Below are 56,782 nucleotides of genomic sequence, written 5' to 3' on the forward strand. Positions count from 1 at the left end.
GCCGGCGCGGCGAGGTGGCGCCAGTCCCCGTTCGGAGGGGTACGGGGCGGTCCTTCCCAGCCTCGTCGCGTCTCATCGCCCGGCAGGTGGTCAAGTCCATGCCCATGGAGGGTCGCCCCCGTTCCTCCGCGACTGCCTGCCGGGCCTTCTTCCCGCACGTCAGCGGAATGCTTGGACGGAGCGGGCTGATCCAGGTTACGCTCAAACTTGGTAAAACAACCTGTCGGGTGTTGGACGGTCAAAATGTCGCTTGAGTCCGTACCGCCGAAGTATGCGCAGCTTGTGCAGGCCCTTCAGCGGCGTATCGAGTCGGGAACGTACCCACCGGGCTCCCTCCTGCCCAGTGAACACCAGCTCATCAAAGAGTTCAGCGTGTCCCGGCCTACCGTGGTCGCCGCGCTGCGGGTGCTGCGTGAGCAGGGCTGGATCGACTCCCAACAGGGAAAAGGCCGTTTCGTACGTGGCCGTCCCGCGATGGCGTCGATGGAGTCCAACCGGCCCGGACAGGCGTACCTGACCAACCCGGAGACCGATACTCCCGGCGAGCTGGTGGAGGCGGGCGCGGTGACACCGTCCAACCGGGTGGCGTCGCTGCTAGAGATGCAGCCCAAGGGCAGGGCGTTCCTGCGTCGGCGCTTGGTGGCCGGTGACGGTGACGGTGAGCCGACTGAGCTGGTGTCGTTGTGGTTGCCCTTGGAGCTGTCGGAGGGCACTGATCTGACCAGTGGTGAGCCGTTGCGGGAGGGCATCCGGGAGCATCTGACGTCGCGCAAGGGGGTGCGCTTCGATCACATCGTGGAGCAGATCACCGCGCGCATGCCTACGACCACAGAGGCCGGACAGCTCGGCATGTCCAAAAACACTCCGCTTCTGGCCGTGTTCGGCGCGGTGCGTGATGCGTCAGGGCGCCCATTGGCCGTTGTGGAGGTGCTTCTCCCGGCCGACCGGCACGAGCTAGAAGACGCCTATCCGATCGCATAGAGCCATCCGAGCCTGGATGCGGTCTGCGGCTAGAAGCAGCGCCAATCTCCGTCCCAGTCATGAGAATCATACGCTTCGACGATTACTTGGCGACCGCCGGCGGAGTCCTCTTCTGAAAAGTACAGAGTGATCATCGCTTCCTCCTCGGCTCCAGGGATCGACGCGCTGTCATAGTGGCGGCGGATCTCCTGCGGAGTAAGAGCAGTCTGCAACGTGATCCGAACCCGGTAGTCGCAGTAGCTTCCGCTCCCCATGGACAGGTTCTTGTCGAAGATCGCATCACCATCCATCGGGAAGAGGTTGCGGGTGCTCGGTGGGAGCGGGTAGTCGAGTACGCGCTCGTAAAAGGCATCAAGCCGAGCGTTGTCGCGCAGCTGGGGCTTCACGATCAGGAAGAACAGGCCAGCCAGCGCGGTGATCACGGCTGCGGCCACACACCCCCACAAGATTCGCACCAGAACCTCCCATGATGTGGAGCCGTCGACCTGCACGCCTGTGTATCGCAACGGTGACACGGCTGTCATTTCAGCCTAGACACTTGACCTATCAAGCTACGCAGAGTTATCGTCCAACTACTTGATAGGTCGAGTGCCTGTCAGCCAAGAGAGGAAAGCTGTTATGGCTCTGCAAGGCCCCATCCCCGTCACCTTCGCCATGGTCTTCCCGCACGGCTGCTACGTCGTCGGCCAGGTCGAGCCCGTCAAGGACTTCGACGCCTCGACTAACGGCCGCTTCGTGCAGTCCCGCGACAAGCAGACCAGTGAGCTGGTCTGGCAGGTCGCGGTTCTGGACGGTGACCCGGCTCTCAAGCCCGCTCAGAAGACGGTGGCGGTCAAGATCCTCGCCCCGGTCCAGCCGGTGCCCCCGCAGCCGATGCCGGGACTTCCGTTCACGCCCGTCGAGTTCGACGGCATCTCGGTCACGCCGTACGTCAACGGCAACGGCCGCCTCGCCTACTCCATCAAGGTGCGCGAGATGCGCGCTCCCCACCAGACCACCGCCCCGGCCAAGGCCGGAAAGGACGCCGCCTGATGACCCGTCGCCGTACCCCGCGCACCAGCGTGATCCGGCTGACCACCGGCCACGCCGCCCGCACCCTCAACCACCCGTTCCCGCGCCGTGAGCCCGTCCTGGCGCTCGACTTCGGCGCCACCTCCGTCCTGGTCACCACCAGTGGCCCCGTGACGGTGAAGGACCTGGAGTTCGCGCGCCAGCTCGCCCGCGAGGCCCACCGCTTCGCCCGCTCCCTGGAGCGCAGCTTCTACGGTCTGCCCGACGGTCACGGGGTGGCGGCATGAGCGAGCACCGGCCCTACACCTACGTCACCTTGTCCCTACGACCCGACTCCGAGCCGCACGTCGGCGTCTCCTTCCACACGCCGCGCCTGAAGGTCAGCGCCGGACTGCTGGTAAGTACTCCGCGCCCGTACCTGGAGTTCAGCTCCCAGGAGGCCAACGTGCACATCTCCACCACCGGAGCCGGGCCGGTCACCGACGCCGACCTGAACATCGCCCGCGAGATCTTCAACGCCGCCGCTCGCTACCTGGCCGACTGCGAGTGCCTGCACGCCGAACAGCCGGCCAAGGACGCCACCGACACGGCGGCCTGACACGAAGCGGGGCCGCTGGAAGCGGCAACTTCCGGCGGCCCCTCGGTTCTCCCACGACTCACTCCATCACGAGAGGTTCCCAGCTTATGTTCAAGCGGCTGCCTGGCGACGAGGCGCGCAACCTCGTCTCCACCACGCCCGACACGGCCGTCGTCTTCCGCCCGGCCGTCGTCAAAACTCCCGCCATCCTCACCATCGTCATCCTGGGCTGGCGCATGCTCGCCGGGCTCGTCCGTACGATCTGGCGCCACCCCATCGCGGCCACCGTCCCGGTAGCCCTCGGCGTCACCTGGTACGTCTACGGCTGGCCCATGGCGGCATCCGTGCTCGGCACGGTCATCCTGACCCTCGCCTCATGGGCGTACATCGACCGAGCGTCCTTCAACCGCCTGATCGGCTACCGGCTGCTGGCCTGGTGGCGGCTCACCTGGATCTACCGGCGACACTGGCAACCCGTCCTGATCGTCTCCGGTCTCGGCCGCCACATCCGGGGCCGCGACTACCTGCCTCGGCTCGGCAAGGTCACCTGCACCTCCTGGGCCGACCAGGTCACCGTGCGCATGCTCAAAGGCCAACCGGTCAAGGACTGGACCGACCGCACCGACCATCTCGCCCAAGGGTTCGGCGCCGCATCCTGCCGGGTGACGCTGACCCAGGCCGGACACCTGACGCTGACCTTCCCGCGCAGCGATCCACTCTCTGAACCCCTGCCGGCCCTGTCCATCCCCATCGAACCGACCGTGGGACCGGTCGAGATCGGCACCCGCGAAGACGGGCGACCGTGGCGGCTCAAGGTGCACGGAACTCACGTTCTCGTCGCGGGCGCGACCGGGGCCGGCAAGGGGTCGATCATCTGGTCCGTCATCCGCTCCCTACTTCCCGCCGCCAGCGTGGGCCTGGTCGAGTTGTGGGCGCTGGACCCGAAACTGATGGAACTGTCCTACGGCCGCGCACTCTTCGGCACACGGTACGCAGCCACGCCCGAGGAGTGCGCCGACCTGCTGGACGAGGCCGTCGCCGTCATGCAGAAGCGAGCCGCCCGTTTCGCCGGGCTCCAGCGCTCCCACACGCCCACGGTCGATGATCCGTTCATTCTGGTCGTGGTCGACGAGGTGGCGTTCCTGACCGCCTACCAGTCCGACCGGCAGCTACGGCAACGCATCTCCTGCGCCCTCGCCACCCTCACCACCCAAGGCCGCGCGGTCGGCGTCGGCGTCCTGGCCGCACTCCAGGACCCGCGCAAAGAGGTCATGAACATCCGCAACCTGTTCCCCGACAAGATCGCCCTCCGCCTGGACGAGTCGGAACAGGTCGACATGGTCCTCGGCGACGGCGCCCGCGACCGGGGAGCGCTGGCCGACCGCATCTCACCCGTCCCCGAACGAGGCGCGGGAGTCGGTTACGTCCGGCTGGAGGCCAGTCCCGAACCCATCCGGGTCCGCGCCGCCTACGTCTCCGACACCGACATTCACGCCATGGTCAACGCCTACACCCCGTACGGGAGCGCCGCATGAGGATCTGCACCGACCTGGAGGTGAGCTCTGATGCGTGAGCTGCTGGAAGAGCTGCGCTGCGCCACCTGCAACACCGTGAACGCTCTCTGGCTCGACCCGGTCCGCGCCCTGGTCGAGTGCCGCGCCTGCGGCCAGATCGCGTTCATCGTCCTTGACGTCAACGAAGGGAGGTTCACATGACCCATGCGCACGACCGCGCACTTCCCCGGGCCGTCCGCCAAGCCATGCCGATGGCCCGGGATGTGCTCGAAGAGGTCGCCAAGCTCCACGGCGTCTGCATCCGGCCCATCCCGCTGCGGCGACTCGACACCGTCACCGGCGCCTCCGAGATCATCGACGTGCCATGCGGTTCCACCCTGGACAGCAAGTGCCCTCCCTGCGCCAAGCGCAACCGGCAACTCCGCATGGCCCAGTGCCGTGAAGGTTGGCACCTCGACACCGAACCGGCCATCACCCCGGACGAGGCCAGCGAGGAACAGCGCCGACTGATCGAGTTCCGTGCCGACATGCAGGCCAAGCGCGATGCCGCCGAGCAGGCCGGCGACGACACCACCGACCTGGACGCCGTTCTCGCGAGCTTGGACGAGGAGATCAACGCGGCTGGGATGCGGGGCAGCGTCACCGGATCCGCGGTGCCCAAGCGCACCCGATCGACCCGGCGTCGGCAGGACGCCCCGGACCTGCCCAAGCGCAAGATGACCAGCACCACCCTGGGGCGCACCTTCACCGGCTCCGACGGCAAGGTCTATCGGCCGTCACTGTTCGTCACGCTCACCCTGCCCAGCTATGGCAAGGTCCGTGACGGCGTCCCCGTCGATCCGAACACCTACGACTACCGGCGTTCGGCTCGGGACGCGCTGCACTTCTCCAAGCTCGTTGATCGATTCGTGCAGAACCTGCGCCGGGTCGCGGGCTATGACGTGCAGTACTTCGCCGCCGTCGAACCTCAGAAGCGGCTTGCCCCACACCTGCACATGGCCATCCGGGGCACCCTGCCACGAGCGGAGATCAAGCAGATCGCCGCCGCCACCTATCACCAGGTGTGGTGGCCACAGGCCGACGAGGTGCGCTTCGACGGCGATCACCTGCCCGTCTGGGACGAGGAGGCCGGCTACCTCGACCCGGCAACCGGTGAGGTTCTGCCCACCTGGGACGAGGCCCTCGACGCCCTGGACGAGGACGCCGAACCCCTCCACGTGCTCCGCTTCGGTGAACAGGTGGACGTGCAAGGCGTTCTCTCCGGAACCCCGGACGCTGACCAGTGCATCCAGTATCTGTCCAAGTACCTGACCAAGTCTCTCGGTGACACCCTCGACAGCGGCCAGGCCCAGCGCGAGCACGTCACCCGCATGCTGGACGCCCTGCGCTACGAGCCCTGCTCACCCACCTGCCCGAACTGGCTGCGCTACGGCGTCCAGCCCAAGAGCGCCAAACCCGGCATGATCCCCGGCCACTGCCGTGGCAAGGCCCACAAGCCCGAACACCTCGGCTACGCCGGACGCCGCGTCCTGGTCTCCCGCAAGTGGAGCAACAAGACCCTCGCCGAACACAAGCAAGACCGCCGCACCTGGGTCCTGCAAGCCCTCGGCCAAGCCGACGAACCCACCGACCCACACCGCTACATCTGGCGACCGATCCCGGCCGGAGACGCCAACGTGCCATCCCTCGCCGTCCGGCTCCTCCGGTCGGTCCACGAACGCCAGCGCTGGCGAGCCCACCTCAGAGAGCTGGAAGCCAGAGCAGACGGCCAAGATCTTTCGGCAACACCGGACGCGGCCTGAGGAGGAACACCATGGAGCAACTTCTCACCGTCCCTGAAATCGCCGAACTGCTGCACACCTCGGAGCGCTTCGTCCGCCGCCTGATCGCCGAACGCCGGATCGAATTCGTGAAAGTCGGGCGCCATGTCCGCATCCGAGAGTCCGCGCTGATCGCGTTCGTCGTCGCCGGAACCGTCACGCCGATGACGACCGACACCGTTAAGAGGAGGGCTGCCTGATGGCCAACAAAGACGGACATCGCCGTTTCGGCAATATCCGCAAGCGGGAGTCCGGCCGATTCCAGATCCGATATCCGGGACCGGACGGGCGTCTGCGAACCGGGGCGACCACCTATGCCACCAAGACCGAAGCCGACCGTGCGCTCACGCTCGTCGAAGCCCAGATGATCTCAGGCGAATGGACGGATCCCGATCGCGGGAAGCTTCTGCTGGGCGATTACGCCCGAGCGTGGATCAAGGAGCGTCCCGGCCTGCGCCCCAAGACCATCGAGAACTACACGTGGCTGCTGGATCGACACATCATGCCGACCCTCGGTGGTGTCCAGGTCGGAAAGATCACAACACAGATGATTCGCGCCTGGCGGTCTGAACGACTGGAGCAGGGCGCGTCGGTCTCGGCGGTCGCCAAGGCGTACCGGCTCCTGCGGGCCGTACTGATGACAGCGGCGGAAGAAGACAAGATGATCAGCCGCAACCCGTGCCGGATCAAGGGTGCAGACAACGAACACACTCCCGAGCGATCCGTGATCACGGTGTCTCAGGTATTCGAGCTCGCCGACCGGATGGCGGACAAGCGGTTCCGAGCGCTGATCTTGCTGGCCACGTTCGCAAGCCTGCGATGGGGTGAGGTGATCGCACTCCGGCGGCATGACCTCGACCTGGTGGCGCGCACGGTCCGGATCCGGGAACAGCTCATCGAGCTGGACGGCGGGGAGATGCGCCTGTGCCCGGTCAAGTCCAAGGCCGGTCGCCGTGCGGTCGGCATCCCTGCGGTGATCGTTCCGGCGCTCACCGAACATCTCGCGTCGTATGTCGAGCCAGAAGAGGACGCGTTCGTGTTCCTCGGCAAGCTGGGCGGGTTCCTGCGGGGCAGCAACTTCCGGCGTGCCGCGAAGTGGGGTGAGGCGCTCAAGGAGATGGGGCTCGCCGGCCTGCACTTCCACGATCTTCGCCACACGGGCAACACGCTGGCCGCGCAGTCAGGGGCGAGCCTGGCCGATCTCAAAGCACGGATGGGGCACGACAGCGATCGGGCTGCGCTCATCTACCAGCACGCGACCAAGGACGCTGACCAGCGGATCGCGGATGCTCTCAGCGCTCGTGTGGAGGCCGAGAGGAAGAGGCTGGACCAGGATGGCTAATGGCCCGTTAATGGCCCGAACACCCCGTCACAAGATCAGTGGCGGGGTGTTCTACCTGGTGGAGCCTAGGAGATTCGAACTCCTGACTTCCTGCTTGCAAAGCAGGCGCTCTGCCAACTGAGCTAAGGCCCCTTCGAGACGAAGATAGCTTACCCGTCCCCCTGCGGCATCCGCGTCGTCCCCGCCCCCTCGCTGAGGATCAACTCAGGCAGGTCGACGATCGAGTCCAGGATGTGGGTCGCCCCTCCCAGGAGGAGCCGCTCGCGGCTGTGCACACCCGTCATCACGCCGGCCACGATCGCGGCGCCGGCGCTGCGGCCGCAGCGCATGTCGCTCTCTGCGTCGCCCGCCACCGCCACCTGCCGTACGTCGTCGACGCCGAGGCGGAGCACGGCGTGCAGCACCATGTCGGGCCAGGGCCGGCCGCGGCCGCCCGCGTCTTCGGGGCAGATGGCGAGGTCGACCTGGTCATGCCACCCGAGCACGCTGAGGACACGGCTCAGGGTGGTCCGGCTGAAGCCGGTGATCAATGCGAGGTGGATGTCCGAGCCGCGGAGCTTGTCGAAGACCTCAAGGACTCCAGGCATGGGTACGAGGCCCGTACGCTCCAGCAGCCCCTCGTAGGAGCGCTCGAACGTCAGGTTGGCCGCCTGGGCCTGGGCTTCGTCGTCGGGGAAGATGCCGCGGAAGACGTCGATGGTCGGGCGGCCCCGGGACCGGTGCACGTGAACCATGGCTCGTGCGTACGCTCCGGTCCCGGGGACTATGCCCTGGGTGGCGATCGCCTCGGCGAAAGCGCGCTCGACCATGGCGATGTCACCGACCGTCGTGCCTGCCAGGTCCAGGCACACCAGCTTGATGGGGACGACGTCACTCATCGCCTCGCCGGTCGGTTAGTTCTCGCTACCGGTGGCCTCGGTCCAGAGATCGAGCTCGGCGCGGTCAGCCTGCACCTTACGCCAGACCAGCAACCCCCCAAGGGCGACCAGCGCCAGAACAAGCAGCTTCTTCACGGTGTGACCCCACTTCTTCGACGGTCTCACCTGCCGGGGTGAGACCCAACGGTTGACAAGCAGCCTAGCAAGGGATGGCTGCGGTCCTTGTGTTTGCCAGAACCAGATGTACGGATTGTTCGAGGAACGGGCCATCCGTCCCAGGTGGGACAGCATGCGCCCGGCCCCTCTTGGATCATGCCGCATGTTGCGGCCGAGTGCGCGCGCCAGGTGTGTGGACATACCCCCTCTCGGTATGTTAAGTTCCCCACAAGTACCCCCTAGGGGTATATGTGACAGCCTGGGCAAGCTGGGAGATTGATCCCCGCACCTCTTCTGGCCGTACAAGGAAGGGAAGGGCGGCGTTTCCCGGCCCGGGAGAATACCCTAGGGGGGTACGGTGTTAGACTGGATAGATCAAGAATACGACCCCGTGAAGGAGCCACCCATGAGCACCGCCACCTACACCGTCAAGGGCATGACCTGCGGCCACTGCGTGAGCTCGGTCAAGGAGGAGGTCGCCGAGGTCGCGGGCGTCACCTCCGTCGAGGTGGACCTGGCGAGCGGCGCGCTGACCGTGGTGAGCGAGAGCCCTGTCGACCAGGCGCGGATCAGCGCCGCGGTGGAGGAGGCCGGCTACGAGCTGGCCGGCGCCTCATGAACACGGCCGTACGCCTCGGGCTGTACGGCGCCGGACTGGCAGTGATCTTCGCCGGGGCGCTGGGGGCGGGAAACGCGCTGGGTCAGGCCGGGCCCGCCACGGGCCCGGCCGGCCAGGCCACGGCAAGCCCTACAAACCATGCCGACATGGCCGCGCCCGCCACGGCGAGCCCGACAGGGCACGCCGACATGACGTCACCAGCGGCCGACGACACAGCCCACGAGCCCACGCAGGACGCCGGGCACACCGACGATCACGGCGAGGCAGCACACAACGAGAGCGATACCCCCGGGGGGCTCCAAGTGTCCCAGAACGGCTACACCCTTACCCCGCTGACCAAGCCAGCGACCGGCAAGGCCGCCGACTTCCGCTTCAACGTCACCGGCCCCGACGGCAAGCCCGTCACCGAGTACGACGTCGAGCACGACAAGAAGCTCCACTTCATCGTCGCCTCCCGCGACCTGACCAGCTTCCAGCACCTGCACCCGACGCTCGGCGCGGACGGCGTCTGGTCGGTCAAGCTGGAGCTGCCCGAGCCCGGCGCCTACCGCGCCTTCGCCGACTTCGCCCCCACGGGCGCCGACAAGCTGACGCTCGGCGTGGACCTGCAGGCCCCCGGCGACTACGAACCGAAGGCTCTGCCGCAGGCTGGCCGCACCGCCAAGGTGGGCGACTACACGGTGACCCTCGACGGGGACCTGGAGCCGGGCCACTCGAGCAAGCTCACGCTGAAGGTCACCAAGGACGGCAAGCCGGTCAAGGACCTGCAGCCCTACCTGGGCGCCTACGGCCACCTGGTGGCGCTGCGCGCGGGCGACCTGGCCTACCTGCACGTCCACCCGGACGGCGAGCCGGGCGACGGCAGGACCACCGCGGGGCCGGAGATCACGTTCTACGCCGAGGTGCCCAGCGTGGGCGACTACCGTCTGTTCCTGGACTTCCAGCACGACGGCGAAGTCCGTACGGCGAGCTTCACGGCGACGGCCGAGCAAGCGCCCGCCCACACCCACTGAGCCAAGAGGAACACGGGACGAGGGAAAGGAGAGGTGATGTCTTCCCTCATCGAGGAAAAGGCCGTCGAGCTCACGATCGGTGGCATGACGTGCGCGTCCTGCGCCAACCGCATCGAGCGCAAGCTCAACAAGCTCGAAGGCGTGACGGCGACGGTCAACTACGCGACAGAGAAGGCGAAGGTCACCTTCCCGGACGACCTCGACCCCCAGGAATTGGTCGCCGAGGTGGAGAAGGCCGGCTACTCGGCCGAGCTCCCCGCCCCGCCGCGCACCGGCGATCCACAGCCTGTGGACAAACCTGACAACGGACTGCGTGACCGGCTGATCACGGCGGTGGTGCTGAGCGTGCCCGTGGTCGCGATGGCGATGATTCCCGCGCTGCAGTTCACGTACTGGCAGTGGTTGTCGCTGACGCTGGCGGCGCCGGTGGTGGTGTACGCGGGCTGGCCGTTCCACAAGGCCGCCTGGACCAACCTGCGGCACGGCACGGCGACGATGGACACGCTGGTCTCGATGGGCACGCTGGCCGCGCTCGGCTGGTCGCTGTGGGCGCTGTTCTTCGGTACGGCCGGAGTTCCTGGCATGTCGCACCCGTTCGAGCTGACGATCCAGCGGACCGACGGCTCCGGCAACATCTATCTGGAGGCCGCGGCGGGGGTGACGGCGTTCATCCTGGCCGGGCGTTACTTCGAGTCGCGGTCGAAGCGGCAGGCGGGGGCGGCTCTGCGGGCGCTGATGGAGCTGGGCGTCAAGGACGTCGAGCTGGCCGACGGCCGACGGGTGTCCATCGACTCGCTGGAGCCGGGCGACACGTTCGTCGTACGGCCTGGTGAGAAGGTCGCCACCGACGGCGTGATCGAGGAGGGCACCTCCGCCATCGACGCCTCGATGCTCACCGGCGAGTCGGTGCCGGTGGAGGTGAGCCCGGGCGATGCCGTGGTCGGCGCGACCGTCAACGCGGGCGGGCGGCTGCTCGTGCGCGCCACCCGGGTGGGCGGCGACACCCAGCTCGCCCAGATGGCCAGGCTGGTGGAGGAGGCGCAGACGGGCAAGGCGGCCGTCCAGCGGCTGGCCGACCGGATCTCCGGCATCTTCGTGCCGATCGTGATCGGCCTGGCCGTCGCCACGCTCGGGTTCTGGCTCGGCACCGGCAACGGCGCGGGCGCGGCCTTCACCGCCGCGGTCGCCGTGCTGATCATCGCCTGCCCGTGCGCCCTCGGCCTGGCGACCCCCACGGCGCTGCTGGTCGGCACCGGCAGGGGCGCCCAGCTCGGCATCCTGATCAAGGGACCGGAGGCGCTGGAGTCCACGCGCAGGATCGACACGATCGTGCTGGACAAGACCGGCACGGTCACCGAAGGCCGGATGACGCTCGTCGGCGTGCACCTGGCCGAGGGCGAGGACCGCGACGAGGTGCTCAGGCTGGCCGGTGCGCTGGAGCACGCCTCCGAGCACCCGATCGCCCGCGCCATCGCCAAGGCGGCCGGGTCCACGGCCACGGTCGAGGACTTCGCGAACGTCGAAGGGCTCGGCGTGCAGGGAGTGGTCGACGGCCACGCGGTGCTGGTCGGACGGCCGAAGCTGCTGCGGGAGTGGTCGCAGCACCTGCCGGCCGAGCTTGCGGACGAGCTGGCGCGGGAGCAGGCCGCCGGGCACACCGCCGTCGCCGTGGGGTGGGACGGCCGGGCGCGCGCGTTGCTGGTCGTGGCCGACGTGATCAAGGGCACCAGCAAGGAGGCGATCGAGCGGCTGCGCGCCCTCGGGCTCACTCCGGTGCTGCTGACCGGTGACAACGAGGCGGTCGCCAGGACCGTGGCGGCCGAGGTCGGCATCGACGAGGTCATCGCCGAGGTGCTGCCCGCCGACAAGGTGGACGTGGTCAAGCGGCTGCAGGCCGAGGGCAAGGTGGTGGCCATGGTGGGCGACGGCGTCAACGACGCCGCCGCGCTGGCCCAGGCCGATCTGGGGCTGGCCATGGGCACCGGCACCGACGCGGCCATCGAGGCGTCCGACCTCACGCTGGTCCGCGGCGACCTGCGGGTGGCGGCCGACGCCCTGCGGCTGTCGCGCAGGACGCTGGCCACGATCAAGGGCAACCTGTTCTGGGCCTTCGCCTACAACGTGGCCGCCCTGCCGCTGGCCGCCGCGGGGCTGCTCAACCCGATGATCGCGGGTGCCGCGATGGCGTTCTCCAGCGTCTTCGTGGTGAGCAACAGCCTGCGGCTGCGGGCCTTCAAGTGAACGGGGCCGGTCAGGCCTCGTAGGACTCCGGGGTCATCCTGGTGGCCACGCCCATGCGGTTCCACGCGTTGATGGTGGCCAGGGCGACCACCAGGGCGGCCAGTTCCTCCTCGGTGAAGTGCTCGGCGGCCCGCTGCCAGATCTCGTCGGTCACGTCGCCGGTGGACAGCCTGGTCGCGGCCTCGGTGAAGGCCAGGGCCGCGCGCTCCTGGGCGGTGAAGAAGGGGGCCTCCTGCCACACCGCCACGGCGTACAGCCTCGCGTCGCTCTCGCCCGCCCGCTTGGCGTCCGAGCTGTGCGAGTCCACGCAGTACACGCAGCCGTTGATCTGGCTGGCGCGCAGCCGTACCAGCTCCAGCAGCGGCTTGGGCAGGGTGCTCGCGCTCACGAACCGGTCGAGTCCGGCCATGGCCCGGTAGGCGTCGCCGGCCAGCTTGCCGAGGTTCATTCGTTCTGTCATGCCGCCCCACGCTAGGCCGAAGCTTGTCCCGATATAAGCTCCAATTTCCGGCGAAATGATTGGGCCAAGATGGACGTACACGTGACCTTGTCGGGGCGGGGCGACCTGACGGCGCAGATCTACCGCCAGCTCCTGGAGGCCGTCCTCGACGGGCGGCTCAGGTCCGGCGAACGGCTGCCGCCGACGCGTGAGCTGGCCCGGCGGCTGGACGTCTCACGCAACACCGTCGCCGTCGCCTACGACCGGCTGGTCGCCGACGGCTTCCTGGTCGGCCGCGCGGGCGCGGGCACGTTCGTGTCGGCCGAGCCGGTGCGCGGCCGAGCCGCCCCCAAGGGCGTCGTACGCCCCCGCGCCGTGTGGGAGGACATCACCGGCCCCACCGCCAGCGTCTCCCCCACCCCCGGCACGAACCACCCGGACGCGCCGTACATCCCCGGCGCCGCCCACCCCGACGCGCCGTACGGGTCGAGAGCTCGGCGGGCCGCGTACGACTTCCGCGTCGGCGTGCCCGACGCGGGGCTGTTCCCGATGGAGAGCTGGCGTCGGCTGGTGAACCGCGAGTTGCGGCGCGGCGCCGGGGGCTACGGCGACCCGTCGGGGCACGAGGGCCTGCGGGAGGCCATCGCCCGGCACATCGGCGTCAGCCGGTCGGTGCGCGCCGGCGCCGGGGACGTGCTCATCACCAACGGCGCGCAGCAGGCGCTCGACCTGGTGGGCCGGGTGCTGATCGAGCCCGGCGCCTGCGTGGCCGTGGAGGAGCCCGGTTACCCGCCCGCGCGGCTGCTGTTCCGCTCGCTCGGCGCGCGGGTCGTCGGGGTGCCCGTGGACGGGGAGGGACTGGACGTCTCCGCCCTTCCCGGTGCGGCACGGCTGGTGTACGTCACGCCGTCGCACCAGTTCCCGCTGGGCACGCCGATGTCACTGGGCCGTCGGGCGGCGTTGCTGGCGTGGGCCGAGCGGCGGAACGCGGTGGTGATCGAGGACGACTACGACAGCGAGTTCCGCTTCGGCGAGCGCCCGCTGGAGCCGCTGCAGAGCCTGGACCGGGCCGGCCGGGTGATCTACGTGGGCTCCTTCTCCAAGACCCTGCTGCCCATGCTCAGGCTCGGTTTCCTGGTCGCCCCGGCCTCGCTCGGGCCCGCACTGACCGCCGCCAAGCGGATCTCCGACTGGCACGGCGAGCTGCCGACGCAGGCCGCGCTGGCCCGGTTCATCGACGAGGGCCTGCTGGCCAGGCACATCAGGAAGGCCACCCGCGTGTACGCCGCCCGGCACGCGCTGATCGCCGACACCCTGTCCGGCGAGGACCGGCTGCGCGTGGTGCCCTCCGCGGCAGGCCTGCACCTGTGCGCCCGGCTCGCGCCCGGGGTCACGGTACGGCAGCGACCCGGCCTCGGCGTCGAGCGGCTCGACGCCTACTGCGGCGAGAGCCCGGCCCAGCCCGGCCTGGTCATCGGCTACGGCGCGATCGAGCAGAGCGCCATCCCCGGCGGCCTCGAACTGCTGAGAAGGTCACTGGTAGTGCCCGCGACCCCAGAACCGCCGGCCCCGCTCACCTGACAGCTGCGGGTCGTCCGGCGGCACCGGCTGACGCACGATCACCACCGTGGCTCGCGCGTGGCGCGCGCAGTACATGGACGTGGAGGGCAGGAACAGGCGGCTGACCAGCCCGCGCCGCCCCCGGCCGAGCACCAGCAGGTCGCCCTCGCGCGCCAGGTCGACGAGGTGATACCCGGGATCGCCGACCCGCGATACCGCGGCGGTGGTGAGGTCGTCGGGCATCCCGCCCGCCACGTCCTCGAACACCCTGGCCACCACCTCGCCGCCGCGAGCCTCCTCCCCCTGCCTGATGGCCTGCTGCACGGGCAGCGCCTCAGGGAAGGGATGCACGGGCGCCCGGCTGACGTGCACCGCGACCAGCGCCATGCGGTGCAGCCGCGCCGCGCCGATGGCCCAGGCCAGCGCCCAGCGCGCGGCCGGAGACTCGTCCACTCCCACGATCAACCGCGCACCACCGGGCAGGTCCTGATCCACCACACTCTCCTCGTAGAGGTACTTGACCATAGTGCGCTCCTCTGATGGTTACCGGGAGGTGGCAGTTTGCGAACTATGCCCAAGTCGTAGTCGCACCGTGCTCTGATCGCCGCCTCACGCCAGGCGAAGCAGCCCGCCGTACATGAACGCACGCTCCGACTCCGTGAGGTTTCTGTACGGCCGGGCGGCGCGCTGGTTCGTCCGGGATTCGATGCGTTCGCGTGCCGGGCCGGGCTTCAGGGCGACGATTTCGGCCACCGACAGGCCCGCCTCCTGCCAGGCCGCGGCATGCGCGTCCGCGCGGTGGTAGCGGAGGGCGGCGAGCCGGTTGAACAGCAGCACGCCTGGCGGGGTGCCCTGCGGCTCGTACGGAGGCACCACCACCGCGAACGCGCCGCCCCCAGCCTCCCCCGAGCGACCGGACCCGGGGCGGCCGGGCGTGGCTTCGAGGTGGTCCTGCTGGGCCTGGGTGAGGACTTGGGCGGTGAGGGCGGCGAGGGCGGGGACGTCGGGACCGGGCCAGACTCGCTCGACGGCGGCGGCGTGGAGCGCGTACAGGCGCTGGATGGTCGCCAGGCCGCGATCCGTCGCGTGCAGCAGGCCGTCTGGGGCCTCGGACAGGGTGCCCTGCTTCAGGTGGTCCTGGATGGCGCTCTCGCGTTCGGCCGCGGTGGCGTACCTGTAGACGGCGGCGAGCCCGGCGCGGGTGAGGGGGCGGAGCGGGAGGGTGAAGCGGAGGTCGTTCAGGAAGCCGGGGGACGGGTCCGGCGCTCCGGCGAGCTGTTCGCGGACCGCGCGGGCAGCGGCGTGCACGTTGACGTGAACCGCGTCGATGACCGGCGCGATGTCCGCCGCATACGTCGAGAGGTCAGGAAATTTCGGCATTGCGGGTCATTATGCCGCCGGTCCGTAGCCGATCCGTGGGAAACCGTAACCGTCCGCTCCGAGGGTGAGGTCAACCGATTCCGGGCTCGCGGTGTTCATCCACCGCCCCCGTCCTCACCCTCAGGAGACCTCGTGCCCGTCCCGAACCGCTGGTGGGCGCTGCCCGTCGTGCTGGTCGCCGTCTTCATGACCACGCTCGACTTCTTCATCGCCAACGTCGCCGTCCCGTCGATCCGCGCCGGGCTGGGAGCCGACGCGGCGGCCGGGCAGTTGGTCATCGCCGGGTACGGGCTGGCGTACGCCACCGCGCTGATCATCTCCGGCCGGCTCGGGGACCTGTACGGGCCGCGTCGCGTCTTCGTGATCGGTCTGGCCCTGTTCGCGCTGGCCTCCGCGGCCTGTGGCGCGGCGCCGTCCCCGGGGGTGCTGGTGCTCGCCAGAGTGGCGCAGGGCATCGCGGCGGCGCTGCTCGGGCCGCAGGTGCTGACCCTGCTCGGCGTGCTGTACCCAGGCGCGCACCGGTCCCGGGCCTTCGGCTGGTACGGCACCACCGTCGGCCTGGCCGGCGTCAGCGGCCAGGCGATCGGCGGGCTGCTGATCGCAGCCGACCCGTGGGGGCTGGGCTGGCGAGCCTGCTTCCTGGTGAACGTCCCCCTCGCCCTGACGGCCCTGGCCCTGGTCCCCCGCGTCCTCCCGACGACCGGCGCGGCGGTCCCCCGCGTCCGCCGGAGAGCTCGGCTGGATCTTGCCGGGGCGGGGCTGGTGGCGGCGGGGCTGGTCGCCGTCGTGCTGCCGCTGACCCTGGGGCGTGAGTACGGGTGGGCGCTGTGGACCTGGGTGTCCTTCGGCGCCGCGGTTCCCCTCCTGGCCGCCTTCGTCAGGCGGCAGCGCAGGCTGACGGTGACGGGTGGGGAGCCGCTGCTGGATCTGGTCGTGCTCAGGGAGCCGGGGTTCGCCGCGGGATTACCCGCGATCGCGCTGCTCTTCGGCACCTCGGCGGGGCTGTCGTTCGTGCTGGCGCTGTATCTGCAGGACGGGGCCGGACTCAGCGCCCTGGCGGCCGGGGTGCTGGGCACGGCGCTCAACGCAGGATTCTTCGTGACCTCCCTGCGGACCGGGCTGCTGGTGGAGCGGTACGGCAGGCGGGTGCCCGTGTCCGGGGCGCTCACCCTGCTGCTCGGGCTGGGCCTGCTGCACCAGGTGATCGGCGCCGCACCCTACTGGTCGGCCGTCGCCCTCGTCGTGGCCGGGGGCGGGATGGGGTTGCTCATGTCGCCGCTGATCTCCGGCGCGCTGGCCGGCGTACGACCGGAGCGGTCGGGGGCGGCGGCCGGCGTGCTCGGCACCGTACAGGAAGGCGGAGGCGTGCTCGGCGGCACGGTCACCGGGGCGGTGCTCCTCGGCTCCCTGGGCGACGGCTGGCCGGCCGCCGCCCAGGCGGGCCTGACCGTCCTGCTGGTGTGCGTGCTCGCGATCCTGGCCGTGCTGATCCTGGCCGTGCTTGATCCTTCCGTACTGAATCCTTTCGTGCTGAATCCTTTCGTGCTCAGCCTGAAGGACGGCGGTGGCCGGGAGCGTGGACGGGTCACGCCTGGGGGTGCTTCATGGCGCCGTGCAGGAACACGTCGACGAGGTCCGGCACCGGGAGGTCGCTCGGCGTGGCCCCGCGCTTCTGGGTGTACAGCAGCGACAGGAAGATCGTGGCTATCTGGTCGGGCGGGAGGCGGAGCGACTCCGCGTCGGGCTCGATCAGGTCGGTCACCGCGTCGCTGATCAGCCGCATGGAGGCCTCCCGTCCGCCCGGCTGCGGGCGCTCCCGCTGCCGGCCCCGGCCGTGGCCGCCGGCGTGCAGGGCGCCCAGCACGGTGCCGACACGCTCCAGATGGGCGGCGAGCGCGTCGACGGTCTCCGCCAGTCTGCTCGCGAGCGGCTGGTGGAGGGGGATGGAGGCGATCTCCTTGACCACGTGGTCCGGCTGGATCGCCTCGGCCATGCACGCGTCCAACAGCTCCTCCTTGTCGGTGAACACCCGGAAGATGGTGGCCTCGCCGATGGCGGCGGCCCTGGCGATCTGGCTGGTCGTCACGGCCGTGCCGTACTCGGCGACCAGGGGGAGGGCGGCGGCGACGATCATGGCGCGCCGCTCCTCGGGGCTCATTCCCGGCGCTCTGCGCCGTGGCGGTGTGTCGCTCATACCGACCACAGTAAGGAGTGAGTACTCACTCCGTCAATAGGCAGAGTGAGTGCTCACTCCGATCGATGTGCGGAGGATTAGGCGGGTTCGGAAAGGGGGCGGTGGTGCGGCGTGTCATGATGTCGGCATCGTGACCCCGAGCATGCCGTTTCGCCTTCTTCGCACCATGGTGTTCGCCGTGGTGTGCCTTGGGCTGGGCGCGGGCGCGCATGTCTTCGGCGGCGGGACGGTGTCCGGGGACGCCATGGTGGCCGCGTTCTGGATGGCCGCCTGTGCCGCGTTCCCGGTGGCGGGGCGCGAGCGGACCGTGCACGCCATTCTGCCGCTGCTGGGCGGGCTCCAGCTCGCCCTGCACCTGCTGTTCTCGCTGTCGCATGCCGGCTCTCCCGGCCAGGCCGTCGCGCACGCCGTGCACGGTTCCGGCGGGCTGGTGCCGGATCTCGGGATGCTGGTCGCGCACTCCTGGGCGACGCTGCTGACCGCGCTGTGGCTGGCGCGCGGAGAGGCCCTGCTCTGGGCGCTGCTGCGCCGGCTGGCCGTACGGCTGCTCGCCGTGCTGCTGCCGCCGGTGCCCGAGACGCCCTTCTTCGCCGGAGCCGTGGCCGAGCCGCCGGTGCTGCGGTCGGCCGTGCTGCGGCACGTGCTCAGCAGGCGGGGACCGCCGATGGTCGTCGAAACCAGCTGACCCTTTTCGACGACCCACGCCTGCGGGGATACTTCGCCGCGGGCGCAGAAAGGCATGTTCATGTACTCCCGTCCTGTGATTCTGCTCGCCGCCGCCGCCGTCGTGGCGCTGAGCGGGTGCGGCTCCACCACCGACACAGCCGACACCACCGACACCGCTACCACGACCCGGTCGACCGCCGCCGCTGAGGCCCGGCCGCCTGCCGCCGCCGCGACGACCGCCGCGGGACTCTCCATCACCGATCCCTGGGTGAAGACGGCCGAGAAGGGGATGACTGCCGCCTTCGGCACCCTGGTCAACAACACCGACGCCGAGGTGACGATCGTCTCCGGCGCGTCCCCGCTGTCTCCGAAGATCGAGCTGCACGAAGTGGTGGACTCCGACGGCAAGATGATCATGAGGCCCAAGGAGGGCGGCTTCGTCATTCCCGCGCGCGGCACCCACGAGCTGCGGCCCGGCGGCGACCACATCATGCTGATGGGGGTCGCCGAGGTGGTGAAGCCGGGCGCGCACATCCCGTTCACGCTGACGGTCAAGGGCGGGCAGCCCTTGGAGTTCACCGCCGTGGGCAAGGACTTCGCCGGAGGCAAGGAGGACTACCAGCCCGGCATGGGGCACGAGTGATGGCCGGTCGGATCACCAGAAGAGGGCTGATCACCGGGGGCGCCGTCACCGCGGCGGGCGCGCTGGTTCCCGCCGCGAGCACCACCGCCACCGGGCCTGCCGTGGAGCCGTTCCACGGCGTGCACCAGGCGGGGGTCGCCACGACTCCGCAGGCGCACGCGGTCTTCGTGGCCTTCGACCTGCTGCCGGACACCGGGAAGGAGGCGCTCGGCCGGCTGCTGCGGCTGCTGACCGATGACGCGCGCCGCCTCACCCAGGGGCGGCCCGCCCTGGCCGACACCGAGCCGGAGCTGGCCACGGACCCGGCCCGGCTGACCGTGACGTTCGGTTTCGGGCCGGGGCTGTTCGCCGCGGCGAAGGTGGACTCTCCGGTCCGGCCGCTGCCCGCGTTCGAGACGGACAAGCTGCGCGAGGAGTGGAACGGCGGGGATCTGCTGGTGCAGATCTGCGCCGACGACGCACTCACCGTGGCGCACGCGCTGCGGATGATCGTCAAGGACACGCGGTCCTTCGCCCGGGTGCGCTGGACCCAGCGGGGCTTTCGCCGCAGTGCCCATCTGGGGACACCCGGACACACCCAGCGCAACCTGATGGGCCAGCTCGACGGCACGGTCAACCCGACCGATCTCGACCGTGCCGTATGGATCGGTCAGGGGCCCGCCTGGCTGCGCGGCGGCACCACGCTGGTGTTGCGGCGCATCCGGATGGAGCTGGAGTCGTGGGACGCGGCCGACCGGGTGGCCAGGGAGTTCACCGTCGGGCGGCGGCTGGACACGGGGGCTCCCCTGACCGGCCGGGCCGAGCGCGACGAGCCGGACTTCGAGCGGCTCAACGGGCTCGGCTTCCCGGTCATCTCCGAGTTCGCCCACATCAGGCGGGCGCGGACGGCCGATCCTGCCGCCCGGATCCTGCGGCGTCCGTACAACTATGACGAGGGCCTGTCCAAGGACGGCACGTCGGACTCGGGGTTGCTGTTCGCCTCCTACCAGGCGGACGTGGAGCGGCAGTTCGTCCCCGTTCAGCGTCGGCTGGCCGAGGGGGATCTGCTCAACGAGTGGGTGACGGCGATCGGCTCGGCCGTCTTCGCCATCCCGCCGGGCTGCGCGCCCGACGGGTGGATCGGCGACGGCCTGCTGGCCTGAGCCGAACGTCCATGGGCCGCACGGTCACCGTGCGGCTCATGGACGCAGGCTCTCATCGCGCACAGAATCGAGGTCATGGCTGACCACGCGTACGTAGGTTCCAGGACTCCCCGTCTAGAGGACGCCCGGCTCCTGGCCGGACGTGGACGATATGTCGGCAACATCCGGCTGCCCGGCATGGCGTACGCCGTCGTGGTGCGCAGCCCGATCGCGCACGGGCGGCTCGTGGCGTGCGACACCAAGGCGGCGCGGGCCGCCGACGGCGTGCTCGACGTCATCACCCCGGCGGACGTGGCCGGGGTCCGGCTCCCCTGTGCCGGGCTGTCGCCGGGGCAGCGGCTGGCGGCCTATCCGGTGCTGGAGGAGGCGATCCGGTACGTGGGCCAGCCGGTCGCGGTCGTCGTGGCCGCCACTCCGGAAGCCGCCGGGGACGCCGCCGACCTGGTCGACCTGGAGTTCGACCAGCGGCCCGCGGTCGTCGGCGTGGAGCGCGCGCTGGCCGCCGACGCCACGCTGCTCTACCCCGAGTGGGACACGAACGTGGTCACCGACTTCCCGATGGGAGACGACTGCGAGGAGGCGATCGGGGCCGCCGAGCATGTGGTCGAGATGACGTTCAGGCTGGGCCGCGTCTCGCCGTACCCGATGGAGACGCGCGGGGTCGTGGCCTCCTACGACGGCGAGGAGCTGACGATCAGAATCTCCACGCAGGCCGCGCACAACGTGCGCGAGCACGCGGCGGACGCGCTGGGGCTCGGTCACGACCGGGTACGGGTGATCGGCGCGGACGTCGGCGGCGGGTTCGGGGCGAAGGAGCACCTCTATCCGGACGAGCTGCTCGCCTGCCTGGCCTCGGTGCGGCTGGGGCGACCGGTGAGCTGGACGGAGTCACCCGGCGACCGGCTGGTGGCCAGCCTGCCGTCGCGGGCCGCCGTGCACCGAGGGCGGCTGGCGCTGGACGGGGATGGCCGGTTCGTGGCGCTGCACGCCGACATCGTGGCCGATCTCGGGGCGCATCCCTCCAACGTGGGCGCGGGGCCGGCCGCGGTGACGGCCACGCTGCTGCCGGGACCGTACCGGTTCGACCGGGCGGGGGCCCGGGTGCGCGGCGTGGTCACCACGACCACGCCGACCGGCTCCTATCGCGGGTACGGCCAGCCGGAGGCCGCCTGGACCAGGGAGCGGCTGGTCGACGAGGCCGCGCGGCGGCTCGGGCTGGACCCGGTCGAGCTGCGGCTGCGCAACATGCTGCGGCCCGAGGACCTGCCCTGCGGGAACCGGATCTGGCTGACGTACGACTCGGGCGACTATCCGAGGGCGCTGCGCACGCTGCGGGAGCTGGTGACGCCGCCGAGCGGGGACGACGGGCGCAGGAGGGGCGTGGGCTACTCCTGCCATGTGGAGAGCACCGGCATGGGACCGTCCATGGGCCTGAAGGCGTCGGGCATCCAGGAAGGCGGCTACGAGGCCGCGCTGCTGCGGATGAACTCCGACGGGTCGGTGGTGGTGTCGACCGGGTTGTCCGGGATCGGGCAGGGCATCGAGACCGCGCTGGCGCAGATCGCCGCCGACCGGGTGGGGGTGCCGATGGAACGGGTCCGGGTGGTGCTGGGGGACACCGCGTCGACGCCGTACTCGCCGGTGGGGTCCATCGCCAGCCGGGCCCTCGCGGTCGGCGGCGCGGCCCTCGGCGAGGCGGCCACCCGGCTGCACGACAAGATCATCGCCCTCGCGGCGCACCGGCTCGAAGCGGCCCCCGGTGACCTGGAGATCGTCGCGTCCGCCGTACAGGTCAAGGGGGATCCGCAGACGGCGCTGCCGCTGCGGGAGATCGCCACGTCGGCGTGGCGCGGCTGGGACCTGCCGGACGGCTTCTCCCCCGGCCTGGAGGAACGGGCGACGTACGACCCGGCCGACTACACCTACGCCTACGGCGCGCACGCGGCGGCCGTCGCCGTCGACCCGGAGACCGGCGCGGTGGAGCTGGAGGGGTACTGGGTGGTCAACGACTGCGGTGTGCAGGTGAACCCGGACATCGTCGAAGGGCAGATCCGGGGCGGGGTGGCGCAGGGCATCGGCATGGCGCTGACCGAGGAGGTCGGCTACGCCGAGGACGGGCAGCCGGTCGTCGACTACCTGCCGCCCACCGCGCACGAGGTGCCCGAGGTGCGGATCGTCTCCCTGGTGACGCCCTCGCCGATCACGCCGGGCGGCATGAAGGGCGTCGGCGAGGCGGGCACGATCGGCCCACCGGCCGCCATCGGCAACGCGGTCGCCGCCGCCGTACCGGAGATCGCGGATCGGATCACCGACACGCCCCTCGCCCCGCAGACCCTCTGGCGACTGCTGGGCGAGTGATCGGGTCTGTCATGCCCCGTGCGCGGGGCATGACAGACCGGTGCTACGTGGTGGCCAGGGCCTCGGTCGGGGAGAGGCGGGAGGCTCTGACGGCCGGGTAGAGGCCGGCGATGACGCCGATCAGCAGGGTCGCCGCCAGGCCGGCCGCCGTGGCTTCGGCGGGGATCACCGCCTGCCAGCCCTTGACGTAGGCGTAGCCGATGGTGACGCCGGCGCCGATGAGGACGCCGCCCGCGCCGCCCATCGCTGACAGCAGCAGCGACTCGGCGAGGAACTGCGTGCGGATCTGACCCCGGGTGGCGCCCAGTGAGCGGCGCAGGCCGATCTCCGAGCGCCGTTCCAGCACCGAGATGACCATGGTGTTGGCCACCCCGACGCCGCCGACGATCAGCGCCACCGCGCCGACGCCGAGCAGCAGCGCGGTGAACGCCTGGTCGGTTGCCTGCTTGGCGGCGAGCGCGTCCGAGGGGCGGGACACGTCGACCTCGTTGGGCGCCTCCGGGTTCGCGGTGCCGGGCAGCACGTCGCGGACAGCTTCCATCTGCCGCTCGTCGGCGCGGGTGAACAGGGTGGTGGGGTGTCCGTCGAAGTCCAGCACCCGCTCCGCCACCGGCCAGCCGACCATCGCCCCGGTGTCGAGGTCGGCGGCCAGCGCCACCGGGGCCAGGATGCCGACGACGGTGAACCGCTCGCCTCCGATCACCACCTGGGTGTCAGGGCCCGCCGTGGTCACGCCGAGCCGCTCGGCGGCGGTCGAGCCGAGCACCACGGCCGGGTAGGTCTGGGTGGCCTCGGTCAGCCAGGCGCCGCTGCGCACGGTCGCGCCCACGGAGTCGAGCAGGTCGAGGCGGGCGGCGTAGGTGGAGATGCCGCCGGTCTGGGCCTGGGGGATCTGCTCGGAGCGGAAGACCTTGGCGTCCTCGATGTACGCGGTGGCCGAGACAGATTCCACCGGGCCGATCCGCTCGATCATCGCCTCGGCGTCCACCGGCATCTTCGCCTCCTCACCGGTGATCGTCTGCCCGGCGGAGACGGTGAGCAGGTTGGTGCCCAGTGCGGAGAGCTGCCGGTCCAGCTCGGCGCCCGAGGACGAGGAGATGCCGACCACGCCGATCATCGCCGCGATGCCGATGGCGATGCCGAGTGCCGACAGGAAGGCGCGCATGGGACGGGTGCGCAGGCCGACGGCGCCGACCCGCAGCACGTCGCGCGGGCCCATCCGGGGCGGCGACAGCCTGGGCCGGTCCAGGTGATCGACGGCCGCCATCACGCCGCCCCGGACCGAGCACGCTCAACGGCCGCCCAAGAGGAGTCCGCGCCATCCCCACCAGTCGCCGAGTCCGCGACGCCTCCATTAGTCGCCGAGTCCGCGACGCCCCCATTAGTCGCCGAGTCCGCGACGATACGCCCGTCGCGCATCGACACCTGCCGGGGCAGGCCGGCGGCGATCTCCCGGTCGTGCGTGATGATCAGGACGGTGGTGCCCGAGGCGTGCAGGTCGTGCAGCAGCTCCATCACGCCGGCGCCCGAGACCGAGTCCAGGGCGCCGGTCGGCTCGTCGGCCAGCAGCAGCGGCGGGTCGCCGGACACCGCCCTGGCGATGGCGACGCGCTGCCGCTCACCGCCGGACAGCTCGTGCGGCTCGTGGTCGATCCGGTGCCCGAGGCCGACCCGTTCCAGCGCGACCCGGGCCCGGCGGCGCCGCTCGGCCGGCCCGAGGCCGGCGTAGAGCAGGCCGTCGGCCACGTTGTCCAGCGCCGGGACGTTCGCGGCCAGATGGAACTGCTGGAAGACGAACCCGATCCGGGTCCCCCGCAGCGCGGACAGCTGGTTGTCCGACAGGGCGGAGACGTCGTAGCCGTCGATGCGCACGGTCCCCGACGTGGGGCGGTCCAGCGTGCCGATGGTGTTGAGCATCGTGGACTTGCCCGAGCCGGACGGCCCGACGATGGCGGCCATCTCGCCCCGCGCGATCTCCAGCGTGACCGACGCCAGCGCGGTGACGCCACCGGGATAGACCTTGCTCACCTGCGACAGCGCGATCATGGGGTGGGTCATTTCACGGTCCCCACGGTCATGCCCTCGGCCAGCCCGTCGCCGCTGATCTCGACCCGGCCGCCGGAGAACAACCCCGCCTCCACCGCGACGTACCGGGTGCCGGCGCCCTCGACGACCTCGACGCCGAAGCCGCCCTCGCGCAGCGCCACGAGGGAGACGATCGGCACGGTGAGCACGTCCTCGCGCTTGGCCGCGGTGAAGGTCACGTCCACCGAGGCCTGGTCCAGCCCGGCGGTCGCCTTGCGCGCCTTGGCGCTGATGGCGATGAGCGCCTCGACCTTGGTCTCCGGCTCCTCGTTGCCCTCCCCCGGCACGATGACCGTGGCCACTTCAGTGATCTTGCCGGTCACGTCCTCGCCGTCGGGCAGGGTGACCGACACCCGCGCCCCCTGCTTGGCCAGCCGCTGGTCCTCCGCGTCCAGCCGCACGGTGACGACCTTGGTGGTGCCGGTGTGGGACAGCACCTTCTGGCCGGGCGCGGCCGGCTGGCCGACCTGGCTCTCCAGGGTGTCGACGCGCACCTTGCCGTCGGCGAACACGACCCGGCCGAGCTCGACGACCCCGGTCTCCTCCAGGCCCTGATCGTCCTGCCACTCCATGACCGCCTCGGCTGTGGCCCAGGTGTACTCGTCGTCCACGGTGAAGCCGGTGTAGCCGAGCTCGCTGAGGTTGCGTTCCAGGTTGCGCACGTCCCGGCCCTCCGTGCCGGTCCTCAGGTCCCGGTACGCGGGCGTCCCGCCGTACATGAGCACCACCGGATCGTTGTCGATCTTGTAGAGCGCCTTGCCGCGGGTGATCTGGTCGCCGCTGCCGGGCAGCCAGGTGATCGTGCCGGGCTTGCGGCTGACCGCCGTGGTCGCGGGTCCGTAGCCGAGCTCTCCGTCCGCGTCCAGTGTGTCCTCCAGGGTCTCCTTGGCGATCTGGGTGGTGGCGGGAGGCAGCACGGCGGCGGCGCTCGGCGTCGCGCCACCGCCCTTCAGCAGCCCCGCGTTGCTCGCCGCCACGAGTGCCGCGCCGGCCAGGGCCACCACGGCGAGCAGCCCGACGATCTTCCTCCCGCGCCTGCGGGGGCGGCGCCCGGAGACCTTCTCGTCCAGGGTGGCCGAGGCCATCAAGAACCTCCGAGGTCGAACTGGCACTTCTTCTGGGCCGCCGGGAAGTCGGGGTCGTCGGCGACCTTCTTGGTCATGCGCATGGTGTTGCCCTCAGGGTCGGGGAACTCCTCCACGCCGTTGTCCCGCATGCACTTGGCGAGGGTGCGCATCCGCTCGCCGTTCTGGGGGTTGCCCGCCCCGTCGCCGCCCGACGGCTGCCACTCCTTGCAGGCCTCCCTGGCCTTGTCCATGGCCCCCTCGGAGCCCGGGCCCATCGTCATCCTGACGCCCTGGCCGGGCTTGGGGTCGGGCACGTCGACGCCGTTCTCGCGCATGCACTGCGCCCACTTGAGGCCCCGATCCTCCCTGCTGAGGCTCGGCGCGGCGGAGCCGCCGGTGGTCGGCCGCGCGCCGTCGGCCGACGCCACGTCGGCGCCTCCTTCGCCGCCCGAGCCGCATCCGGCCAGGGCCAGCGCGAGCAACGCGGTCACGCCGAGGATTCGTCCTCGCATCGGTGTTCTCCTCGTCCAGCGGCCGGTCCTGTCCCGGCCGTCGGGACAGATGCAACCGAAGGAGCGGTTTCCTCACGGTTTCCATGAGCGCTAACAGCGAACAAACAGGACATGCGCCACCATCGGCCCCAGGTCAAGGGAGGGCACTGGTCATGCGGGTTCTGGTGGTCGAGGACGAGCCGATGCTCGCCGACGCGATAGCCGAGTGGCTGCGCGAGGAGACACACGCGGTGGACACCGCGAACGACGGCGGGGCGGCACTGCGGCGGCTCGCGGTCAACGACTACGACATCGTGATCCTGGATCGCGACCTGCCGATCGTGCACGGTGACGACGTCTGCCGGGAACTGGTGGCGTCCGAATCCACCGCGCGGGTGCTGATGCTCACCGCCGCCGGGGAGATCGGCGACCGGGTGACCGGGCTGTCGCTGGGCGCCGACGACTACCTCGCCAAGCCGTTCGCCTTCGCCGAGCTCGCCGCCCGCGTGCACGCCCTGGGCCGCCGCTGCCGGCCGGCCGCGCCGCCGGTGCTGCGGCGCGCCGGGCTCACGCTCGACCCGGCCCGCCGCGAGGTCTTCCGGGGAGAGCGGTACGTCCCGCTGTCGAAGAAGGAGTTCGCCGTGCTGGCCGAGCTGATGCGGGCGGAGGGCGCGGTGGTCTCCACCGAGCAGCTGCTGGAGAAGGCGTGGGACGAGAACGCCGACCCGTTCACCGGCGTGGTCCGCCTCACCGTGCTCAAACTGCGCCGCAAGCTCGGCGATCCGCCGGTCGTGCTGACCGTGCAGGGGACGGGGTACCGGATCCCGTGAAGACGCCGCTCACCCTGCGGGCCCGGCTGACCCTGGTCTACGGCGCCCTGTTCCTCGTCGCGGGGATGATGCTCATCGGCGTCTCCTACCTGCTGTTCAACCAGGAGCTCACCCGGCTCTTCGACAACAAGTACGGCTCCGGGCGTGTCCTCAGGCTGCACACTCAGGGCACTGTGCTCACCCTCGGCCAGGCTCAGCAGCTGATGGAGGATCAGCAGCGGCTCCTGGAGCAGCAGGAGCTGGACCTGCGCGCGGCGGCGGTCACCTCACTGCTCGTCCAGGGGACGGTCGCGGTGGTCGTGGTGGGCGGCGCGGCGATCGGCCTGGGCTGGATCATCTCCGGCCGGGTGCTCGCCCCTCTGCACAGGGTGACCGCCACGGCCCGGCGGATCGCCGCCGCGCCGATGGCCGAGCGCGGCCTGCACGAACGGATCGCGCTGGTCGGCCGGCACGACGAGGTCAAGGAGCTGGCGGACACCTTCGACACCATGGTCGAGCGGCTGGACCACTCCTTCGACGGGCAGCGCAGGTTCGTCGCCAACGCCTCGCACGAGCTGCGCACGCCGCTGACGCTCAACCGGGCGCTGGTCGAGCTGGCCATGCACCGGCGCACCGCCTCCCCGGACGTGAAGCAGCTCGGCGAGAGCCTGCTGGAGATCAACGCCCGGCACGAGCGGCTCATCTCCGGCCTGTTGCTTCTGGCGCGCGCCGAGCACGAGATCGCCGACCGGTCGCCGGTGGACCTGGCCGACGTGGTCTCGCACGTCGTCTCGCAGGTCACGGCGGAGGCCGAGGCGGAGAACGTCACCGTACGGGAGCAGGCGTTCCCCGCCCCCACCAACGGCGACGCGATGCTGCTCGAACGGCTGGTGCTGAACCTGGTCGAGAACGGCATCCGGCACAACGTCGACGACGGCACCGGCTGGGTGCGCGTCACCAGCAGGACCGTGGCGGGCGGGCAGGTCACGGTCACGGTCAGCAACACCGGGCCCGCCGTCCCGCCGTACGACGTCCCCGAGCTGTTCAAGCCGTTCCGCCGGCTCAACGCCGACCGGCTGGTCACCGGCAAGAGCGCGGGACTGGGGCTGTCCATCGTCCGCTCGGTGGCGCGGGCGCACGGCGGCGACGTGGTCGCCCGCCCGCGCGACGGCGGCGGCCTGGAGGTGACGGCCTACCTGCCCCCCGCCCGGCCCCGGCCCGAAGTGTTCACGGGCCGGGGAGACGACCTCGGCTAGCCGGCGATCTCCGTGCCGAGTTCCTTGAGGAAGCCCTCGGCGGCCTGCGCGGGGGTCTGCCGCTCGAACAGCACGTCCTGCGTGTAGCGCTGCAGGATCTTCTGCGCGCCGCCGCCACCGGGCGGCGGGGCGGTCGGCACCGAGCCGAGCTCGTCGGCGATGTCCTCGATGTAGGCCTGCGCGAGCTGCTCGCCGGCCGGCAGCTTGTCGGTGATCGCGGCCCGGACCTTGGTGTTGGGCTGCACACCGCGGTCGGACAGGATGATGTCGCCGGCCTCGGTGGTGTTGGCGAGGAAGTTGACGAACTTCGCCGCCTCCGCCGGGTGCTCGGTGCGCGACGACACCGACCAGAACATCGACGCCTTGTAGTAGTTGCCGTTCTCCGTCGCCTTGCCGGTGACGCTGGGCAGGCGCAGCAGCTTCATCTCCTTGCCGCTGGCCTTGCTGACCGCGTTGAGCTGGTTGGTCCACCAGTAGCCCATGGCGACCTTGTTGGTGGCCAGCATCGACTGGTCCAGCGGCGCGATCATGTCCTGCGTGGTCGCGTCGGCGCTCGGCAGCGCCTTGGCCTTCTGCAGGTCCAGCAGGTTCTGGTACCACGAGGTGACGGTCGGGACGGTCACGCCGAGCTTGCCGTCGGGGGTGTAGAGGGCCTCGCCGTGCTGCCTGGCCCAGACCGAGAGCCCGGCCTCGTCGTTGCCGTACGCCTGGGAGCCGAACACGCCGTCGGACGACTTCTCGGTGATCTGCGCCGCGATCTTGGCGTACTCCTCCCACGTCCACTTCGTGTCGTCGGGCATCTTCACGCCCGCGGCCTCGAACAGGGAGGGGTTGGCCAGGATCGCGTAGGCGTTGACGCCCGCGTTCAGGCCGTACAGCTTGCCGTCGACGTCACCCGCGCCCAGCGACGCCGGCTCGATGTCCGCCGTCTGCACGTCCTTCTGGGTCTTGAGGTCCAGCAGGGCGCCGCGGTCGGCGTACTCGCGCAGGTAACGCTCGTCCATCTGGATGATGTCCGGGGCGTCGTTGGCGGCGACGGTGGTGGCCAGCTTGTCCCAGTAGCCGTTCCACTCGCCGTACTCGCCCTTGACGACGATGTTCGGGTTGGCCTTCTGGAACGCGTCGATCGCCTTCTGTGTCACCTGGTGCCGGATGTCCGATCCCCACCAGGTGAAGCGGAGCTCGACCTTGCCGTCGGCGGTCTCGCCGCCTGATCCGCCGCCGCACGCGGCCGTGGCCGCGAGAAGCAGTCCGGCCACCGCGAGCCGGGCTAGGGTTCCTGACCGCATCTGAGCACGTCCTTTCTTGGAGCTACTTGCCGCCGGTCGTGGCGATTCCCTTGATCAGGAAGCGCTGGCCGACGAGGAAGGCGAGGAAGACGGGGGCGAGTGACACCACCGACATGGCGAACAGCGACCCCCACGAGGTGCTCGACGTCGCGTCCACGAAGGAGCGCAGGGCGATGGGCACCGTGTACATCTCCGGGTCAGTGAGGTAGATGAGCTGACTGAAGAAGTCGTTCCATGTCCAGATAAAGGTGAAGATCGCCGTGGTGGCAAGGGCCGGGACCATCAGCGGCAGGATCACCCGCAGGAAGATCCGGGCCCGCCCGCAGCCGTCGATCCTGGCCGCCTCGTCCAGCTCGCGCGGGATGCCGCGGATGAACTGCACCATGAGGAAGACGAAGAACGCGTCGGTGGCCAGCAGCTTCGGCACCACCAGCGGCAGGAACGTGTTCACCCAGCCGACCTCGGAGAACATCACGTACTGCGGCACGATCAGCACGTGGATCGGCAGCATGATCGTCATCAGCATGATGGCGAACCAGAACTTCTTGCCGATGAACTCCAGCCGGGCGAACGCGTAGGCCGCCATCGAGCACGACACCAGATTGCCGACGATCGCGCCGAGCACGACCAGGGCCGAGTTCATCAGATAGTGGCTGAACGGGTGGCCCAGCGCGTTCCAGCCGAGCGTGTAGTTCTCGATCTCCAGCTCGGTGATCAGCAGCCCCGGCTCGCGGAAGATCTCGTCGCCCGGCCGCAGCGAGCTGACCACCATCCAGATCACCGGATAGAGCATGACCAGGATGGTCGCCGCGAGCGCGAGGTGCTTGAGCACCGTTCTAATCGTCATAGTGGACCCAGTACTTGGAGGCGACGAAGTTCCCGGCGGTGAAGACTCCGATGATCACCAGCAGCACCCACGCCATCGCGGAGGCGTAACCCATGTCGAACTTCCCGAAGCCGCGTTCGTACAGGTAGAGCGTGTAGAACATGGTGGAGTCCGACGGCCCGCCGGTCCCTCCGGAGACCACGAACGCCTGGGTGAACGCCTGGAAGGCGTGGATGATCTGCAGCACCAGGTTGAAGAAGATGATCGGGGTGAGCAGCGGCATGGTGATGTTGCCGAAGCGGCGCAACGGCCCGGCCCCGTCCACGGCCGCCGCCTCGTAGTACATCCGCGGGATCTGCCGGAGCCCGGCCAGGAAGATCACCATGGGCGCGCCGAACGTCCACACGTTCAGCGTGACCAGCGTCCACAGGGCCGACTCCGGGTCGGCGATCCAGCTCCTGCCCTCGACGCCGAACCAGCCGAGCACGTGGTTGATCAGCCCCTCGGCGCCGAACACCTGCCGCCACAGGATGGCGATGGCCACGCTGGAGCCGAGCAGCGACGGCAGGTAGAACACCGAGCGGTAGAACGCCATCCCGCGCAGGCCCCGGTCCAGCACCACGGCCAGCAGCAGCGCGAGCGCGAGTTGCAGCGGCACCGAGACCAGCACGTAGACGAAAGTGACCCGGAGCGAGTTGTGCAGCCGCTCGTCCGCGAACATCCGGGTGAAGTTCTCCACCCCGATCCAGGTCGGCGCCTCCAGCAGGTTGTAGTCGGTGAAGGCCAGGTAGAGCGAGGCCAGCATCGGCCCGATCGTGATCAGCACCAGGCCGACCAGCCAGGGGGCGAGGAAGAGGTAGGCGGCCAGGTTCTCGCGCCGGGCCGGCTCGGCCCTGGTCTTGCTGAGCGTGCTCAGCTCACTGATCGCGCTCATCCGACCGTCACCGTCAAGGTGGCCGTCGCCTGCTCGGCGAGGTGGCTGCGCGCCCGCAGGACCGCCGTGCCGCGCTTGACCGCCTGGACCCGCCCGTCCTGCCCGGCGATCAGCACGCCCGGCTCGCTCTCCTGCTCGACGGTCCAGAGCACGTACTTCGCGTCCGCGTAGTACTCCTCGAACCGGACGAACTCCACCGTGTACGTCGCGCTCTCGCCGACGGTGAGCCGGTCCTTGCCGGTCATGGTGAGCGCGGGCGCCGGGGTGAGCAGGATCTGGTCGGTGGCCAGCGTGTACGCGGCCGAGGCGGCGTTCCTGCCGGTCACCGTGTAGCGCAGCACCACGTCCCCGGCGGGCAGGTCGGCCTCGCCGTGCGCGAGCTCGCGATACTGGTAGGCGCCGTCCGAGGGCGGCAGGTAGTGGTCGAACTCCTCGCCCACCGCCGCGCCGCCGATCGTCAGCCTGCCGCGGCCCCGGTCCTTGTGCGCCTTCGCCACCGACGCGATCGTGTACCGGCCGGCGGCGGGCACCTTGACGGTGTACTCCACCCAGTCCCCCACGGCCCCGGCGCGCAGCCCGTGCCAGGCGCCGCCGACCGCCGGGCTCGCCGCCGGGTCGGCGGTGGCGCCCACCTCGCCCTGGGAGCCGGTGAACACCTGCTCGGCCTCGAACGCCAGCCGGGGCGGGGTCGCGGTCGGGGTGAGCTTGATGTAGTCGACGCCGACCGCGTAACTGCCGCCGGTGCGCCCGGTCGAGGTGAAGCGGAAGGTGTGCGCCCCCTTGGCCAGCCGCACGTTGCCGTGCCGTCGCTCGCGGAACTCGATGCCCTTGTACATGTTGCGCGGCTGGAAGTGGTTCGACTCCGGCCCGAGGTCGGCGCCGTCCACCGACAGCTTGCTGCTGCCGCGCGACTCGTTCTCCTTGTAGCGCACGTCCACCTGGTAGAGGCCGTCGGCGGGCACGTCCACGGTGTACTCGACGCTCTGCCCGGTGCCGGTGAAGCCGGCCAGGATCCACGCGGCGTTGCTGGCGTTCGGCTCGCCGATCTCGGTCAGCGTGGCGGTGGACGCGCGGGGCAGGAACTCCGCCTCGTTGTAGATCGGCTCGGCGAACACGCTCGGCACCGCCACCGGCGGCAGCAGGTCGGCTGCGGGCACGGTCACCGAGGCGCGGCCGTTCCCGTCCAGCTTGACGGTCCTGGGCAGCCCCCGGTCGTGCCGGGGGTCCACGACCACGACCACCGCGTCGGCGCCCGGCGTGCCGGTCAGCTCCAGCCGCAGCCGGTTCGCCGCGCCGTTCTCCCGGTACGACGCCACGTTCTCGTCGGCGTAGAGCACCTGGCAGTTCTTGCCGTCGGCACGCTTGATCCAGAACGCCTTGCCCCGCGAGGTGTTGGCCCGCAGGTCGATCGGGAAGCCCTTCAGCTGCGCGCCCTGGTACGTGCCCCGATAGGCGTAGGTGTGGGAGCCGTCGTCGTCGAGGGTGATGTCGGCGACCGTGTAGGTGCCGTCGTCGTCGAGCCAGCGCAGGTCGGCGAGCACGGTGGAGGCGTAGCCGCCCTTGCCGGTGGCGATCAGGAGCGCGGTGTCGCGGTCGTCGTCGGTCCACATCCACACGAACGGCCCGGTGCTGGAGTTCCACCGCTCGCCGTCCCAGCCGGCGCCCAGGTAGACAGGGCGGAACGGCTGCTCGGTGAGCGCGACCACGCGCGGGTGCTTGCGCCAGCGGTTGAAGCGGGCCATCAACTGCGCGCCCGCCTCCGGCCAGGTGCCGGGCTTGCCGGGGTCCTGGCCGAACTTCACGTTACGGACGGCGATGTAGGAGTAGTAGTCCTCCATCCGGCCGGTGATCCGGCCGCCGTTCATGTAGGTGGAGTTCATCGGCAGGTGGCCGAATCCGGTGACGGCGGTGCGCAGCGACAGGTCCTCGCCGGTGATCCCGCCGTTGGCGGTGTTCCAGCCGTTGTAGGCGACGTGCATCAGGCTGTTGTTCCGGTCGCCCTGGGTGGGGTGGATGTCCAGCTCGCTGGTGACCTTGGGCAAGAAGTGCGGATATTTCTCGACAAGTTGGTTGAGCAGGCGGCGGCTCAGCACATTTTTGCGGTAGACGTTGTCGCTCGGGTGGGAGTAGGCCGTCGCCGTCCCGTTCTGCCACCACTCGGTCAGGTCGACCATCTGGTGCGACATCCGATACCGCGTGATCAGCGTCTCGATCTGCGCCCGCTTTTCCGCGATCTGGGCCGGGTCGGCCAGGTCCCGGCCCTTGCCGTGGCCGTCACCGCTCAGGCTGTACCACAGGCCTAACCGCATCCCGTTGCCGGTGACCGTGCCGGAGAACTCCTCCAGGCTGCGGATCGACTTCAGCATCGCGGCGCTCGGCACGATGGTGTCGCGGGTGGTGTTCCACAGGTCGTCCAGCATGACCATGTCGAAGCCGGCCTGCTTCGCCTTGGGGATGATGACGTCGTAGTAGTAGTTGTCGGGCAACGTGTCGCCCGGACCGCCGCGGTAGTCCCAGTCGTTGGTGTTGAACAGCGTGGTGACATCGTTGTAGCGGAACCTTCTGCGGAAGTGCTCCTCCTCGGCCATCTTCGCGTCGATCACATCCCCGCGGAAGACCGTGAGGTTCACCGACAGATACTCGAACTCCTCGCCCTCGAACAGCACGAGCTGCAAGGACTCGGGGTTCGTGACCACCTTGACGTGGTCGGCCTCGTGCCAGGCGTTGAGCGCGGCGAACGGCGGCAGCATGTAGTCGGCCTGGTCGCCGTTGCCGCGCATGGTCTTCCAATTGGTCTCCGGGCTGAGGCTCCACCCGTGACCGTCGTCGTACACACTGATGACCTTCTTGGGCAGCTCGGCGCGCTTGCCCGCGGACGAGGTGTCCTCCGGCAGCGGCGCGAGCGCGCCGGTGGTGCTCTTCCAGCGCATGTTCGGCGGGTAGTGCAGCGTGTGCGGCCGGTCGGGGAAGGCCAGGGCGAGCACGGTCGAGTTGGTGATCGTGGTGCGCCGGTCGGTGGCGTCGTTGCGGACCAGCGTGTGGAAGCGCAGCCCCGAGCGTCCGTCGTAGATCTCGAACACCGCCGTCACGGTCACCGCGACCGGGCCGGTGCGCCGGAGCGGGATCCGTAGCTCGCGTCCCACCTTCACCCGGCCCCGCGGCGTGTGCATCCACAGGTCGCCGGTGGTCGGCCGCAGCACCGTCCAGCCGCTGTCGGAGCCGACCGTGTCCTTCCCGTCGAACTCGTACTCGAAGAGCCTGCGGCCACCGGGCGCGGTCTGGTACTCCTGCTCCGCCCGCCTGTTGTACACACTGCTGACCGCGATGCCGCCGCGGCCCTGCTTGACCTCGACGCGCAGCACGTCGTTCTCCAGGCGCCAGATGTCACCGGTGCGCCTGACGATCGCGCCGCGTGCCGCGCCTCGCGCAGCGAGCGCCGGCAGGGTGGCGCCGTCGAGCACGATCGCGCCGGCGAACGCGGCGCCCGTGACACCGAGGAACCGGCGGCGATTCAACGGATCCAACACGATCTCTCCTCGGGGGGTTGAAGAGCCGAGCCAGGCTTCCCTCCGGAAAGCGCTTGCCTGGCCCGCAAAGCTAGTTCACTCCACCGGATCACACAAGAGGGAACATAATTGAACAGACCAGAGGTCGCGGCGCACTCAGGGCGGGCATCCACGACGGCCGGAATCCGGCCCGCCACGATCTCGCAGAGGAACACGACTCAACAGGATGAGTTATCGGCCGACCGTCGTCAGACGCCTCGGCCGGAGAAACACGCTCTCGCCACCGGGAGGCATTGTCAAGAACTAATACGGATTATCAGGATCACGATCCAGTACCGTGGCGGCCTTGCAAGACCCAACATGTCTCGACAAGAACCAACGTCGGCGTCGCGTCCGTCAACGCTCGCCACTCCGCACGCGCTGCGGTCAGATCCGCCTTTGTACGGCGACGCGCGCATTTTTGCGGATTTCATAGGGCGATGCGGCATTTATGACGGCCACCTGAGAACCCTGACTGGCGACAATACGGACGAGAAGCCGTAGTGACAATTTTTCACCCGCTCTTTCCCTGTACCAGGAATTGCGGGGCGGCGTGGCGTTGTGGCGTGGCTCATGACAACTGTAAGCATCGTACCGGTCCCGTTGGCTCGCTCAGCGGGCAGTAACGGCCGCATTCGGCCTGCGGGTCAGTCGCGACCAGGGGTCGCAATCCGAAAGGAACGGTACATGTCCACGCCCATTCCCCGGAAAACAGCCAAAGCCATGCCCGCCCAACCCAAGGCGCGTCACTCGCCGAGGCGAGTCATGTTCGCCATGGCCGGCACCCTTTCGATGGCACTGGTCGCCGTCCTGTCCCCGCCGGTGAGCGCGAATAACGACCACGACCATGACCACGACCATCATCACCACCACCACGACGGACGTTGCAGTCCGCACAACTTCTACAAGGTCCACAGGCTCTCACCACGCAACTTCTTCGTCCCCCGCACCCGGTTCATCGACGGCCCCGGTGGCGAGATGACGGTTTCGGTCACGCGGGAGCACGAAGTCCTCGCCTTCCTCGAGACCGAGAAGGAAAGGACGACGCAGTGGACCGATACCCATGACGTGGTCCGCAGCCTGCGCAGGATGGGCCTTCCGCACCTCGAAGAACGGCACATGGTCTTCACCGGGCACGAGTACACCCAGACGATCAGCAAGGGCATGTACGGAAACATGTGGTACCGGGTTCTCGGTTACCGCATCGGCTGGTCGTCCTGGCGCGTGCTCGGCACCTGCCGCCACGTCGAGGTCGACCGGGGAATAGCCAACGTGCCCTCCAGGGTGGAAGGCTGGCGGTATTGGGAAACCAAGCACCCGAAGTTCAAGGGCCGCCTGATCTCCCTCAAGTAACGCGGCGAAGCCCATGCTTTCCGGGCCGGACGAGGTCCTGGAATTCATGGGCTTTCACGCATTCGTTCGCGCGCCGGAATCGGCGAGGCCTCACGCCGCCTGATGTGGGGCCCGCGCACGCCCTGGCAGGGTCGTCGCTGACGGGCCCGGCCGTGCTCGCTCGCCGGCCTCCGCCCAGCCGCTCGGTGGCCGCTGCTTCGAGGTTCGGGTCCGTACGATCGCGCCGCTCGGCGAGCTCGCGCGCCCGGCACCCAGGGAGAAATATCACCATTTGTCATATAGTGTCGAGATTGGGATGAGTTGCACTCGGTCGAGATGCGTCGGGGGTAACCCAAGTGGCACACATCCGAGGTGGCAAGGGGCCCTCCGAGGAGGAGTTCGAGCGGTTCCTTCACGGTGAGCAGGTGGACCGGAGTGTGCGTCCGGTCATCTTGCGGTCGTGGCGACGATGTCAGGCCGTCGCCTGCACCCCGGAGAAGCTCGGATTCCCCGACCCGGTGGAGATCGACCAGAACGCCTTCCTGGTCCGGGCGGCCCGGCCGATCCTCGATCGCGTGCACCACGTCGTCGAGAACGCCGACGCGGCCCTCCTCCTCGTCGACGACCAGGCGAGACTGGTGCTTCGCTACCTGAGCGACCCCGGGATGAGGAGATACTTCGACAAAGTAGGCGCCGTCCCCGGCACGACGTACACGGAGTCCGCCGTCGGGACCAACGGCACCGGCACCGCCCTGCGCGAGAGGCGGCTCACCCGCGTCGCCGGCTTCGAGCATCCCGCCACCTGTGTGCAGCCCTTCACCGGCACCGGTGTGCCGATCCTGGACCCGCTCACCGGCCACGCCCTCGGCGTCGTCAGCATCGTCTGCCCCAACGGGCGCGACGACCCGGCGATGACCATCCTGGTGCAGCAGGTGGCCGAGCGCATCGAGCGGCGCCTGCTGGAGCAGAGCAGCGAGCGCGAACGCGACCTGTTCGAGACGTACCTCCGGGCCGGAGGGCTGCCCGGCCCGCCGCCTGCCGAGGGCGCCGGTCACCTCCTGCGTGAGCTGCCGCGCGGTGACCGCTTCCTGCTGGAGGAGAAGGCCGTCGGGCTGATCGCGCTCGGGCGGCGGGCGGCCATCGAGATCCCCCTCTCCCACGGGCGAACCGCCATGCTGCGCGCCGTCCCGACGACCGAGCCCACCGCAGTCACCGGGTCGGCCACCCCCGCCGGGGTCGTCGGGACCACCCCGGTCGTCGGCGTCGTCGCGCAGGTGCGGATCCAGGACGGCCCGTGGGAGCCGCTCACCGACGTCCCGGCCCCAGGGGTGGCCGACCTGGCGAACGCGCCACCACTCGTGCCCTCGCCGGCCGCGAGCGCCGCCGGCGACGAGCCTCCCGATCCGGGCCTGTTGCTGTTCGGTGAGCCCGGCGTCGGCAAGCTCGCCGTAGCGGCCCGCAAACGCATCAGGCTCCTGTACGAAGCCGCGACGAACATCGGCAGGACGCTCGACGTGGAGCGAACGGCCGAGGAACTCGCCGAGGTGACGGTCCCCCGGCTCGCCGACCACGTCACGATCGACCTTCACGAGTCCGTACTGCGCGGGGAGGAGCCCGCCGACCCCGGCACGGGCCTGCGCCGCGTCGCGACCCGCGCCGTACGAGAGAATCTTTTTCCCATCGGCTTGGGGAAGCCCGTCCACTACCTGCCGACCTCCCCACAGGCCGACTGCCTCCTCGACCGGGAGGCCGTGCTGTGGCCGGACTCGGCGGAGAACGCGCCGTCCGGGTACGGAATCGGCTCGCTCATCGCCGTCCCGCTGATCGCCCACGACCGCGTCCTCGGCGTGGCGACCTTCATGCGCCTGGGAGGCTCTGAACCCTTCGAGGACGACGACGTCTCCATCGCGGAGGAAATGGTGCGGCACGCGGCGGTCTGCGTGGACAACGCCCGCCGTTTCACCCGGGAGCGAACCGTGGTCAGGGCCCTGCAGCAGAGCATGCTGCCCCGCAGCCTGCCCGAGCAGACCGCGATCGACGTGGCCCACCGCTACCTGCCCGCGCAGGAGGCGGCCGGCCACGACTGGTTCGACGTCATCTGCCTGTCCGGCGCCCGGGTCGCCCTGGTCGTGGGCGACGTCGCCGACCGGGGCCTGCACGGTGTGGCCACCATGGGCCGCCTGCGCACCGCCGTGGGCAACTTCGCCTCGCTCGACATGCTGCCCGCGGACATCCTGAACCACCTGGACGACCTGGTCCGCCGCCTCAGCCATGAGGAGGCCGACCCCGCCGACGGCGACGAAGGCCACCTGACCAGGACGACCTGCGCGTACGCGGTCTACGACCCGACCTCGCGGCGCTGCGCCCTGGCCTGCGCGGGCCATCCGCCACCCGCCGTCGTCTACCCGGACGGCTCGGTGGAGTTCCTCGACCTGCCCACGGGGCAGCCGCTCGGGCTCGGCGGCTCCCCCTTCGAAACGGCCGAGGTGGAGCTCCCCGAGGGCAGCATGCTCGTGCTGTACACCAAGGGGCTGCTCGCCGACGACCCCCGCGCCGGAGCGGAACGCCTGCGCCTGGCCCTCGGCCAGGCCAACGGCTCGGCCGAACAGACCGCCACGTCCGTGCTGGCCACCGTGCCGCCCGACGACCTCGCCGACGACGTCACGTTGCTGGTCGCCCGGACCCGGGCGCTGGAGCCGGACCACATCGCCTCCTGGGACCTGGCGTCGGACCCCGCCGTGGTGTCCCGCATACGCGGCGAGGTCGCCGGCCAGCTGGCCGCCTGGGACTTGGAGAACCTCGCCTTCAACACCGAGCTGATCTTCAGCGAGCTGGTGACCAACGCCATCCGCTACGGCAGCGAACCCATCAGGGCGCGGATGATCCTGGACCGGATGCTGATCTGCGAGGTCTCCGACGCGAGCGAGAGCTCACCGCGCCCACGTCGTGCGGTCGCCACGGACGAGGGCGGACGCGGACTCTTCCTGGTCGCGCACATCGCCGAGTCCTGGGGCACCCGCTACACGCACCGCGGCAAGGTCATCTGGGCCGAGCAGCCGCTGACCGGCGGTGCGGACGAGCCGGCCGATCTGTCGGCAGCCTTCTCCTTCTTCGCCGACGACGACCTGTGACCGTCAGCCCCGATCAGGGTCGCTCCGCCACGTCTCGAACCGGGGAGCGGGCGCTTCCAGGAACTGCTTCGCCCTGCTCACGCAGTCCGGGCAGACGACCTTCTCCACCGCCCTGGCCGACGCTTCCCGCGTCGGCTCACGCAAGGTGCCCAGCACCGTCATCCCCGGCGGAAGACCCGTCTCAGGGTCGATGGAGACCACCGTGACGCTCTCCGGCACGAAACTGAAGGTGCGCTTGCATACGTAGCATCCGCCGATCGTCGTGATCTCATCGTCTGCCATGTGACCTCCTCCCTAGGACCGTACCTCCCGTCCTCCCGCAGGTCGCCTAAGCGCTCCGGGTCCGCGACCAGGCGGACCTGACCGGCGACCAGTCGACGCCCATCAGAGTGTTCACCGGCCCCGGCGGTCACCGCAGGTCGCGGAGGGTGAGGACGGCCATGCGGCGCAGCCGCGCCTCCTGCGTCAACGAGATGCCCAGCCGGTTGAGGTGCAGATGCAGGCAACGGTCGAGCGCGTGGGCGACGGGTTCGGGGAACTCGGAGGAGAAGGCGCCGGCGAGCCGGAGGGCGGCCAGCCGATCTCGCAGTTCGCGAATCGAGCGTGCCCACGCCAGTGCCGGGATCTGCGGTGTGATGGAGAGGTCCGCGGTGCGTAGCCGTTCGGCCATGGCGGTCAGTTCGTTCCGGGAGCGGGCCCAGGCCGCCTTCTCCTCCGTCGCGTCGGAGGTGTCCGGCTCGGGGCTGTTCGTCATCGTTCCAGCCTGCTTGAGGAGGCGGGCGTCGGCCGGAAGAGACAGCAGTGCGGCCAGGGTCATCACCATCGCCGCCGACACGCGCTCGGGTGGAGGCGCCCACAGGACATCGAGGGCCACCGCCGTGGATTCGCAGAAATGGTGTTCCACGGAGGCCAGCGACGCCCCGTGGCCGAAGGAGAGGTGTTCGGGCGGGTAGGGGACGAACCGGATGGTGTCCGGCGGGAGCAGGCGCCGCTCATACCCAAGATGGCCCTCAAGGGCGGCTAAGTCGGCGGCGAGTCGCGTGTAGTCGGCCGGGTTCATCGGGTGGCGGGACGGCTCGGCGCGAAGGTAGGCGCCGAGCCGACCGCTCACCCGTTCGCGCACCTCGCCGAGGTGCGCGGTGGCGGCCCGCATGCGGAGCCGTACGTGCGGGCCGCCTTCCCAGTAGCGCAGATAGAAGAAGCCGAGGACGAGATCGTCGGCGACGAGTTCGGACATCAGGGGGGCGACCTGGGTCAGCAGAAGTTCGTCGAGGTCGTCGTGCCGGAAGACGTGGGCGCTCACCCATGAGGATTCGGTCACGGCTGTTCCGGGGGTGACGCGACGCGCGGCCCCGGATGCTCGGCGACGAACTTCCGCAGGAATTCGATCGCCGACACGTCGTACACGTCCTCGATGGCGTTGGCCGCCAGATAGCACAGGAGGCCGCGTTCGCGCGGCGCGAGGCCCATCCGGGTCAGGTACGAGTACGTGTTGTTCAGCACCACGCGGTAACGCAGGAACGCGGGGTTGCCGTGTCCCCTTCTCAGGAACTCGTCATTGGTCAGCCCCAGGCGGAGGTACTCGCTGAGGCGCGCCGCCTCGAAGGTGACTCCGTCGGCGGCGGAGAGCGTGGTCAGCACGCCGCTGTCGATGATCGGATCGGCGCGTTCGGCGTGGCGGGTGACCAGCTCGGCCCACTCGCGGACGAACGGGAGCGGCTCGGCGGGGAGGCCGTTCGAGGCGCCGCCGGAAGCGTCATCATGGATGCCGTCCAGGGTGCGGGCGACGGCGCGCATGCGGCCGACGACCAGGTCACGATGTTCCCGGTACTTCGCCTCGAACGCCGACCGCCAGATGTCGGGCCGGCCGCACGCGTCGAGGAAGCCTTCGGAGTGCGCGCGGAAGGACCCGACGTTGCGCCGCAGCCCGCCCACGGCGTGGGCGGTGGTGAACATCAAGGTCAGCATGAGCAGGTCGAGACGGTCCCTCCCCTCCCTGATATGACGTGACATATCCAAATAGAGCCTGTTGCTCTCGATGGAGAAGCCCATGATCAGATCCGCCACCTCCTGGTCTCCCCCCACCGCATGCCGACGGGACTGGAACGGCGGAAAGTCGATCGTGTTGTCGGGGCGCCACGGGGTCAGCGGCCCGATCTCCTGCTCCCGCTCGGCGAGTAGCCGGTGCTCCGGGAGCAGGGACCGCTCGTCGAGCCGGGTCGTGGACGGATGCTCCCGCAGATAGGCCCCGATCGTTTCCTCGATCGCCGGGCGGATCACCTCGGACCAGTCGTGGTCACGCGCGCGGACGTTGATCCGAAGGTGCGGCCCCCGGCGCCAGTGCGGGACGACGAAGACCGCTTCCGTCACCTCCGCCAATCCATCGAGCAGGGGCGCCACGGCGCCGACCAGCAGCCCGGACTTGTCCTTGTCGTGGTAGTAGACGTGCGCGCTGTGCCACGCGGAATCCGTGCGGACGGACATATCCTTCACCTTTTCGTCAGATCGAAGATGTACTCCGTGACGCGCGAGCCGTGATCGCCGTACCGGGGAAGGTCCGGCATGGCCGGAAGCGCCTCCTCCAGCACCACCAGACGATCCGCATCGTCGAGCACTCGAACGAAGTCCTGGAGCAGGAACCAGTTGGTGACGTCGACGTACACGGGCTTTCTGCTCTTGCCGAGCGAACCGGCGCCGTCGCGCACACTCACGACCCGGGCGAAGAACTCGCGCGGTATCCCGTGCCCATCGAGCCATCGCGCCAGCCGAACCAGGTAGACGCCCCGATCCTCGCCCTTGCCCGGCGCCGGGAACTCCCCCGCGCGCATGCGCCAGCGCTCCCGCGCCAGCACCACGGCGCCGATCGTGAGCCGCGGCGAGTGCTCCACGGCGATGGACGTCAGGGGTTTCAAACCGCCTCGCAATGCCCAGCCGGGCATCATCACGGTCGGGTTGCACCCGAAGCCGCGGATCAGGAACGACTGCGCGGGCGGGAGGAACATCTCGGAGGTCAGCCCCAGATGCACCGGACGGATCGCCGAGCCATCGGTACCGCGCAGCACCAGCAGCTCGTGGTCCGGGTCGTACTCGACGCGCAGACTGGTCGGCGGGATCACCGCCTCGGCGTCGTCCCCGCCGGTGAAGGGGTAGTCGATGACCGGCAACACTCGCGGATGGAGGTCGAGATTACTGCCGTGATCGATGCGAATCTCCGCGAGCGTCGTGTCCCCGTCACCCGGAACGGGGTCAGGAGCCCGATCGCCCGCGGTCGTCAGCAGATGCCGGATCCTCCCCACCCCTCTGCGCGGCCCCGCCAACACCGAGTTGACGACCAGCCGCGGCCCCTCGGGCGCCGTCATCAGCTGCCCGTATACCGATATCGACGCGGTCGGGCGGATGAAGCCCGGCCAGCAGGCCATCAGCTCATCCAGCGACCGAGGCGGCAGCGGGTTCCCCTCGCCGGCCTTCTCCTGGGCCGCGTGCAGGAAGTCCCATGCCGTACGGCGAAGCTCGCGGAGCCGCGCCACACGCGGGCCGGGGTCGGAACGGCGACCGGCCGCGTCGCCCCCCTGGCCGAGGAATCTCCGGACCGCGAGCCCCGCGACGCTGCCGGCCAGCGGCCCCATGTCGTGGACGTGCCGGTAGAACGCGAGAAAGGGCACCGAGCCACCCGGCCCGTACGCCTGGAGGAAGTAGTCGGCGAGGGCGATCTTCAGCGGCAGGCTCAGATCGAGCAGCGCGAGGAATCGGCGGACGCGGTCCATGTCGTCGTGCACCCGCCGCAGGCTCGCGCTCGGCCAGCTCACGACCGGACCCGTGAGCACGTAGCTCTCGTGCACGAGGCGGCGGGATGGCAGGCCGGGCCCGGGCGGTCGGGCGTCGGGCGCCATCCGTTCGGCCAACCGGTCGACGCCCGCCCGCCAGCGGCGTTTCCCTCCGTCCGGTTGGCGCGCGTACGCGTCCACCGCCTCGGCGATCGCCCTCAGCGACTCCAGCGCCCGCGGTTGATCGCCGGTCGAAGCCGAAGGCGCCCGCTCAAGCCAGTCGATCAGCTTGGGCAGTGCGTCGGCGGCCTGATCGGAGAAGGGGGTGCGCTGCTCCACCAGACCACTGTCGATCAGCATGCCGAGCAGGTGGTCGACGTGCTCGCCAGCGTCGCGGGAGATCAGCCTTCCGGCCACCTCGCCGCGCGTGGCGCCGGGGACGGACCGGATGAGATCGAGGACCGCGCGCAGGGATTCACTCGCCGGGACCGAGTTGATGGGTTCGGCGGGGCGGTGGCCGAGGAACCAGACGCGGCCGTCCTCCTCGACGGCAGTCGAGTTGACCCGCAGTGCGACGCCGTCCCGCAGTCCCGGCAGTCGTGCCGACCACTGCCAGAAGGCGTGCAGGAGCAACCGATCTGGTTCGGCGACCCCCAACGTCAGGAGTTCGTCGGAGAACACGGCGGAGGCGCCGTCGGCGCGCCATTTTCCGAGGCCGCTGGCGGTGAACGTCGCGTACGGGCTGGTCTTCATGGCGGCCCGCGCAAGGTACTTGGCGAGCCGGAGCAGCGTCTGCCGGGCGGGCACGACATCGCTCGGGGCGTCCTGCCACGCGTCCAGGCGCTGCGACAGGTCCGGGCTGCTCTGCGCCAGGCCTTGCCGGAACTCGAAGAGCCGGGTGGCATCGCGCAGAACGGCCGTCTTCTCGGCGAGTTCCCGATCCAGCAGCCCGGAGATCACCGACCGCGCCCGGGTCAGCCGATCGAGATCGTCGAGCCAGGTGGACACCCGCCCGGCCACCGGCCCGGGGAGGAAATCGACGATCACCGGGGTCCAGACGCGGGGCCGGGGCCTGCCTGCGCCCGGCGAAAAGATCACGTCGAAGGGCGACGAGGGCCGGTTTGAGTTCCGGTCGCCGCCCCGCCGCGATCACCTCACGTCCGATCAGCTCATGCAGGATGTCCGCGAGGCGCGCGCCCTCGGCCGCCACCTGCCCGTCCAGCCGGATCACCTCGTCCACCCGCGACCACGTACGGCGGAAGCGGAGGGCGGCCACGCGCTCCACCGGGATGCCGGCGACGCGCACACCGAACACCGCGCCCGCCGCGTATCCCTCGCCTCGTGGTCCCCGCGCTCCCGAGCCGAGCGTCAAGACAACCCCTCCCTCACCCGTCGTTCGCGACGTCCGGGCGTCCCCGATGCACCGGAGACACCCGGACGCCGCCCGCGGTCACCTGGTGACCGGCAGTTGCCAAAAACTAGAGAACGTCGTCTTCGACGAAACTCGGCGAGCTGTTACAGGGGCACGCACAGGCACATGTGCACGGCCTGCTCGCGCTGAGCTCGGTCATGCCGTGGCCTTCGCTGACACCTTCGATGGGCGCGGCCGCCATCACGCTGATCGACTCGACGGTCAGAGCCGACAGGTCGAACAGGGAACTTTCCTGCATGAATACCTCCTGGTCGTTGGGCCTGTACCGGGAAAGGGAGCTCACTCGAGACACTTCAGAACAGGCCCGGCGGGGCTCGTTGCATGCGCTCTCCTCTCGATCGGCGCTCCCACGCAGTCGGCGTGGGAAGTGTGGGGGAAGTGTCAGGTGGGCCTGTACCGGTCGGCGACCGGCCACAGGTCCCATCGGACGGGGGAGCGGCGCGGAGATCTGCCCACGAGCAGGGCGCTGAGGCTGCGATGGCCCGGCCCGCGCAGTCCGAGTGTCGTGTCCGTCGCCTCGCCGCAGACGTCGGAGTGGATTCGGGCCGTGAGCCCGAGCGCGGTAGCGGCGAGGGTGGCACGGTGGACGAGAACCCCGGACTCGATCAGCTGGAGGCGGCACCACATGTCGCCGAACCTCGCGACGCCTTCGAGGGGGTCGCCGACCGGGAGGATCACCGCCGCCGCCTCGCGAAGAGCGAGCGCGGTGAGCGGCCGCAACCGCCCGGCGATCTCGTCGAGTCCCTGCCACGGTATGGCGACGCCGAGCCGGCGGCTCCCCGGGTCGTATCGGTAGCCGCCCGGCGGCACACCGTCCACCCGCAACGCCCACGCGTACAGCGCGCAGGTGACCGGCCCTTCGTGCGTGCCCTCCAGATCTCCCGGGTAGCCACCTGCCGCAGCTGCGAGGATGCTCGCGAACACGTCCGAGGGGATGGGCGCCGGCTCGAATCCGGCTGGGGCCGACCTGCGGTGGCCGATGCCCGCGCGCAACCGGACGGGCACCGGCTCCGGCAGCCGTACGGAAGGGTCATCGCCGCACGGCGGTCCCGGGCCGACAGGGCGGGCGGGTCCCGAGCTCGGGCTCCCGCCTGTCCCCGCCCCTCCGCCCGGAACCGTGGCGGCGGTGTGCAGGGCGGCGAGATACGGCAGCGAGGCGGTCACCGACGGAGGCGGGTCGACCGTCTCGGCGGCCTGCCTGGCGATGAGTTCCCGCGCGCTCGGCGCCGTCCCGGTACGGGCCGGCCTCGGGGCCTCCGATGCCGTCCCCGTCACGCCGAGTACGGCGAGTGCGCCTTCGGCCCCCTTCGGCAGGTCCAGCAGGCGGTCGATCAAGGCACCGTCGAAGTCCAGGTGAAGCCGGACGGAAAGATCGAGATCCTCGGTCAGGGCCAGCGACTGCGCCACGAGCGCGCCCGTCTCCTGGCACTGGATCTTGTAGGCGAAATCGCCATAAGCGATGCCCGTCCGCCAGAACACCGACGTCAGGACGATCATCAGGTCGGGCGGCGTGGCAGGGGGAGCGGTGAGCGTTTCCAGCAGCGCCGTACGGTGATCGCCCTCTCGTACGCGCTGCAGCGCGTGATGCGCGCGATCGTAGTGGTACAGCCCCGCCGGGGACCCGCCGGATCCGGCGAGATACGCCTCGATCGGATACAGCGCGCCGCCGGACGGAACCGGCCGGTGCACCCGGACGGTCACGGCCTGGGCGGCGCCGGACCATTCCCCCAGCACGGGTACGTCATAGGCCCAGCCGAACCGGCCGATCCCGAGAAGGTGCCGCAGCAGGTGGCCGATGAGCTCCGGACCGGCGGCGAACGGCGCCTCCTGCCGGTCATCGGGCAGGTTCAGGCGCTCGGTGTCCGCGTACCGCTTGAACGCGCCGGTCGCCTTCGCGGCGCTCGCGGCGGGGGCGGCCGACGGCCCGTCCACCGCCACCGCGAGGAAGCGGCGGGTCGCCTCCCCCGGGGGCGGCGGCTTCGGCGGATCGGCGGCCCACACGGTCTTGCCGATCATTCTGTCCCTCCAGACCGAGGTGGCAGCGCTACGGAAACGGGTGGGGATGCGGGTTGATCTCCTCGGGGCGCAGGTCGCGGTCCCGGTGACCGAGCAGCCTGGGCACGGTCAGCAGCCGCGGCAGGCCCTCCGTCCTGCGGAACCGGTGGCCGAAGGTCATCGGCAGCGTGCCGGGGACGATGACCTTGGCGGACGCGAATCCGCCGGCCGCCTGCTCGGTGGAGGTGGTGTCGACGGCGATGACGTCCATGCCCTCTGCCAGCCACCGTCCGACCAGCTCGTGCAGGTCGTCCGAGAGGTCCGCGTGGCGCGGCCACCCCGCCCTGGCGGAGACCGCGCTCAGCGGCAGCCACGGCCTGTCGCCGTCCAGGAAGTCCGCCCGCGGGAGCGTCGCCGGATGCGTGTAGAGAGCCGCGTGGTCTTCCATGTCGCGTACCAGCAGGGGATCGGCCAGCATCGGCTCGACGGCGCCGAGATCGAGCCCGGCGGTCAGTCCCTCCAGCAGCGCGGCGAGCTCCCACAGGGCCGACCGCACGGCCCGCTCGGGATCGAGGTGTGCCGCGGCCGCGAACGCCATCGCCGGCCGGGCCTTCCCCGTACGGTTCACCGCGAAGGTCAGAAACGCCGGCACCCGCTGCTCCAGCATCGTGGAGAAGACCATGACCTCACATCCGAAGCGCCGCGTGAGCAACTCCTCGATCAGCGGGATCCTCCGGTCGGCCGCCGAATCCAGGTCGACGCGCGGCACGGCGAGGCGGGCGTACCAGGTCATGAGGAACGCGTCCCGCTCGGCGATCTCCAGCAGGCCGTAAAGGATCGCCTCTTCCAGGCAGGAACCGGCGGCGCAACCGTTGGACGTCTCGAACACCCAGTGCGGCCCGGTCTCCGGACGCCTGCCGTAGTAGGCGATGGACTCCGGAACCAGCACGGGAGCGGACCGCTTGAACGAGTATCCCCACACCCAGTTCGTCCGCTGATCGGGCGCGAACGGCACGAACGGGTAATCCGGCAGCCGATACAGCTCCTCCGGGGGCGTGCCGAGAGTGCGGGGGTCGATCGCGTCGTCGGCGAGTTCCTCGTACGACCCTCGCACGGCGCTCCTGCGGCCCCCCGGCCGCTCGCCCGCACTGCGTTCCAGCGCCTCCGCCAGTGCGGTGAGCCTGGCGGAGCGGTAGTCCACGGCCCGGCCGAAACCGTGCTGGGAGTCGCTGTGGATCCGGGCCGGCACCAGGCGGGCCACGGCGCTGGGCGTCCCGGCGAGCGACCCGGCCTCCACGGAGGCGATCAGACCGGTCTCCGCGTCCACGTAGCGGTCCGCGACCCAGCTGTGCAGATTGTGCAGCCGGAACTCGCCGGGGGCCGCCTTGACCAGCGGTCGGCGGGGTAGCGCGACCCCCAGCCCGGTATCCGACGGCAGGTCGGAGCAGCGTGGGCACCACGGGTCGGGGAGGAACCGATGTCGGCGCACCGACGCGTCCAGCAAGGACAGGCGCAGGATGGCGCCGTCGGTTCGGGCCGCGCACGCGCCGGCGGACGCCGTCTCCACCTCGTCCCGCACCAACCGGGCCACGGCCGTGGCCAGCATCGGCGGGGCCATCGAGTCACCGGTCTCCTGCGCCGCCGGCTGCGGCCGGTCGCGCAGCAGGCGCCGGGCCGCCGCGTCGATCCGGTTGCGGCTCTGCCTACGCCGTACGCACAGCGGGCACCCCGGTCTCGGCGGACGCACCAGCGGGCCGACGGTGATCCACCCAGCGTCGACATGGACGGGCAGCCAGGGCATCCTCCGAACCGACGCGTACTCCTGGACCGCCCGCTCGCCCGTGTGCACCGAGCCACGCGAGACGACGACGAGCGCCGAGTATCCGCTCTCGCCCGCGACGCCGGTCGACAGGTCGTGCACCGAATCGACGGCGAGGTAGGTGATCCGGCCCTCGCCACGGGCAGCGACGGCCCGGGCGATCTGCCCGGTGCCGATGACGGCGACGTCCTGCTCCACCTGCGCCCGCGGTCTGAACGGGTCCGCCCGCACCTCAGTCATCACACAGCACCACCTGGACCACGAAGGGCAGTAACGAGCCGGCCACGTCGTCCCGGACGAGCGGTACGACCACAGGGGTGCGGCCGGTGACGCGCAGCAGCCTCAAGGCGAGGAAAGCCGGGTCCGGCGGCCCGCCCGCAGCCCATCGCCGCGACGAAGGGACGGCCTCGGGCCGCCCTTCGACCCGGGCCTGCCAGCTCAGCAGGGCATGCTCCGCCGCGTGACGCAGGGCCTGATCGGGAGCCGAGGCCACCGATCTCGTCACCGCCCCGCCTGCGGCGGTCACCGTGTAGGCGGGCAGCCCCACCGCGGCGCTGTGATCCCGGAACTCGAACACCTCACCGGTACGCTCAAGCAGCCGTACCGTATCGAGGACACCGTCGCCGTCTCCGGACTCCCGTACCGGATCGACGCTGGGCGCGCCGGCCTCTTCCCCCAGGACCGGCAGTGCTTCGAAGTGCGCCAGGAGGCCGGCCCCCACGGCCTCGTCCCAGCACAGCCCGGCCGCGGCGCCGAGAGGTGCCGCGTACGCCCGCCGTTTCGTGGCCGGGTCACCGCCGGTGAACGGCACCCGGCGCACGGCCCCGGTCAGCAGGTCCATCCCCCAGGCGGTGGCCCGGTCACCGGCCTGCTGGGACTCGTGCTCGGCCACCAGGGACCCGTAGGCGGCGAGGGCTGCCAGCACCGCCCGAACGCGTGCGGTCTCGCGGTCGGAGCCCCATGCGACGACCGGCTCCACCGCCGAAGGTGGGCGACGGCCGTACGGATCGGTCACCGTGGCCCGGCACAGGGCGAGCGGCACCTGCGGCAGGTCCTCCTCGTCAAGCGAACGCAGTGGTCCGAGGTAGGGGTCCACGAACAAGCGGGCGCGGGCGAGCAGGTCCCCCTGCGAGACACGCTCCGCTGCCCGCAGGGAGGCGATCGTGTCCTGCGTCGCCGCCGCGCCCGCCGCTGTGCCCGCCGCTGTGCCCGCCGCCGGGCCGCCGGCGGGGTGAGGGTGGAACCGGTGCGCGGTCGTGGTGAGGCTTTCCAGGTCGGTGCGCGTCATCGTCCCGTCGATCCGGGATCCGGAGCGCGTGCCCGTCCGCTCGGGACGCATCCTCGCCAGGTGGCGGAAGCAGGCGAGGACGACGGGGGCGGCGATCAGCGAAGGCACCGGTCCGGTCAGCCATGAGACGCCGGTCTCTCGCCGTTCGGCTTGACCGGCGACCAGCCATCGCCACCCCGATTCCACAAGCCGGTGGTCCCGCTCGTAGACCGGTGTCGCCCACACGTCCGCATCGCGTACCAGCACCTGCGCCAGCGCGACGCCGGCGTCGGCGCACCTCCGGGCGGTCGCGAGCAGCGCCTCGGCGTCGTCTCCGGACGCGACGTGCACCACGAGATCGGCGTCGGCGATGCCGTCCCGCAGCAGCGGGTCACCGGCCGGATCCGGTCCCGCCGTCTCGACGATGATCTGCTGTCCCTCGTCCCGCCGGGCACGTTCGGCCGCCGCTCGGAGGATGGTTTCGCCCGCGCGGGGGAGGATGCGCAGTCGCCGCCAACCCGACCGCAGCCCGTCCTGGGCGACCGCGGCGAGGACCGGGCCTTGGCCGTAGAGCAGGATTCGCGCGTCCCGCACCTGCTGGAAGCGCCACTCCGGCGAGTCGTACCCATAGCGGATGAACGAAATCTCGGATGCGTACTCCGTCAGCTCCCGCTCGGAAAGGCTGTGTGCTCGGTCGTCGCGCGCGTCGACGACGAAGCGATGATCGGCCAGCGTCCGGACAAGCCCTTCCACCATCTCCCTGTGCGCGTCGGGCAGGCCCTGGGTGATCTCCTCCAGCTCCCGGTCGCCGGACAGACGCGGCGCGAGACCGTTGACCCATGGGAAAACATGCCGACCCTTGATAATGCAGGAGCCCAGTCCGCTTTGTAGGTAAACACCCTCCTGGCATTCGACATATCGAACATCATCCATGAGGCGTGGGCGCATGACCTGTCCTTTCGCACGCCAGTGATGGAGCGTGCCGCAGAGCACGCACCAGGTACGACGGAGATTGCCGCGCTTGAGAATTGCTTTGCTGGGGGGCGGGCAACCGGCTACAGGGACCTTCCGTCCTGGTTCTGCCGGAAGGGAAAGAAAGGACCGAATTGACTCGTATCGAGCGGTGACCGGTCAGGAATATGGGTGCTATCAGGGCATTCGAGTCGAGTTGCCCTGATACGAATCATTTCTCGCGGTTCCGGTGCCGGACGCATGGCCGCCGCCACCGAGACCCCTGAGCTCCGCGACGGCGCGGCCGTGCCATGATCCTTTACGGTGCCCCTCGCCCGCACTGCCGGTCAGGCGCGCGCTGGAGGGGCGAAGTTCCGGGCCGGAAGGAGCACAGGGGATGATGGTTGCCTGCGCTCCTGCCTAACGCTGGTGAGCATGTTCTCGATCACGAAGGCACTCGTGTAAGCCGCCTTATATAAGGCAGCTTATATCAGTGTCCTCACGATGTTCAACACGGAGTTGTCAAATGGCCGCTGCAGATGTGGACGAAGTCGACCCGCTCACCCGGCCCTACTATCTGATCTACCAGCTGAGCTACCTCATCGGCCATGACCTCGACCGCGTCCTGCGGCCGATGGGCCTCACCCGTGCGCAGCTCGGCGCGCTGAGCCACCTCGCCCGCGAGGGTGACATGTCGGCCGCGGATCTGGCCAGGAAGAGCCACGTCACCGCCCAGTCGATGGGCGCCGCCCTCGCACAACTGGCCGAGGCGGAACTCGTGACACGGCAGGCGCGCAAGGAGAACGCCCGGGTCATCGACACCTCCATCACCGACAAGGGGCGCCATCTGTACAGAAGGGTGCGGGAAAGGCTGCGCGACGCGGAGGCGCGACTACTCGTGGACCTGGACGAGCATGACGTCGAACGCCTCGTCGCCCTGCTTCAGCACGTCTACGGCACCCTGCACGCGGACGAAACGGCCGACTTCGGCAGATGACGGCTTCCGCCGAACGGGTCGCCTGCGGCATCCGCAACCGCTGAAAGCGCCCCAGGGCACAGGACATGAACCGCGTCGAAGGATCCGGGCGGGAAGTCGAGATGCAGGAAGTCCATCACATGGGCTTCAAGCCCCTTCTCCCAGCACAGCGCAACCATCTCGGGAGACAGATCCACGCGACGACTTCCAGGCCCTGTCCTGGAAGTACGCGCTGTCCTGACCCGGTCCAGCACCGACTTCCGGCAGCCGACTGCAGTTGCCGTCTCGCAGGCGGCCTAGGAGCGGCTGCCCGCCCCGCGAGCTTCCACGGTGTCTTCGCACTGCCGTCACGCGAGTTACGGGTAGTGGGCTCAGCTGGAGGCCAAGCTGAATCGAGGGCCGCTGGCGCACGGAGACGACCAGCGCTGGACGTTGAGCCGGGTCCAGACGCTGCTCGGCAGAGGGAAACGGCTACAGCCGGGGGCAGCAGCCTCACGGATCCTCTTGATGGCAAATTGATGGCCAACGATCAAAAGGCCGTCTCCCGATCTCCGGGAAACGGCCTATGAAATGGGAAAACTCTGTGGGGCTACCAGGACTTGAACCTGGGACCTCTTCCTTATCAGGGAAGCGCTCTAACCGTCTGAGCTATAGCCCCGCACACACCGAAACGGTATCGCATCCGCAGAGCGGAGGCGAACCGGTTGTTCGGACGGGAAAAGCTTACCGCCTCCGGTGAGCTACTCGCGCCGCACCCGTGGACAACCCAGGGTGCGGCGCGACCCGCGTACTACTCCGCCTCGCTGAAGGTCACTTCGACGCCGCCCACGAGGTCGGAGGCGACGTTGTAGATGACCGCCCCCAGCGTCGCCAGGGCGGTGATCAGCACGACATTCACGGCGCCGATGAGGGCGGTGTAGCCGAGAATGCGGACCGGCTCGAACCATGACGCGATGTCGATGGGGATCGAGCTCTGCCCCTGCTCGCCCTGGCCGAGCTGGTTGACCAGCTCCACGAGGGAGTCGAACACGCCCAAGGCCGACAGCACGCCGTACAGGACGGCGACCGCCACGAACAGCACGACGAAGCAGACCAGCGACACCACGAAGCTGAACTTCATGGCCGACCACGGCTCGACGCGGCGCAGGACCAGGTGAGCCTTGCGCGGGAGGCGGGCTCCCGCGGAGTTCGACGACTTCTTCTTGCGCAGCTCGATGGGGGGTGGGGGAGCCTCAGTGGTGAGCGACGAGGCACGCATGCGTACGGTCTCGCCACCCTCCGGCTCCGCCTGCCCAGGCTGACCTTGCTGGCCAGACCCAGGCCCAGGCCCAGGCCCAGACTGCCCAGGCTTGGGTGGCTGCTGCGGGCGTGCGGGCGGTGCCCCGTCAGGCTGCACCGCCGGCTGAGGCCCGGCGGCTCCCTCCTCATCGACTGGCTTGGGGCCCTCGTTGCCTGAGGGCCGCTGCGGCTGCTGTTGCTGCTGGCCGTTCTCCCGGACCGGTTTGGTCCGGGGGCCACCACCTTGGGTGCTCATGACCTACTCTCCTCCCCCGTCTTCCTCACTCTCCACCGAAGTCTCCAAGGACTCGGCGTTCCGGGCGAGGGCCACCACGCTGTCGCCTTCGGCGAGGTTCATCAATCGCACTCCCATGGTCTGGCGGCCGGACTGCTTGATCTCACCCGCACTCGTCCGGATCACCCCGCCTGCGGATGTGATCGCGAAGACCTCATCCTCCGGGTTGACCATGACGGCTCCGATCAGCTTGCCACGGGCACTCACGATCTTTGCAGTCAGCACGCCCTTGCCGCCACGTCCTTGCACCGGATATTGCTCCACGGGGGTCCGTTTTGCGTACCCGGCTCGGGTGGCGATAAGCACATGATGGCCATCACCGATGCGATTCATGGCGAGAAGTTCGTCACCGTCGAGGAATCTCATGCCGATGACACCGCTGGTCGCCCGGCCCATGGGGCGCAGCGCGTCGTCGGTGGCGGTGAACCGGATGGACTGCGCGTTCCGGGACACGAGCAGCAGGTCGTCCTCTTCGGAGACCAGCCGGGCCCCGATGACCTCGTCGTCGTCGCGCAGGTTGATCGCGATGAGGCCGCCGGTCCTGGGGGAGTCGTACTCCGACAGGCGGGTCTTCTTGACCAGGCCGCTGCGGGTGGCCAGCACGAGGTAGGGGGCGACGTTGTAGTCGCGCATGGCGAGGACTTCCATGACCGTCTCGTCCGGCTGCATGGCGAGCAGGTTCGCCAGGTGCATGCCGCGCGCGTCACGCCCGGCATCTGGCAGTTCGTACGCCTTGACCCGGTAGACGCGGCCCTTGTTGGTGAAGAACAGCAGCCAGTGGTGGGTCGTGGTGACGAAGAAGTGGTCGACGATGTCGTCCTGACGCAGCTGCGCCCCCCGCACACCCTTGCCGCCGCGCTTCTGCGCCCGGTAAAGGTCGGTCTTGGTGCGCTTGGCGTAGCCACCACGGGTGATGGTGACGACGACCTCTTCCTCGGCGATGAGATCCTCGATCGACATGTCGCCGTCGTGCGCGATGATCTCCGTGCGCCGCTCGTCGCCGAACTTGGCGACGATCTCGCCGAGCTCCTCGTTGACGATCTCGCGCTGGCGGGCCTCGCTGGCGAGGATCGCGTTGTACTCGGCGATCTGCGTCATCAGGTGGTCGAACTCGTCCTGGATCGCCTGGCGCTCCAGGGCGGCGAGCTTGCGCAGCTGCATGTCCAGGATGGCCTGCGCCTGGATCTCGTCGATGTCCAGCATCGACATCAGGCCCTGCTGGGCGTGTGAGGCCGACTCCGAGGAGCGGATCAGCGCGATGACCTCGTCGAGCCGGTCGAGGGCCTTGAGCAGCGCACGCAGGATGTGCGCGCGCTCCTCGGCCTTGCGCAGGAGGTAGCGCGTCCGGCGGACGATGACCTCGATCTGGTGGGCCACGTAGTACCGGATGAACTGGTCGAGCCTGAGCGTACGCGGCACACCGTCGACCAGCGCCAGCATGTTGGCGCCGAAGGTGTCCTGAAGCTGGGTGTGCTTGTAGAGGTTGTTGAGCACGACCTTGGCGACCGCGTCGCGCTTGAGCACGATCACCAGCCGCTGGCCGACCCGGGAGGAGCTCTCGTCGCGTACGTCGGCGATCCCCGAGAGCTTGCCCTCGCGGACCAGCTCGGCGATCTTGAGGGCGAGGTTGTCCGGGTTGACCTGGTAGGGCAGCTCGGTGACGACCAGTGCCTGCCGGCCCTTGCCGTCCTCCTCGACCTCGACCACGGCGCGCATGGTGATCGAGCCGCGGCCGGTGCGGTAGGCGTCCTCGATCCCCCGGCGTCCGACGATCAGCGCCTTGGTGGGGAAGTCCGGCCCTCTGACGAGCCGCATCGACGCTTCGAGCAGCTCCTCGTCCTCGGCCTCCGGGTTCTCCAGGCACCACTTGACCGCGCCGGCCACCTCGCGCAGGTTGTGCGGCGGGATGTTGGTGGCCATGCCGACCGCGATGCCGCCGGACCCGTTGACGAGCAGCTGCGGGAAGCGCGCCGGCAGCACGTCCGGCTCCTGCGACTTGCCGTCGTAGTTGGGCCGGAAGTTGACGGTGTCCTTGTCGATGTCGCGCAGCATCTCCATGGCGATGGGCGCGAGCTTGCACTCGGTGTAGCGCATCGCCGCCGCCGGGTCGTTGCCCGGCGAGCCGAAGTTGCCCTGCCCGTCGACCAGCGGATAACGCAGCGACCAGTGCTGCGCCAGCCGTACGAGCGCGTCGTAGATGGAGGTGTCGCCGTGCGGGTGATAGGAGCCCATCACGTCACCGACGACGCGCGCGCACTTGAAGTAGCCGCGGTCGGGACGGTAGCCACCGTCGTACATCGCGTACAGCACCCGGCGATGCACCGGCTTGAGTCCGTCGCGGACGTCGGGCAGCGCTCTGGACACGATGACGGACATCGCGTAGTCCATGTAGCTGCGCTGCATCTCGGACTGGATGTCCACAGGCTCGATGCGATCAGCCGGGGGAGTGGTGTTCACTTCCGTCACTGGTTGTGGTCCTTCTTCGTGGTACAGGGAGCCGTGTCGAGCGGTCCCCGCAGGTAGCGGAATCCGTACCGACGGCTAGAGGCCGCTAGACGTCGAGGAAGCGGACGTCGCGTGCGTTGCGGATGATGAAGTCGCGCCGGGCTTCCACGTCTTCGCCCATGAGCACGCTGAACAGGTCGTCGGCCTGCGCGGCGTCGTCGAGCGTGACCAGGCGCAGCAGCCGCGTCTCGGGGTTCATGGTGGTCTCCCAGAGCTGGGAGGCGTTCATCTCGCCCAGACCCTTGAAGCGCTGGATGTTGTCGCGGGCCCGGGGGTCGGGCTTCCCCGCGGCGATGCCGGCCTGGATGACCGCGTCACGCTCGGGGTCGGAGTAGGCGTAGGAGGCGTCGTCGCCCTTACGGTCCCACTTGATCTTGTAGAGGGGCGGGCAGGACAGGTAGACGTGCCCGGCCTCGATCAGCGGCCGCATGAACCTGAACAGCAAGGTCAGCAGCAGCGTGTTGATGTGCTGGCCGTCGACGTCGGCGTCCGCCATCAGGATGACCTTGTGGTAGCGCAGCTTGGCGATGTCGAACTCGTCGTGCACGCCGGTGCCCAGCGCGGTGATCAGGGCCTGGACCTCGTTGTTCTTCAGGACCTTGTCGATCCGCGCCTTCTCCACGTTGAGGATCTTGCCGCGGATGGGGAGGATCGCCTGGAAGCGCGAGTCGCGGCCGCCCTTGGCGGAGCCACCGGCCGAGTCACCCTCGACGATGAACAGCTCGCACTTCTCCGGGTCGTTCCACTGGCAGTCGGCCAGCTTGCCGGGCAGGCCGCTGCCCGACTCCAGCAGGGACTTGCGCCGGGTCAGGTCGCGGGCCTGGCGAGCCGCCATGCGGGCCCGGGAGGCCTGCAGCGACTTGTTGATGATGTCCTTGGCCTCGCCGGGGTTGCGCTCGAACCAGTCGCGCAGATGGTCGTTGCAGGCCTTCTGCACGAACGACTTGGCCTCGGTGTTGCCCAGCTTGGTCTTGGTCTGGCCCTCGAACTGGGGGTCCGTCAGCTTGATCGAGATGATCGCGGTCAGGCCCTCGCGGACGTCCTCACCGGAGAGGTTGTCGTCCTTGCCCTCCTTGAGGAACTTCTGCTCGCGCGCGTAGCGGTTGACGATGCTCGTCAGCGCGGCGCGGAAGCCCTCCTCGTGAGTGCCGCCCTCGGCCGTGTTGATGGTGTTGGCGAAGGTGTAGACGGACTCCGAGTA

General features: G+C 69.9%; 49 protein-coding genes, 2 tRNA genes and 1 pseudogene (1 of these 52 running past the window's edge). 23 read left to right on the forward strand and 29 right to left on the reverse strand.

Annotation, left to right across the window (positions count from 1 at the left end):
• Positions 1-243: 243 nt before the first annotated feature.
• Complete coding sequence (locus ACTMTF_RS37515) at positions 244-981, forward strand: GntR family transcriptional regulator (protein WP_441114922.1); 738 nt, start codon at positions 244-246, stop codon at positions 979-981.
• Between the two features lie 29 nt (positions 982-1,010).
• On the opposite strand, the gene ACTMTF_RS37520 is transcribed toward ACTMTF_RS37515, so the two are convergent.
• Entirely contained in the window at positions 1,011-1,472 is a 462-nt protein-coding gene (locus ACTMTF_RS37520) for a hypothetical protein (protein WP_441114923.1), read from the reverse strand.
• Positions 1,473-1,599: 127 nt separating this feature from the next.
• Here ACTMTF_RS37520 and ACTMTF_RS37525 point away from each other — a divergent pair, with 127 nt between their 5' ends.
• The 8 genes from ACTMTF_RS37525 (at position 1,600) to ACTMTF_RS37560 (ending at position 7,245) form a co-directional block, all read left to right on the forward strand.
• Positions 1,600-2,013, forward strand: a complete 414-nt coding sequence (locus tag ACTMTF_RS37525; protein ID WP_441114924.1) for a plasmid replication, integration and excision activator — start codon at positions 1,600-1,602, stop codon at positions 2,011-2,013.
• The gene (locus ACTMTF_RS37530) at positions 2,013-2,279 is read left to right on the forward strand and encodes a hypothetical protein (RefSeq protein ID WP_441114925.1); all 267 of its coding nucleotides are present in this window, start codon (positions 2,013-2,015) and stop codon (positions 2,277-2,279) included. The genes ACTMTF_RS37525 and ACTMTF_RS37530 overlap by 1 nt, the downstream gene beginning before the upstream one ends.
• Positions 2,276-2,590, forward strand: a complete 315-nt coding sequence (locus ACTMTF_RS37535; RefSeq protein ID WP_441114926.1) for a hypothetical protein — start codon at positions 2,276-2,278, stop codon at positions 2,588-2,590. Before ACTMTF_RS37530 ends, ACTMTF_RS37535 begins: the two co-directional genes overlap by 4 nt.
• A gap of 86 nt (positions 2,591-2,676) precedes the next feature.
• Positions 2,677-4,104, forward strand: a complete 1,428-nt coding sequence (locus ACTMTF_RS37540) for an FtsK/SpoIIIE domain-containing protein (protein WP_441114927.1) — start codon at positions 2,677-2,679, stop codon at positions 4,102-4,104.
• Positions 4,105-4,134: 30 nt separating this feature from the next.
• Complete coding sequence (locus ACTMTF_RS37545; RefSeq protein ID WP_441114928.1) at positions 4,135-4,284, forward strand: hypothetical protein; 150 nt, start codon at positions 4,135-4,137, stop codon at positions 4,282-4,284.
• The gene (locus ACTMTF_RS37550; protein ID WP_441114929.1) at positions 4,281-5,885 is read left to right on the forward strand and encodes a replication initiator; all 1,605 of its coding nucleotides are present in this window, start codon (positions 4,281-4,283) and stop codon (positions 5,883-5,885) included. The genes ACTMTF_RS37545 and ACTMTF_RS37550 overlap by 4 nt, the downstream gene beginning before the upstream one ends.
• Before the next feature lie 11 nt (positions 5,886-5,896).
• On the forward strand, positions 5,897-6,103 hold the full coding sequence (locus ACTMTF_RS37555) for a helix-turn-helix domain-containing protein (RefSeq protein WP_219546802.1): 207 nt from the start codon (positions 5,897-5,899) through the stop codon (positions 6,101-6,103).
• A complete protein-coding gene (locus tag ACTMTF_RS37560) occupies positions 6,103-7,245 on the forward strand; it encodes a tyrosine-type recombinase/integrase (protein WP_441114930.1) in 1,143 nt (380 codons plus the stop codon). The genes ACTMTF_RS37555 and ACTMTF_RS37560 overlap by 1 nt, the downstream gene beginning before the upstream one ends.
• A gap of 56 nt (positions 7,246-7,301) precedes the next feature.
• Here the strand turns inward: ACTMTF_RS37560 and ACTMTF_RS37565 are convergent.
• The 3 genes from ACTMTF_RS37565 to ACTMTF_RS37575 all read right to left on the reverse strand — a co-directional run bounded on the left by ACTMTF_RS37565 (position 7,302) and on the right by ACTMTF_RS37575 (position 8,258).
• A tRNA-Ala gene (locus ACTMTF_RS37565) sits at positions 7,302-7,377 on the reverse strand.
• Between the two features lie 17 nt (positions 7,378-7,394).
• Entirely contained in the window at positions 7,395-8,123 is a 729-nt protein-coding gene (locus ACTMTF_RS37570; protein ID WP_441114931.1) for an HAD family hydrolase, read from the reverse strand.
• Between the two features lie 15 nt (positions 8,124-8,138).
• On the reverse strand, positions 8,139-8,258 hold the full coding sequence (locus ACTMTF_RS37575; protein WP_211264163.1) for a DLW-39 family protein: 120 nt from the start codon (positions 8,256-8,258) through the stop codon (positions 8,139-8,141).
• A gap of 427 nt (positions 8,259-8,685) precedes the next feature.
• Here ACTMTF_RS37575 and ACTMTF_RS37580 point away from each other — a divergent pair, with 427 nt between their 5' ends.
• The 3 genes from ACTMTF_RS37580 to ACTMTF_RS37590 are packed head-to-tail and all read left to right on the forward strand — an operon-like array spanning position 8,686 to position 12,152.
• Positions 8,686-8,898 carry a heavy-metal-associated domain-containing protein gene (locus tag ACTMTF_RS37580; protein ID WP_441114932.1) on the forward strand — a complete coding sequence of 71 codons (213 nt, stop codon included), beginning with the start codon at positions 8,686-8,688 and terminating at the stop codon, positions 8,896-8,898.
• Positions 8,895-9,911 carry a hypothetical protein gene (locus tag ACTMTF_RS37585; protein WP_441114933.1) on the forward strand — a complete coding sequence of 339 codons (1,017 nt, stop codon included), beginning with the start codon at positions 8,895-8,897 and terminating at the stop codon, positions 9,909-9,911. The genes ACTMTF_RS37580 and ACTMTF_RS37585 overlap by 4 nt, the downstream gene beginning before the upstream one ends.
• A gap of 36 nt (positions 9,912-9,947) precedes the next feature.
• Positions 9,948-12,152, forward strand: coding sequence for a heavy metal translocating P-type ATPase (locus tag ACTMTF_RS37590; protein WP_441114934.1), 2,205 nt, complete (start codon positions 9,948-9,950; stop codon positions 12,150-12,152).
• Between the two features lie 10 nt (positions 12,153-12,162).
• Here ACTMTF_RS37590 and ACTMTF_RS37595 read toward each other — a convergent pair whose 3' ends face one another.
• Positions 12,163-12,612, reverse strand: a complete 450-nt coding sequence (locus tag ACTMTF_RS37595) for a carboxymuconolactone decarboxylase family protein (protein ID WP_441114935.1) — start codon at positions 12,610-12,612, stop codon at positions 12,163-12,165.
• 69 nt (positions 12,613-12,681) lie between these two features.
• On the opposite strand from ACTMTF_RS37595, the gene pdxR reads away from it, so the two are divergent.
• Entirely contained in the window at positions 12,682-14,172 is a 1,491-nt protein-coding gene (gene pdxR / locus ACTMTF_RS37600; protein ID WP_441114936.1) for a MocR-like pyridoxine biosynthesis transcription factor PdxR, read from the forward strand.
• Here pdxR and ACTMTF_RS37605 read toward each other — a convergent pair.
• Complete coding sequence (locus ACTMTF_RS37605; RefSeq protein ID WP_397013537.1) at positions 14,125-14,676, reverse strand: universal stress protein; 552 nt, start codon at positions 14,674-14,676, stop codon at positions 14,125-14,127. The genes pdxR and ACTMTF_RS37605 overlap by 48 nt on opposite strands.
• 84 nt (positions 14,677-14,760) lie before the next feature.
• Entirely contained in the window at positions 14,761-15,531 is a 771-nt protein-coding gene (locus ACTMTF_RS37610; protein WP_441114937.1) for a hypothetical protein, read from the reverse strand.
• 168 nt (positions 15,532-15,699) lie between these two features.
• Between ACTMTF_RS37610 and ACTMTF_RS37615 the strand changes: the two are divergent.
• Positions 15,700-17,013: pseudogene (locus ACTMTF_RS37615) on the forward strand (MFS transporter); the annotation flags it as partial.
• Between the two features lie 103 nt (positions 17,014-17,116).
• Here the strand turns inward: ACTMTF_RS37615 and ACTMTF_RS37620 are convergent.
• Entirely contained in the window at positions 17,117-17,725 is a 609-nt protein-coding gene (locus ACTMTF_RS37620) for a TetR/AcrR family transcriptional regulator (protein WP_441114938.1), read from the reverse strand.
• Between the two features lie 142 nt (positions 17,726-17,867).
• Between ACTMTF_RS37620 and ACTMTF_RS37625 the strand changes: the two genes are divergently transcribed.
• From ACTMTF_RS37625 to ACTMTF_RS37640, 4 genes are all read left to right on the forward strand, one after another.
• Positions 17,868-18,410 (forward strand): MFS transporter, encoded by a 543-nt coding sequence (locus ACTMTF_RS37625; RefSeq protein WP_441114939.1) that lies wholly within the window; start codon positions 17,868-17,870, stop codon positions 18,408-18,410.
• A gap of 60 nt (positions 18,411-18,470) precedes the next feature.
• Positions 18,471-19,034 carry a copper chaperone PCu(A)C gene (locus ACTMTF_RS37630; protein WP_441114940.1) on the forward strand — a complete coding sequence of 188 codons (564 nt, stop codon included), beginning with the start codon at positions 18,471-18,473 and terminating at the stop codon, positions 19,032-19,034.
• A complete protein-coding gene (locus ACTMTF_RS37635) occupies positions 19,034-20,176 on the forward strand; it encodes a Dyp-type peroxidase (RefSeq protein ID WP_441114941.1) in 1,143 nt (380 codons plus the stop codon). The genes ACTMTF_RS37630 and ACTMTF_RS37635 overlap by 1 nt, the downstream gene beginning before the upstream one ends.
• A gap of 75 nt (positions 20,177-20,251) precedes the next feature.
• Positions 20,252-22,534, forward strand: coding sequence for a xanthine dehydrogenase family protein molybdopterin-binding subunit (locus tag ACTMTF_RS37640; RefSeq protein ID WP_441114942.1), 2,283 nt, complete (start codon positions 20,252-20,254; stop codon positions 22,532-22,534).
• Between the two features lie 43 nt (positions 22,535-22,577).
• Here ACTMTF_RS37640 and ACTMTF_RS37645 read toward each other — a convergent pair whose 3' ends face one another.
• The 4 genes from ACTMTF_RS37645 to ACTMTF_RS37660 are packed head-to-tail and all read right to left on the reverse strand — an operon-like array spanning position 22,578 to position 26,198.
• Entirely contained in the window at positions 22,578-23,801 is a 1,224-nt protein-coding gene (locus ACTMTF_RS37645; protein WP_441114943.1) for an ABC transporter permease, read from the reverse strand.
• Positions 23,801-24,592, reverse strand: a complete 792-nt coding sequence (locus tag ACTMTF_RS37650; RefSeq protein ID WP_441114944.1) for an ABC transporter ATP-binding protein — start codon at positions 24,590-24,592, stop codon at positions 23,801-23,803. The genes ACTMTF_RS37645 and ACTMTF_RS37650 overlap by 1 nt, the downstream gene beginning before the upstream one ends.
• Positions 24,589-25,704 (reverse strand): peptidoglycan-binding protein, encoded by a 1,116-nt coding sequence (locus ACTMTF_RS37655; RefSeq protein ID WP_441114945.1) that lies wholly within the window; start codon positions 25,702-25,704, stop codon positions 24,589-24,591. The genes ACTMTF_RS37650 and ACTMTF_RS37655 overlap by 4 nt, the downstream gene beginning before the upstream one ends.
• On the reverse strand, positions 25,704-26,198 hold the full coding sequence (locus ACTMTF_RS37660; protein ID WP_441114946.1) for a hypothetical protein: 495 nt from the start codon (positions 26,196-26,198) through the stop codon (positions 25,704-25,706). Before ACTMTF_RS37660 ends, ACTMTF_RS37655 begins: the two co-directional genes overlap by 1 nt.
• Positions 26,199-26,350: 152 nt before the next feature.
• Between ACTMTF_RS37660 and ACTMTF_RS37665 the strand changes: the two genes are divergently transcribed.
• Both ACTMTF_RS37665 and ACTMTF_RS37670 read left to right on the forward strand, forming a co-directional pair.
• A complete protein-coding gene (locus ACTMTF_RS37665) occupies positions 26,351-27,007 on the forward strand; it encodes a response regulator transcription factor (RefSeq protein WP_397013519.1) in 657 nt (218 codons plus the stop codon).
• Positions 27,004-28,242 carry a sensor histidine kinase gene (locus ACTMTF_RS37670; RefSeq protein ID WP_441114947.1) on the forward strand — a complete coding sequence of 413 codons (1,239 nt, stop codon included), beginning with the start codon at positions 27,004-27,006 and terminating at the stop codon, positions 28,240-28,242. Before ACTMTF_RS37665 ends, ACTMTF_RS37670 begins: the two co-directional genes overlap by 4 nt.
• Here the strand turns inward: ACTMTF_RS37670 and ACTMTF_RS37675 are convergent.
• The 4 genes from ACTMTF_RS37675 to ACTMTF_RS37690 are packed head-to-tail and all read right to left on the reverse strand — an operon-like array spanning position 28,239 to position 34,818.
• Positions 28,239-29,531 carry an ABC transporter substrate-binding protein gene (locus ACTMTF_RS37675; protein WP_397013515.1) on the reverse strand — a complete coding sequence of 431 codons (1,293 nt, stop codon included), beginning with the start codon at positions 29,529-29,531 and terminating at the stop codon, positions 28,239-28,241. The genes ACTMTF_RS37670 and ACTMTF_RS37675 overlap by 4 nt on opposite strands.
• Positions 29,532-29,553: 22 nt before the next feature.
• A complete protein-coding gene (locus ACTMTF_RS37680) occupies positions 29,554-30,378 on the reverse strand; it encodes a carbohydrate ABC transporter permease (RefSeq protein WP_397013513.1) in 825 nt (274 codons plus the stop codon).
• Positions 30,368-31,291, reverse strand: a complete 924-nt coding sequence (locus ACTMTF_RS37685; RefSeq protein ID WP_397013511.1) for a carbohydrate ABC transporter permease — start codon at positions 31,289-31,291, stop codon at positions 30,368-30,370. Before ACTMTF_RS37685 ends, ACTMTF_RS37680 begins: the two co-directional genes overlap by 11 nt.
• On the reverse strand, positions 31,288-34,818 hold the full coding sequence (locus ACTMTF_RS37690) for a carbohydrate-binding protein (RefSeq protein WP_441114948.1): 3,531 nt from the start codon (positions 34,816-34,818) through the stop codon (positions 31,288-31,290). Before ACTMTF_RS37690 ends, ACTMTF_RS37685 begins: the two co-directional genes overlap by 4 nt.
• Before the next feature lie 792 nt (positions 34,819-35,610).
• Here ACTMTF_RS37690 and ACTMTF_RS37695 point away from each other — a divergent pair.
• Both ACTMTF_RS37695 and ACTMTF_RS37700 read left to right on the forward strand, forming a co-directional pair.
• The gene (locus tag ACTMTF_RS37695) at positions 35,611-36,189 is read left to right on the forward strand and encodes a hypothetical protein (RefSeq protein WP_441114949.1); all 579 of its coding nucleotides are present in this window, start codon (positions 35,611-35,613) and stop codon (positions 36,187-36,189) included.
• 335 nt (positions 36,190-36,524) lie between these two features.
• Positions 36,525-39,299, forward strand: coding sequence for a SpoIIE family protein phosphatase (locus ACTMTF_RS37700; protein ID WP_441114950.1), 2,775 nt, complete (start codon positions 36,525-36,527; stop codon positions 39,297-39,299).
• Positions 39,300-39,302: 3 nt separating this feature from the next.
• Here the strand turns inward: ACTMTF_RS37700 and ACTMTF_RS37705 are convergent, their stop codons facing one another.
• The 8 genes from ACTMTF_RS37705 to ACTMTF_RS37740 all read right to left on the reverse strand — a co-directional run bounded on the left by ACTMTF_RS37705 (position 39,303) and on the right by ACTMTF_RS37740 (position 50,332).
• Positions 39,303-39,581, reverse strand: a complete 279-nt coding sequence (locus ACTMTF_RS37705) for a hypothetical protein (RefSeq protein ID WP_441114951.1) — start codon at positions 39,579-39,581, stop codon at positions 39,303-39,305.
• Positions 39,582-39,708: 127 nt separating this feature from the next.
• Positions 39,709-40,620, reverse strand: a complete 912-nt coding sequence (locus ACTMTF_RS37710) for a thiopeptide-type bacteriocin biosynthesis protein (protein ID WP_441114952.1) — start codon at positions 40,618-40,620, stop codon at positions 39,709-39,711.
• Complete coding sequence (locus ACTMTF_RS37715; protein ID WP_441114953.1) at positions 40,617-41,783, reverse strand: thiopeptide maturation pyridine synthase; 1,167 nt, start codon at positions 41,781-41,783, stop codon at positions 40,617-40,619. The genes ACTMTF_RS37710 and ACTMTF_RS37715 overlap by 4 nt, the downstream gene beginning before the upstream one ends.
• A gap of 5 nt (positions 41,784-41,788) precedes the next feature.
• A complete protein-coding gene (locus ACTMTF_RS37720; RefSeq protein ID WP_441114954.1) occupies positions 41,789-44,110 on the reverse strand; it encodes a lantibiotic dehydratase in 2,322 nt (773 codons plus the stop codon).
• A gap of 431 nt (positions 44,111-44,541) precedes the next feature.
• Positions 44,542-44,733, reverse strand: a complete 192-nt coding sequence (locus ACTMTF_RS37725; protein ID WP_397013495.1) for a thiomuracin/GE37468 family thiazolyl RiPP peptide — start codon at positions 44,731-44,733, stop codon at positions 44,542-44,544.
• 143 nt (positions 44,734-44,876) lie between these two features.
• Positions 44,877-46,511 carry a SagB family peptide dehydrogenase gene (locus ACTMTF_RS37730; protein ID WP_441114955.1) on the reverse strand — a complete coding sequence of 545 codons (1,635 nt, stop codon included), beginning with the start codon at positions 46,509-46,511 and terminating at the stop codon, positions 44,877-44,879.
• 28 nt (positions 46,512-46,539) lie between these two features.
• Complete coding sequence (locus tag ACTMTF_RS37735) at positions 46,540-48,549, reverse strand: TOMM precursor leader peptide-binding protein (protein ID WP_441114956.1); 2,010 nt, start codon at positions 48,547-48,549, stop codon at positions 46,540-46,542.
• A complete protein-coding gene (locus ACTMTF_RS37740; RefSeq protein ID WP_441114957.1) occupies positions 48,542-50,332 on the reverse strand; it encodes a hypothetical protein in 1,791 nt (596 codons plus the stop codon). The genes ACTMTF_RS37735 and ACTMTF_RS37740 overlap by 8 nt, the downstream gene beginning before the upstream one ends.
• A gap of 721 nt (positions 50,333-51,053) precedes the next feature.
• On the opposite strand from ACTMTF_RS37740, the gene ACTMTF_RS37745 reads away from it, so the two are divergent.
• On the forward strand, positions 51,054-51,524 hold the full coding sequence (locus tag ACTMTF_RS37745) for a MarR family winged helix-turn-helix transcriptional regulator (protein ID WP_441114958.1): 471 nt from the start codon (positions 51,054-51,056) through the stop codon (positions 51,522-51,524).
• On the opposite strand, the gene ACTMTF_RS37750 is transcribed toward ACTMTF_RS37745, so the two are convergent.
• From ACTMTF_RS37750 to gyrB, 5 genes are all read right to left on the reverse strand, one after another.
• Complete coding sequence (locus ACTMTF_RS37750) at positions 51,479-51,682, reverse strand: hypothetical protein (protein WP_441114974.1); 204 nt, start codon at positions 51,680-51,682, stop codon at positions 51,479-51,481. The two genes, ACTMTF_RS37745 and ACTMTF_RS37750, sit on opposite strands and share 46 nt — an antisense overlap.
• Positions 51,683-52,087: 405 nt before the next feature.
• Positions 52,088-52,161 (reverse strand) — tRNA-Ile (locus ACTMTF_RS37755).
• A gap of 132 nt (positions 52,162-52,293) precedes the next feature.
• Positions 52,294-52,899: a DUF3566 domain-containing protein gene (locus ACTMTF_RS37760; protein ID WP_441114975.1), complete on the reverse strand. Its 606-nt coding sequence runs from the start codon at positions 52,897-52,899 to the stop codon at positions 52,294-52,296.
• Positions 52,900-53,040: 141 nt separating this feature from the next.
• Complete coding sequence (gyrA, locus tag ACTMTF_RS37765) at positions 53,041-55,542, reverse strand: DNA gyrase subunit A (RefSeq protein ID WP_441114959.1); 2,502 nt, start codon at positions 55,540-55,542, stop codon at positions 53,041-53,043.
• An 85-nt stretch (positions 55,543-55,627) separates the two neighbouring features.
• Positions 55,628-56,782 carry the 3' portion of a DNA topoisomerase (ATP-hydrolyzing) subunit B gene (gene gyrB, locus ACTMTF_RS37770; protein WP_441114960.1) on the reverse strand. Its footprint extends 789 nt past the window's final position, so the window shows 1,155 of its 1,944 coding nt (coding positions 790-1,944); its start codon lies off the right edge, out of view; it ends in the stop codon at positions 55,628-55,630.

The organism is Nonomuraea sp. ZG12 (assembly GCF_052068115.1).
Classification (GTDB): Bacteria; Actinomycetota; Actinomycetes; order Streptosporangiales; family Streptosporangiaceae; genus Nonomuraea.

Coding starts and splice junctions, on each gene's coding strand:
- ACTMTF_RS37570 (WP_441114931.1), bottom strand. CDS start 8,123: ATGAGTGACGTCGTCCCCATCAAGCTGGTGTGCCTGGACCTGGCAGGC.
- ACTMTF_RS37605 (WP_397013537.1), bottom strand. CDS start 14,676: ATGGTCAAGTACCTCTACGAGGAGAGTGTGGTGGATCAGGACCTGCCC.
- ACTMTF_RS37635 (WP_441114941.1), top strand. CDS start 19,034: ATGGCCGGTCGGATCACCAGAAGAGGGCTGATCACCGGGGGCGCCGTC.
- ACTMTF_RS37535 (WP_441114926.1), top strand. CDS start 2,276: ATGAGCGAGCACCGGCCCTACACCTACGTCACCTTGTCCCTACGACCC.
- ACTMTF_RS37550 (WP_441114929.1), top strand. CDS start 4,281: ATGACCCATGCGCACGACCGCGCACTTCCCCGGGCCGTCCGCCAAGCC.
- ACTMTF_RS37735 (WP_441114956.1), bottom strand. CDS start 48,549: ATGACTGAGGTGCGGGCGGACCCGTTCAGACCGCGGGCGCAGGTGGAG.
- ACTMTF_RS37590 (WP_441114934.1), top strand. CDS start 9,948: ATGTCTTCCCTCATCGAGGAAAAGGCCGTCGAGCTCACGATCGGTGGC.
- ACTMTF_RS37530 (WP_441114925.1), top strand. CDS start 2,013: ATGACCCGTCGCCGTACCCCGCGCACCAGCGTGATCCGGCTGACCACC.
- ACTMTF_RS37540 (WP_441114927.1), top strand. CDS start 2,677: ATGTTCAAGCGGCTGCCTGGCGACGAGGCGCGCAACCTCGTCTCCACC.
- ACTMTF_RS37715 (WP_441114953.1), bottom strand. CDS start 41,783: ATGTCCGTCCGCACGGATTCCGCGTGGCACAGCGCGCACGTCTACTAC.
- ACTMTF_RS37745 (WP_441114958.1), top strand. CDS start 51,054: ATGGCCGCTGCAGATGTGGACGAAGTCGACCCGCTCACCCGGCCCTAC.
- ACTMTF_RS37650 (WP_441114944.1), bottom strand. CDS start 24,592: ATGACCCACCCCATGATCGCGCTGTCGCAGGTGAGCAAGGTCTATCCC.
- ACTMTF_RS37730 (WP_441114955.1), bottom strand. CDS start 46,511: ATGATCGGCAAGACCGTGTGGGCCGCCGATCCGCCGAAGCCGCCGCCC.
- ACTMTF_RS37660 (WP_441114946.1), bottom strand. CDS start 26,198: ATGCGAGGACGAATCCTCGGCGTGACCGCGTTGCTCGCGCTGGCCCTG.
- ACTMTF_RS37595 (WP_441114935.1), bottom strand. CDS start 12,612: ATGACAGAACGAATGAACCTCGGCAAGCTGGCCGGCGACGCCTACCGG.
- pdxR (WP_441114936.1), top strand. CDS start 12,682: ATGGACGTACACGTGACCTTGTCGGGGCGGGGCGACCTGACGGCGCAG.
- ACTMTF_RS37655 (WP_441114945.1), bottom strand. CDS start 25,704: ATGGCCTCGGCCACCCTGGACGAGAAGGTCTCCGGGCGCCGCCCCCGC.
- ACTMTF_RS37645 (WP_441114943.1), bottom strand. CDS start 23,801: ATGGCGGCCGTCGATCACCTGGACCGGCCCAGGCTGTCGCCGCCCCGG.
- ACTMTF_RS37545 (WP_441114928.1), top strand. CDS start 4,135: ATGCGTGAGCTGCTGGAAGAGCTGCGCTGCGCCACCTGCAACACCGTG.
- ACTMTF_RS37555 (WP_219546802.1), top strand. CDS start 5,897: ATGGAGCAACTTCTCACCGTCCCTGAAATCGCCGAACTGCTGCACACC.
- ACTMTF_RS37515 (WP_441114922.1), top strand. CDS start 244: ATGTCGCTTGAGTCCGTACCGCCGAAGTATGCGCAGCTTGTGCAGGCC.
- ACTMTF_RS37640 (WP_441114942.1), top strand. CDS start 20,252: ATGGCTGACCACGCGTACGTAGGTTCCAGGACTCCCCGTCTAGAGGAC.
- ACTMTF_RS37560 (WP_441114930.1), top strand. CDS start 6,103: ATGGCCAACAAAGACGGACATCGCCGTTTCGGCAATATCCGCAAGCGG.
- ACTMTF_RS37680 (WP_397013513.1), bottom strand. CDS start 30,378: ATGACGATTAGAACGGTGCTCAAGCACCTCGCGCTCGCGGCGACCATC.
- ACTMTF_RS37675 (WP_397013515.1), bottom strand. CDS start 29,531: ATGCGGTCAGGAACCCTAGCCCGGCTCGCGGTGGCCGGACTGCTTCTC.
- ACTMTF_RS37610 (WP_441114937.1), bottom strand. CDS start 15,531: ATGCCGAAATTTCCTGACCTCTCGACGTATGCGGCGGACATCGCGCCG.
- ACTMTF_RS37525 (WP_441114924.1), top strand. CDS start 1,600: ATGGCTCTGCAAGGCCCCATCCCCGTCACCTTCGCCATGGTCTTCCCG.
- ACTMTF_RS37630 (WP_441114940.1), top strand. CDS start 18,471: ATGTACTCCCGTCCTGTGATTCTGCTCGCCGCCGCCGCCGTCGTGGCG.
- ACTMTF_RS37585 (WP_441114933.1), top strand. CDS start 8,895: ATGAACACGGCCGTACGCCTCGGGCTGTACGGCGCCGGACTGGCAGTG.
- ACTMTF_RS37740 (WP_441114957.1), bottom strand. CDS start 50,332: ATGGTGGAAGGGCTTGTCCGGACGCTGGCCGATCATCGCTTCGTCGTC.
- ACTMTF_RS37625 (WP_441114939.1), top strand. CDS start 17,868: ATGCCGTTTCGCCTTCTTCGCACCATGGTGTTCGCCGTGGTGTGCCTT.
- ACTMTF_RS37705 (WP_441114951.1), bottom strand. CDS start 39,581: ATGGCAGACGATGAGATCACGACGATCGGCGGATGCTACGTATGCAAG.
- ACTMTF_RS37580 (WP_441114932.1), top strand. CDS start 8,686: ATGAGCACCGCCACCTACACCGTCAAGGGCATGACCTGCGGCCACTGC.
- ACTMTF_RS37725 (WP_397013495.1), bottom strand. CDS start 44,733: ATGCAGGAAAGTTCCCTGTTCGACCTGTCGGCTCTGACCGTCGAGTCG.
- ACTMTF_RS37685 (WP_397013511.1), bottom strand. CDS start 31,291: ATGAGCGCGATCAGTGAGCTGAGCACGCTCAGCAAGACCAGGGCCGAG.
- ACTMTF_RS37665 (WP_397013519.1), top strand. CDS start 26,351: ATGCGGGTTCTGGTGGTCGAGGACGAGCCGATGCTCGCCGACGCGATA.
- ACTMTF_RS37750 (WP_441114974.1), bottom strand. CDS start 51,682: ATGGTTGCGCTGTGCTGGGAGAAGGGGCTTGAAGCCCATGTGATGGAC.
- ACTMTF_RS37695 (WP_441114949.1), top strand. CDS start 35,611: ATGGCCGGCACCCTTTCGATGGCACTGGTCGCCGTCCTGTCCCCGCCG.
- ACTMTF_RS37620 (WP_441114938.1), bottom strand. CDS start 17,725: ATGAGCGACACACCGCCACGGCGCAGAGCGCCGGGAATGAGCCCCGAG.